Annotated in this window: 45 protein-coding genes, 1 pseudogene and 1 riboswitch (1 of these 47 running past the window's edge); of the genes and pseudogenes, 26 read left to right on the forward strand and 20 right to left on the reverse strand. The window is 75.5% G+C overall.

Going from position 1 to position 57,671, the window contains the following annotated elements; translation table 11 throughout:
- Positions 1-79 precede the first annotated feature (79 nt).
- Both BM048_RS14040 and BM048_RS14045 read right to left on the reverse strand, forming a co-directional pair.
- Positions 80-205: pseudogene (locus BM048_RS14040) on the reverse strand (IS256 family transposase); the annotation flags it as partial.
- 1,579 nt (positions 206-1,784) lie between these two features.
- On the reverse strand, positions 1,785-2,210 hold the full coding sequence (locus tag BM048_RS14045) for a hypothetical protein (RefSeq protein WP_090034011.1): 426 nt from the start codon (positions 2,208-2,210) through the stop codon (positions 1,785-1,787).
- A gap of 148 nt (positions 2,211-2,358) precedes the next feature.
- Here BM048_RS14045 and BM048_RS14050 point away from each other — a divergent pair, with 148 nt between their 5' ends.
- Positions 2,359-2,553: a hypothetical protein gene (locus tag BM048_RS14050; RefSeq protein WP_090034013.1), complete on the forward strand. Its 195-nt coding sequence runs from the start codon at positions 2,359-2,361 to the stop codon at positions 2,551-2,553.
- Between the two features lie 478 nt (positions 2,554-3,031).
- Positions 3,032-3,523: a GNAT family N-acetyltransferase gene (locus BM048_RS14055; protein ID WP_203708965.1), complete on the forward strand. Its 492-nt coding sequence runs from the start codon at positions 3,032-3,034 to the stop codon at positions 3,521-3,523.
- A gap of 59 nt (positions 3,524-3,582) precedes the next feature.
- On the opposite strand, the gene BM048_RS14060 is transcribed toward BM048_RS14055, so the two are convergent.
- From BM048_RS14060 to BM048_RS14070, 3 genes are all read right to left on the reverse strand, one after another.
- The gene (locus BM048_RS14060; protein WP_090034014.1) at positions 3,583-4,773 is read right to left on the reverse strand and encodes an acetate kinase; all 1,191 of its coding nucleotides are present in this window, start codon (positions 4,771-4,773) and stop codon (positions 3,583-3,585) included.
- 52 nt (positions 4,774-4,825) lie between these two features.
- Entirely contained in the window at positions 4,826-6,952 is a 2,127-nt protein-coding gene (pta, locus tag BM048_RS14065; protein WP_090034016.1) for a phosphate acetyltransferase, read from the reverse strand.
- A 104-nt stretch (positions 6,953-7,056) separates the two neighbouring features.
- A complete protein-coding gene (locus tag BM048_RS14070; protein WP_090034018.1) occupies positions 7,057-9,546 on the reverse strand; it encodes a phosphoketolase family protein in 2,490 nt (829 codons plus the stop codon).
- Positions 9,547-9,920: 374 nt separating this feature from the next.
- Here BM048_RS14070 and BM048_RS14075 point away from each other — a divergent pair, with 374 nt between their 5' ends.
- The gene (locus tag BM048_RS14075) at positions 9,921-10,739 is read left to right on the forward strand and encodes an SURF1 family protein (protein WP_090034020.1); all 819 of its coding nucleotides are present in this window, start codon (positions 9,921-9,923) and stop codon (positions 10,737-10,739) included.
- Positions 10,740-10,880: 141 nt separating this feature from the next.
- Here BM048_RS14075 and BM048_RS14080 read toward each other — a convergent pair whose 3' ends face one another.
- Both BM048_RS14080 and BM048_RS14085 read right to left on the reverse strand, forming a co-directional pair.
- Positions 10,881-12,614: an ABC transporter ATP-binding protein gene (locus BM048_RS14080; protein WP_090034021.1), complete on the reverse strand. Its 1,734-nt coding sequence runs from the start codon at positions 12,612-12,614 to the stop codon at positions 10,881-10,883.
- Positions 12,611-14,521 (reverse strand): ABC transporter ATP-binding protein, encoded by a 1,911-nt coding sequence (locus tag BM048_RS14085; protein WP_090034023.1) that lies wholly within the window; start codon positions 14,519-14,521, stop codon positions 12,611-12,613. The genes BM048_RS14080 and BM048_RS14085 overlap by 4 nt, the downstream gene beginning before the upstream one ends.
- Positions 14,522-14,711: 190 nt before the next feature.
- On the opposite strand from BM048_RS14085, the gene BM048_RS14090 reads away from it, so the two are divergent.
- On the forward strand, positions 14,712-15,191 hold the full coding sequence (locus BM048_RS14090; RefSeq protein WP_090034024.1) for a DUF3817 domain-containing protein: 480 nt from the start codon (positions 14,712-14,714) through the stop codon (positions 15,189-15,191).
- 74 nt (positions 15,192-15,265) lie between these two features.
- Positions 15,266-16,882: a glutamine-hydrolyzing GMP synthase gene (gene guaA, locus BM048_RS14095; protein ID WP_444542239.1), complete on the forward strand. Its 1,617-nt coding sequence runs from the start codon at positions 15,266-15,268 to the stop codon at positions 16,880-16,882.
- 4 nt (positions 16,883-16,886) lie between these two features.
- Here guaA and BM048_RS14100 read toward each other — a convergent pair whose 3' ends face one another.
- On the reverse strand, positions 16,887-17,435 hold the full coding sequence (locus tag BM048_RS14100) for a type 1 glutamine amidotransferase domain-containing protein (RefSeq protein ID WP_090034026.1): 549 nt from the start codon (positions 17,433-17,435) through the stop codon (positions 16,887-16,889).
- A gap of 112 nt (positions 17,436-17,547) precedes the next feature.
- On the opposite strand from BM048_RS14100, the gene BM048_RS14105 reads away from it, so the two are divergent.
- Positions 17,548-18,738 (forward strand): glycosyltransferase family 4 protein, encoded by a 1,191-nt coding sequence (locus tag BM048_RS14105; protein WP_090034027.1) that lies wholly within the window; start codon positions 17,548-17,550, stop codon positions 18,736-18,738.
- A gap of 59 nt (positions 18,739-18,797) precedes the next feature.
- Positions 18,798-19,457 carry a DUF4232 domain-containing protein gene (locus BM048_RS14110; protein WP_090034029.1) on the forward strand — a complete coding sequence of 220 codons (660 nt, stop codon included), beginning with the start codon at positions 18,798-18,800 and terminating at the stop codon, positions 19,455-19,457.
- Here BM048_RS14110 and BM048_RS14115 read toward each other — a convergent pair.
- The 3 genes from BM048_RS14115 to BM048_RS14125 all read right to left on the reverse strand — a co-directional run bounded on the left by BM048_RS14115 (position 19,346) and on the right by BM048_RS14125 (position 23,867).
- On the reverse strand, positions 19,346-21,745 hold the full coding sequence (locus BM048_RS14115) for a putative bifunctional diguanylate cyclase/phosphodiesterase (protein WP_090034030.1): 2,400 nt from the start codon (positions 21,743-21,745) through the stop codon (positions 19,346-19,348). The genes BM048_RS14110 and BM048_RS14115 overlap by 112 nt on opposite strands.
- Positions 21,746-21,976: 231 nt before the next feature.
- On the reverse strand, positions 21,977-22,378 hold the full coding sequence (locus BM048_RS14120; protein WP_090034032.1) for a hypothetical protein: 402 nt from the start codon (positions 22,376-22,378) through the stop codon (positions 21,977-21,979).
- 1 nt (position 22,379) lies between these two features.
- Positions 22,380-23,867 (reverse strand): PspC domain-containing protein, encoded by a 1,488-nt coding sequence (locus BM048_RS14125; RefSeq protein WP_090034034.1) that lies wholly within the window; start codon positions 23,865-23,867, stop codon positions 22,380-22,382.
- Positions 23,868-24,114: 247 nt separating this feature from the next.
- Between BM048_RS14125 and BM048_RS14130 the strand changes: the two genes are divergently transcribed.
- The 3 genes from BM048_RS14130 to BM048_RS14140 are packed head-to-tail and all read left to right on the forward strand — an operon-like array spanning position 24,115 to position 26,777.
- Positions 24,115-25,593 (forward strand): sensor histidine kinase, encoded by a 1,479-nt coding sequence (locus BM048_RS14130; RefSeq protein WP_425319177.1) that lies wholly within the window; start codon positions 24,115-24,117, stop codon positions 25,591-25,593.
- Complete coding sequence (locus BM048_RS14135; RefSeq protein ID WP_090034036.1) at positions 25,590-26,285, forward strand: LuxR C-terminal-related transcriptional regulator; 696 nt, start codon at positions 25,590-25,592, stop codon at positions 26,283-26,285. The genes BM048_RS14130 and BM048_RS14135 overlap by 4 nt, the downstream gene beginning before the upstream one ends.
- 9 nt (positions 26,286-26,294) lie before the next feature.
- Positions 26,295-26,777 (forward strand): DUF456 domain-containing protein, encoded by a 483-nt coding sequence (locus tag BM048_RS14140; protein WP_090034038.1) that lies wholly within the window; start codon positions 26,295-26,297, stop codon positions 26,775-26,777.
- A 21-nt stretch (positions 26,778-26,798) separates the two neighbouring features.
- Here BM048_RS14140 and BM048_RS14145 read toward each other — a convergent pair whose 3' ends face one another.
- The 4 genes from BM048_RS14145 to BM048_RS14160 form a co-directional block, all read right to left on the reverse strand.
- Positions 26,799-27,539, reverse strand: a complete 741-nt coding sequence (locus tag BM048_RS14145) for a sortase domain-containing protein (protein ID WP_203708966.1) — start codon at positions 27,537-27,539, stop codon at positions 26,799-26,801.
- A 7-nt stretch (positions 27,540-27,546) separates the two neighbouring features.
- Complete coding sequence (locus BM048_RS14150) at positions 27,547-28,425, reverse strand: DUF4397 domain-containing protein (RefSeq protein WP_090034040.1); 879 nt, start codon at positions 28,423-28,425, stop codon at positions 27,547-27,549.
- A gap of 102 nt (positions 28,426-28,527) precedes the next feature.
- Entirely contained in the window at positions 28,528-30,549 is a 2,022-nt protein-coding gene (locus tag BM048_RS14155) for a hypothetical protein (protein ID WP_090034041.1), read from the reverse strand.
- Positions 30,546-32,063 (reverse strand): glycosyltransferase, encoded by a 1,518-nt coding sequence (locus BM048_RS14160; RefSeq protein ID WP_090034042.1) that lies wholly within the window; start codon positions 32,061-32,063, stop codon positions 30,546-30,548. The genes BM048_RS14155 and BM048_RS14160 overlap by 4 nt, the downstream gene beginning before the upstream one ends.
- A 313-nt stretch (positions 32,064-32,376) precedes the next feature.
- On the opposite strand from BM048_RS14160, the gene pcrA reads away from it, so the two are divergent.
- From pcrA to BM048_RS14180, 4 genes are all read left to right on the forward strand, one after another.
- Positions 32,377-34,956: a DNA helicase PcrA gene (gene pcrA, locus BM048_RS14165; protein ID WP_090034044.1), complete on the forward strand. Its 2,580-nt coding sequence runs from the start codon at positions 32,377-32,379 to the stop codon at positions 34,954-34,956.
- 169 nt (positions 34,957-35,125) lie between these two features.
- The gene (sucC, locus tag BM048_RS14170; protein WP_090034045.1) at positions 35,126-36,307 is read left to right on the forward strand and encodes an ADP-forming succinate--CoA ligase subunit beta; all 1,182 of its coding nucleotides are present in this window, start codon (positions 35,126-35,128) and stop codon (positions 36,305-36,307) included.
- Between the two features lie 38 nt (positions 36,308-36,345).
- Entirely contained in the window at positions 36,346-37,239 is an 894-nt protein-coding gene (sucD, locus tag BM048_RS14175; RefSeq protein WP_090034046.1) for a succinate--CoA ligase subunit alpha, read from the forward strand.
- A 136-nt stretch (positions 37,240-37,375) separates the two neighbouring features.
- Positions 37,376-38,863, forward strand: coding sequence for a cell division protein PerM (locus BM048_RS14180; RefSeq protein ID WP_139224462.1), 1,488 nt, complete (start codon positions 37,376-37,378; stop codon positions 38,861-38,863).
- Positions 38,864-38,883: 20 nt separating this feature from the next.
- Here BM048_RS14180 and BM048_RS14185 read toward each other — a convergent pair whose 3' ends face one another.
- Positions 38,884-39,582, reverse strand: coding sequence for a hypothetical protein (locus BM048_RS14185; protein ID WP_090034049.1), 699 nt, complete (start codon positions 39,580-39,582; stop codon positions 38,884-38,886).
- 75 nt (positions 39,583-39,657) lie between these two features.
- On the opposite strand from BM048_RS14185, the gene purN reads away from it, so the two are divergent.
- Both purN and purH read left to right on the forward strand, forming a co-directional pair.
- Positions 39,658-40,314 (forward strand): phosphoribosylglycinamide formyltransferase, encoded by a 657-nt coding sequence (gene purN, locus BM048_RS14190; RefSeq protein ID WP_090034050.1) that lies wholly within the window; start codon positions 39,658-39,660, stop codon positions 40,312-40,314.
- A 148-nt stretch (positions 40,315-40,462) separates the two neighbouring features.
- Positions 40,463-42,094, forward strand: coding sequence for a bifunctional phosphoribosylaminoimidazolecarboxamide formyltransferase/IMP cyclohydrolase (gene purH, locus BM048_RS14195; protein WP_090034052.1), 1,632 nt, complete (start codon positions 40,463-40,465; stop codon positions 42,092-42,094).
- Between the two features lie 28 nt (positions 42,095-42,122).
- On the opposite strand, the gene BM048_RS14200 is transcribed toward purH, so the two are convergent.
- On the reverse strand, positions 42,123-43,529 hold the full coding sequence (locus BM048_RS14200; protein ID WP_239078998.1) for an FAD-dependent oxidoreductase: 1,407 nt from the start codon (positions 43,527-43,529) through the stop codon (positions 42,123-42,125).
- 58 nt (positions 43,530-43,587) lie between these two features.
- Here BM048_RS14200 and BM048_RS14205 point away from each other — a divergent pair, with 58 nt between their 5' ends.
- Positions 43,588-44,010, forward strand: a complete 423-nt coding sequence (locus BM048_RS14205; RefSeq protein ID WP_139224463.1) for a DUF3017 domain-containing protein — start codon at positions 43,588-43,590, stop codon at positions 44,008-44,010.
- A gap of 76 nt (positions 44,011-44,086) precedes the next feature.
- On the opposite strand, the gene BM048_RS14210 is transcribed toward BM048_RS14205, so the two are convergent.
- Positions 44,087-45,082 carry an aquaporin gene (locus tag BM048_RS14210; RefSeq protein WP_090034054.1) on the reverse strand — a complete coding sequence of 332 codons (996 nt, stop codon included), beginning with the start codon at positions 45,080-45,082 and terminating at the stop codon, positions 44,087-44,089.
- 238 nt (positions 45,083-45,320) lie between these two features.
- Here BM048_RS14210 and BM048_RS14215 point away from each other — a divergent pair, with 238 nt between their 5' ends.
- From BM048_RS14215 to BM048_RS14245, 7 genes are all read left to right on the forward strand, one after another.
- Positions 45,321-46,538, forward strand: a complete 1,218-nt coding sequence (locus BM048_RS14215) for an NADP-dependent isocitrate dehydrogenase (RefSeq protein ID WP_090034056.1) — start codon at positions 45,321-45,323, stop codon at positions 46,536-46,538.
- Positions 46,539-46,994: 456 nt separating this feature from the next.
- Complete coding sequence (chvE, locus tag BM048_RS14220) at positions 46,995-48,164, forward strand: multiple monosaccharide ABC transporter substrate-binding protein (RefSeq protein ID WP_090034058.1); 1,170 nt, start codon at positions 46,995-46,997, stop codon at positions 48,162-48,164.
- Between the two features lie 117 nt (positions 48,165-48,281).
- The gene (gene mmsA, locus BM048_RS14225) at positions 48,282-49,820 is read left to right on the forward strand and encodes a multiple monosaccharide ABC transporter ATP-binding protein (RefSeq protein ID WP_090034060.1); all 1,539 of its coding nucleotides are present in this window, start codon (positions 48,282-48,284) and stop codon (positions 49,818-49,820) included.
- Positions 49,820-51,046: a multiple monosaccharide ABC transporter permease gene (mmsB, locus tag BM048_RS14230; RefSeq protein ID WP_090034062.1), complete on the forward strand. Its 1,227-nt coding sequence runs from the start codon at positions 49,820-49,822 to the stop codon at positions 51,044-51,046. The genes mmsA and mmsB overlap by 1 nt, the downstream gene beginning before the upstream one ends.
- Positions 51,047-51,193: 147 nt before the next feature.
- The gene (locus BM048_RS14235) at positions 51,194-52,387 is read left to right on the forward strand and encodes an ROK family transcriptional regulator (protein ID WP_090034063.1); all 1,194 of its coding nucleotides are present in this window, start codon (positions 51,194-51,196) and stop codon (positions 52,385-52,387) included.
- Positions 52,388-52,541: 154 nt separating this feature from the next.
- Positions 52,542-53,324: an ATP-binding cassette domain-containing protein gene (locus tag BM048_RS14240; RefSeq protein ID WP_090034064.1), complete on the forward strand. Its 783-nt coding sequence runs from the start codon at positions 52,542-52,544 to the stop codon at positions 53,322-53,324.
- A 40-nt stretch (positions 53,325-53,364) separates the two neighbouring features.
- On the forward strand, positions 53,365-54,336 hold the full coding sequence (locus BM048_RS14245; RefSeq protein ID WP_244890640.1) for an HAD family hydrolase: 972 nt from the start codon (positions 53,365-53,367) through the stop codon (positions 54,334-54,336).
- A 434-nt stretch (positions 54,337-54,770) separates the two neighbouring features.
- Here BM048_RS14245 and BM048_RS14250 read toward each other — a convergent pair whose 3' ends face one another.
- Together BM048_RS14250 and purU are read right to left on the reverse strand one after the other, a co-directional pair.
- A complete protein-coding gene (locus BM048_RS14250; protein ID WP_239079024.1) occupies positions 54,771-55,535 on the reverse strand; it encodes a DMT family transporter in 765 nt (254 codons plus the stop codon).
- Positions 55,536-55,743: 208 nt separating this feature from the next.
- Positions 55,744-56,646: a formyltetrahydrofolate deformylase gene (purU, locus tag BM048_RS14255; RefSeq protein ID WP_090034066.1), complete on the reverse strand. Its 903-nt coding sequence runs from the start codon at positions 56,644-56,646 to the stop codon at positions 55,744-55,746.
- 48 nt (positions 56,647-56,694) lie between these two features.
- Between purU and BM048_RS14260 the strand changes: the two genes are divergently transcribed.
- On the forward strand, positions 56,695-57,204 hold the full coding sequence (locus BM048_RS14260; protein ID WP_090034067.1) for a GNAT family N-acetyltransferase: 510 nt from the start codon (positions 56,695-56,697) through the stop codon (positions 57,202-57,204).
- Positions 57,205-57,239: 35 nt separating this feature from the next.
- Positions 57,240-57,326, forward strand: a riboswitch (ZMP/ZTP riboswitch).
- Positions 57,327-57,444: 118 nt separating this feature from the next.
- A protein-coding gene (glyA, locus tag BM048_RS14265; RefSeq protein ID WP_090034068.1) for a serine hydroxymethyltransferase crosses the window boundary here: on the forward strand, positions 57,445-57,671 show its beginning. Its footprint extends 1,072 nt past the window's final position; 227 of the gene's 1,299 nt are visible here — the first part of the coding sequence; it begins with the start codon at positions 57,445-57,447; its stop codon lies beyond the right edge, outside the window.

Below are 57,671 nucleotides of genomic sequence, written 5' to 3' on the forward strand. Positions count from 1 at the left end.
GTTTGAGACCATCTACGCGACCGCCTCAGCGGCCTGAGAACCACTCACCCCGAGTGTCAACGAAACCTGCAGCAGTCCCGTCCGCCTCAGCACCCATCAGAGTGTCGATGAAGACGCCGAGCAGCTCACGCAGCAGATCGGGGCTGGCGGTGGCCAGGTGCTCGTGCAAGAAGCGGGCAGGGTCCAGACTGGGTCCAGCGGTCATCGCGGGTCCTTCTCTCGAGTCGACTTGGTAGGTCTCTCGAAGAATCACGCGGTGACCGCCTACACGTCTACGACGACGCCCTCACCAGGGCCGGGCTCGCACACCACTCTGCGGGACGCCACTGGGCCGCGGCCGCTTCGACAGTGTTCGCCGACCTACGCTGGTCTCGGAGCTCAATCCATCGCGCAAGCCCGTACGCTGCGATCCCTCCCACAGCACTGCTCACCGCTGGCCAGAACCAGCTCTCGTCACGCCCAACCGTCAGTCCGACGACTCCTAGCGCGCCGAAGAGACACAATGCCGTGACGTCCCAGGCCCACCTCTTCATCTCGCCTTCTCCTTGCCCCCGGGTCCGGGCTCCTAGTCACTCGGTCATCACCTGCTCATCGGCGGCCGGCGACACGGCGATGAACCTGATCGGTGCACGTCGCGACGGACCGCCACCGTGCGTCCGATCCCTGGCAGGAGCGGACGCACGGTCAGCGGCATGACCGGACGTGGAGGGCGGCCGAGCCAGACGAACGAACCGTGCGGCGACTGCGCCGAGCTGCGTTGAGGCAGCTCGGGAGCAACTCCGCCTCAGCGCCTCTCGCCACGGCTTGACGCCGCAGCCACTACCCAAGCGACGCCCGCTGCCAGAGCGAGCTGGAAGGCGAGCTCAAGAGGGTCGAAGCCCGTGAAGAGTTGGAGGACCGTGAGAACCACGGCGAGATACAGGAAGGTCGCAAGGCCCCATCGCCGACCCTTGGGAGTCACGCCGATGACCCTGCCACGCGGATCGCGGCATGAGCGGATGCCAACCCGAGCCCGGCGGTGGCATCAGCTAGCCGCGCCGTCTCTCGGCTGCGTCGCCTGTCAGACTTGAGCGGTGAGGACGTCGTACCACTTCGACCGTGAGCTGTACGTTGCGCTTCTGGCCGCCCCTGATGGTGAATCCGTCGGAGTTCTCTACTCTTCGGGTCTGGCTTGGCCTCTGTCCGCTTGTGCCGTCGTGGCACTCGCCGCAGCCATCGTCGGTTCATGGGCGAGGGCCCGATCTAGAAGGCGCCGCGTGGCCTTCACGGTCTCGGGGCTCGCCGTCGCTGCCGGGATCGGCCTGCTCGCTGTCTTGGTGAGTTGAACCGCCTAACGTCGGCACATCGGCACGAGTCGACGCGCTGTGGACGGCGATCCGGGCCTCCGACAAGCTGCGCGTGTGGACGTCCGACCAGCGGCATGACCGGACGTGGAGGGCGGCCGAGCCAGACGAACGAACCGTGCGGCGACTGCGCCGAGCTGCGTTGAGGCAGCTCGGGAGCAACTCCGCCTCAGCGCCTCTCGCCACGGCTTGACGCCGCAGCCACTACCCAAGCGACGCCCGCTGCCAGAGCGAGCTGGAAGGCGAGCTCAAGAGGGTCGAAGCCCGTGAAGAGTTGGAGGACCGTGAGAACCACGGCGAGATACAGGAAGGTCGCAAGGCCCCATCGCCGACCCTTGGGAGTCACGCCGATGACCCTGCCACGCGGATCGCGGCATGTCCGGGCGTCCTGCTGGCGGCAGATCCGTGCGTTCAGGGGCCCTCAGACCGGTCGTGCGTCGATCAGCCCCGGCGGGACCGACGGAGGATCCGCCTAACGGCCGCGAGACGACGTGCCCGGGTGTGGCGGCGACGATCGATGCGCTCCTGGCCGCGTCGGCGGCTGATCTCCTCCAGCGGCGAAAGGGTCACCAAGGGCCCCAGCAGGCGACGTGCTGCAGCCGCTTCCTCCAGGTTCAGGCGCGCCACGAGTGCTTGGCCGCTGTCGTGGAACTCGATGACGTCGTCGCCGTCTGCATCGAAGAAGTGAGCATCGATGGACCACGGGGCGTAGCGCAGGGCATCGGCCCACTCCGAGTCGAAAAGGCGGACCGAGACGTGGGTGGCGTTGCGAGAGCGTTGGTCTGCGACGCGTGCCCGCTCAGCGCGGGTGTGCAGGATCGCCCCCGATTCGCGCACGAGCGGCGGTAGGTCGCGTGCGTCACTCACCAGATCAACCTCAGCCGCAGCGAGCCGCGGTCCCAGCACCTGAAGCAACGCAGTTGCTACCTCGCCTAGGACCGCCGGCTGCGCGGCAGCAGCTGGCGATCTTGCGGACCCTGGGCCCGATGGCGCCGACTGGCTCTTCGAGCTTCTGTTGGACGGCACACCCGCGGGCTACCAGCGCTTCGCTGAGGAGTACTACGAGACGGAGCTCGACGCCGATGCTGTGAGCGAAATCTTTGACCTGCGTCCGCTGACGGCCGACCTGGTTGACCGTCTCAACCCGCTGGTCAGGCTCGACGAATTGGCGGACGACCTGGCTGCAATCGACTATCCGCGGGGCGCGTGACAGTACGAGCGCCTTGCCCTCAGCCCCGAAGGCGAGATTTGAGCGGCACGAGAGGAGGTGTCGCAGCGTCTGCTCTGCTCTCCGGTGAGGGGTTCCTTCCGGATCCGCACCACCAACCCTGACGTCCGCTCTTCGGCATGAGCGGGCGTTGGGGCGGCGTGCCTCGTGGCGGCCGCGGGTGCGCCGTGGCCGTGGAGCGCTCGCTGCAGGCGTGGGGGAGACCGCCGGGAGGGGGTGGTCCTCGCGCACCCCCGCGACCTCCGGCTGGTGCTCGTCAGCGCTGCTTCCGGGTCCCGCCGCTGGCGGTGACGGCCGCGGCCGGCGCGGCAGGCGGGCTGCGCGCGCTGCGTCTCGCCATGCCCACGCCGCCGGTCGGTGCGCGCGCACGCGACCCTGGCCCTGCTGGTCGCCTGTGCGCTGGCCGCGCTCGGTCCTTCGACGGCGACGGGCAATGTCCGGCGCCTCCTAGGCTGCCGGGGTGCGTGTGCGAGAGGCGACGGACGACGACCTCCCTGTGCTGCGCGCCATGCTCCTCGAGGCCAACAACTGGACGGGAGAGGAGCGTTTCACCCCGGCCCGGCTGCTCGCCGACCCGCACGCCGGCCGGTACCTCGCGGGCTGGAGACGGCCAGGCGACCTCGGGTTCGTGGCGTCTGACCCCTCGTCGCCCGACGCGCCGGCCCTCGGGTCCATCTGGGCGCGTCCCCTACCCGCGGCCGCCCCGGGGTACGGGTACGTCGCCGACGACGTGCCCGAACTCAGCATGGCGGTCGCCGCGCACGCCCGGGGACGGGGTGTGGGCACGGCGCTGCTGTCCACGTGCGTGGACGCGGGCCGCGCCCGCGGGTGGCGCGCGGTGAGCCTGAGCGTCGAGGACGGGAACGAGGCCGCGCGGCACCTGTACGTGCGGCACGGGTTCGTCACGGTCGGTCGCAACGGCGGCGCCGACACGATGCTCCTCGAGCTCTGAGCCGCCGGCCGCGCGGGCGGTGGTCGACGCCTCGGCGTCAGTCGCCCGCGCCGGCCGCCTCAGGCGGCGACGACCTCCACGGCCTGGCGGGCGATCTCCAGCTCCTCGTTGGTCGGCACGACGAGGACCGTCACGGCGGCGCCGTCGGGGGAGATGACCGTCGGCGCCTTCTTGCGGCCGGCGTTGCGCTCCGGGTCGACCACGATGCCGTAGTGCTCGAGGCCGGCGAGGGCACCCGCACGGACGACCTCGTCGTTCTCGCCGATGCCCGCGGTGAAGACGATCGCATCGACCCGTCCGAGGTGGGCCATGTACTGGCCGACGTACCCGCGGATGCGGTGGTGGTAGACGTCCAGCGCGGTGCGCGCGTCCTCGTCGCCCGCCTCGACCGCCGCGTGCACGTCGCGCATGTCCGTGTGGCCGGCCAGGCCGAGCATGCCCGAGCGGCGGTTGAGCAGGTCGTCGAGCGCCTGGGTGTCGTAGCCGGCGGTCCGCGCCAGGTGCAGGAGGACCGCGGGGTCGATGTCGCCGGTGCGCGTGCCCATGACCAGGCCGGCCAGCGGCGTCATGCCCATGGACGTGTCGATGCACTCGCCCCCGCGCACCGCCGACGCCGAGGCGCCGTTGCCCAGGTGCAGGACGATCGTGTTGAGCTCCGCGACGTCCCGGCCGAGGAACTCCGCGACCGCCCGGCTGACGTACCGGTGCGACGTGCCGTGGGCGCCGTAGCGGCGGATGCGGTGCTCGGCGGCGACCTGCCGGTCGAGGGCGTACGTGTACGCGGCCGGCGGCATCGTCTGGTGGAACGAGGTGTCGAACACCGCGACGTGCGGGACGTCGGGGAAGGCGGTGCGGGCGGCGTGGATGCCGGACAGGTTGGCGGGGTTGTGCAGCGGCGCCAGCGGCGACAGCTCGTCGATCTGCGCGACGACGTCGTCGTCGATCCGCACCGGACCTGTGAACAGGTCGCCGCCCTGGACCACCCGGTGCCCGACGGCCGTGAGCGTGCTCGCGTCGAGCTGCGGCCCGTGCTCGGCGAAGGTGTCCAGCACCAGCCGCATGCCGGCCTCGTGGTCGGCGATGTCGAGCTCCTGCACCACCGGGCCACCGGGGCCCTCGTGCCGGATCCGGCCCGACCCCTGGCCGATGCGCTCGACGAGCCCCGTCGCCTGCGGTCCGTCGGCCTCGGGTGACAGGAGCTGGTACTTGATCGACGACGAGCCGGAGTTCAGGACGAGGACGAGCGACACGGGGGACCTTCCGGAGCGCGGGTGGGGGCGGGGCGGGCGGACGTGAGGTCGGTCAGGCGCCCGCGGCAGCGGGGGATGCCACGGGGTCGGCCTCGGCGGCGGACGCGCGGCGGGCCGCGGCCTGCGCCTGCGCCTGGATGGCGGTGATGGCGACCGTGTTGACGATGTCCTGCACGAGGGCGCCGCGGGACAGGTCGTTGACCGGCTTGTTCAGGCCCTGCAGCACGGGCCCGATGGCGACCGCGCCGGCGGACCGCTGCACGGCCTTGTACGTGTTGTTGCCGGTGTTGAGGTCCGGGAACACGAAGACGGTGGCCCGGCCCGCGACGGAGGAGTCCGGCAGCTTCGTCCTGGCGACCGAGGCGTCCACGGCCGCGTCGTACTGGATCGGCCCCTCGACGGACAGGTCCGGGCGGCGCTCGCGGACCAGCGCGGTGGCCTCGCGGACCTTCTCCACGTCGGCGCCCGAGCCGGACGCGCCCGTCGAGTACGACAGCATCGCGATGCGCGGCTCGACGCCGAACTGCGCGGCCGTCGCCGCCGAGGAGATGGCGATGTCCGCGAGCTGCTCCGCCGTCGGGTCCGGGATGACGGCGCAGTCGCCGTAGACCAGGACGCGGTCCTCGAGGCCCATGAGGAAGACGCTCGAGACGTTCTGGATGCCGGGAGCGGTCTTGATGATCTCGAAGGACGGCTTGATGGTGTGCGCGGTGGTGTGGACGGCGCCGGAGACCATCCCGTCCGCGAGACCCAGGTGGACCATCATCGTGCCGAAGTAGGAGACCGAGGCGACGATCTCCCGCGCCCGCTCGACCGTCATCCCCTTGTGGGCGCGCAGGCGGGTGTACTCCTCGGCGAACCGCTCGAGGAGCTCGGAGGTGTGCGGGTCGATGACGTCGGCGTCGTCGAGCGCGAGACCGAGCTCGGTGGCCCGGGCGCGGATGGCGGCCTCGTCGCCGAGGATCGTCAGCCGCGCGACACCGCGCTGCAGCAGCGTCGAGGCGGCGCGCAGGACGCGGTCGTCGTTGCCCTCCGGCAGCACGATGTGCTGCACGTCCGAACGGGCCCGGTCCAGCAGCGTGTACTCGAACATGAGCGGCGTGACGACGCTGGGGCGGGGCACCTCGAGCGCGGCCAGCAGCGCGCCGCCGTCGACGTGCTGCTCGAAGAGCGCGAGCGCGGTGTCCACCTTGCGCTGCGACTCCTTCGACAGGAAGCCGCGCGTGCTCGCCGCCGCGCTCGCGGAACGGAACGTCCCGCGGTCGGTCAGCAGCACGGGAAGGCGCGTGCCGAGGCCCTCGACGAGGCGCTGCACCGGCGCCGGCGGTTCGAAGCCGCCGTTGAGAATGATCCCGGCCAGGTTGGCGAAGCCCTCGGCCTGGTGAGCCATGAGCAGGCCTAGCAGCACGTCGGACCGGTCGCCCGGGGTGATGACGACGGCCCCGTCGACGAGCCGGTCGAGCAGGTGCTCGATGGACATCGCGCCGACGAGGACGTCGAGCACCTCGCGGTCGAGGAGCTCCTCGTCGCCGGCCAGCACGCGGCCGCCGACCGCGTCCATGAGCTGGCGGACCGTGGGGGCGTCGAGGAGCGGGTGCGTCGGCACCGCCCAGGCGGGCACGCCGAGCGCGGCGGAGACGCCCTCGCGGACGGCGTCGAGCTGCCCGCCCCCCGTGCGCAGCGTGACGACGGACGCCACCTGCGCGTGGTGCTCGGCGAGCGCGCCCGCCGACACCTCGGCGATCTGCTGGATCTCCGCCGGTGTCCGGCCCGCGCCGGACACGACGAGCACGACCGGTGCGCCGAGGTTCGCCGCCACGCGGGAGTTGAACGCGAGCTCGGTCGGCCCGGCGACGTTGGAGTAGTCCGTCCCGACGACGACCACGGCGTCGCAGGCGCGCTCGACCTCGTGGTACCGCGCGACGATCCGGGCCAGCGCCGCCTCCGGGTCCTCGATCATCGCGTCGTAGGTGACCCCGACGCACTGCTCGTAGGACAGGTTGACCCCGTCGTGGTCGAGCAGGAGGTCGAGCACGTGGTCGCGGTCGGCCGAGCGGGCCACGGGCCGGAACACCCCGACCCGCGCGACGCTGCGGCTGAGCAGGTCGACGAGGCCCAGGGCCACGAGCGACTTGCCCGTGTTCCCCTCGGGGGAGGTGACGTAGATGCTGCGGGCCACGGTGGTGTTCTCCTGGCGGGTGGGGGTGGTCGTCGGCCGTGCGGGTCCGGTCCCGCCCGCGCTCGGGTGGAGCGCGGGCGGGACCGGCGGGTCGCTACGGGGTGCTACTCGTTGTCGCCGCCGGTCGACAGGGTGCCGGAGGTGGCGTTCTGCTGCGTGCCGTCGGACAGGTCCTGCGAGTCCGGCCACACCCAGTCGCGGACCTCGGGGATGTCCTCCCCGTGCTCGCGGGTGTACTGCCGGGCGGCGATGCGTGCGTCGACCATGCGCTGGCGCAGGCCGGCCTCGCTCGCGCGCAGCCAGTGCACCTGGTCGATCACGTCGATGACGAGCTTGTACCGGTCGAGGTCGTTGAGCATGACCATGTCGAACGGCGTCGTCGTCGTGCCCTCCTCCTTGTACCCGCGCACGTGGATGTTGCTGTGCCCCGCGCGGCGGTAGGTGAGGCGGTGGATGAGCCACGGGTAGCCGTGGTAGGCGAACACCACGGGCCGGTCGGCGGTGAAGAGGTTGTCGAACTCCCGGTCCGACAGGCCGTGCGGGTGCTCCCGCTCGTCCTGCAGGCGCATGAGGTCGACCACGTTGACCACGCGGACCATGAGGTTCGGCAGCTCGCGCTTGAGGATGTCGGCCGCGGCCAGCACCTCGAGCGTGGGCACGTCGCCGGCGCAGGCGAGGACGACGTCGGGCTCCTTGCCGGGCTGCTCCGTCCCCGCCCAGTCCCAGATGCCCAGACCACGGGTGCAGTGGGCGATGGCGTCGTCCATGTTCAGGATGTTCGCGGTCGGCTGCTTGCCGGCGACGACGACGTTGACGTAGTTGCGGCTGCGCAGGCAGTGGTCGTAGGTGCTCAGCAGCGTGTTGGCGTCGATCGGCAGGTAGACCCGCACGACCTCGGCCTTCTTGTTCACGACGTGGTCGATGAACCCGGGGTCCTGGTGGCTGAAGCCGTTGTGGTCCTGGCGCCACACGTGGCTGGACAGCAGGTAGTTCAGGCTCGCGACCGGCCGGCGCCACGGGATGTCCCGCGTGACCTTCAGCCACTTCGCGTGCTGGTTGAACATGGAGTCGATGATGTGGATGAACGCCTCGTAGCAGTTGAAGATGCCGTGGCGCCCGGTGAGCAGGTAGCCCTCGAGCCAGCCCTGGCACTGGTGCTCCGACAGCATCTCCAGCACGCGGCCGGCGCGGGCGAGGTGCTCGTCGACCTCGTCGCTGTAGAAGTCCGCGTTCCACTGCTTGTCCGTGGCCTCGAAGACGGCCTGGAGGCGGTTCGAGGCGGTCTCGTCTGGCCCGAAGATGCGGAAGTTGTCCGGGTTGAGCCGGATGACGTCGGTGAGCCACTGCCCGAGCACCCGGGGCGCCTCCGCAACGGTGGCCCCCGGGCTCGGGACGTCCACGGCGTACTTGCGGAAGTCCGGCAGGCGCAGGTCCTTGAGCAGCAGCCCGCCGTTGGCGTGCGGGTTGTCGCTCATGCGCAGCACGCCCTCGGGCGCGAGGGCCGCGACGTCCTCCACGACCCGGCCGTCCGCGTCGAACAGCTCCTCCGCCCGGTAGCTCTTCAGCCAGGCGTTGAGGACCTCGAGGTGCTCGGGGGTGTCCCGGGCGTTGGCCAGCGGCACCTGGTGCGCGCGCCACGAGCCCGTCGTCTTCTTGCCGTCGATGTAGTCCGGGCCCGTCCACCCCTTGGGCGTGCGGAAGACGATCATGGGCCACTGCGGCCGGCGCTCGTCGCCCTCCGCGGCGGCCTGCTTGATGGCGGCGATCTCGTCGAGCACCTCGTCGAGCAGCACCGCGAAGCGGCGGTGGATGCTCACGTGGTCTTCGTCGTCGAAGCCGGCGACGAAGACGTGCGGCTTGTGGCCGTAGCCCTCCATGAGGGCGTTCAGCTCCTCGTCGCTGATGCGCGCGAGGACCGTGGGGTTGGCGATCTTGTACCCGTTGAGGTGCAGGATCGGCAGCACGACGCCGTCCTTGGCCGCGTTGACGAACTTGTTCGAGTGCCAGGAGGTGGCCAGGGGGCCCGTCTCGGCCTCGCCGTCGCCGACGACCGCCGCGACCAGCAGGTCCGGGTTGTCGAACGCCGCGCCGTACGCGTGGGACAGGGCGTAGCCGAGCTCGCCGCCCTCGTGGATCGAGCCCGGGGTCTCCGGCGCGACGTGGCTGGGGATGCCGCCCGGGAAGGAGAACTGCTTGACCAGCCGGCGCAGGCCCTCTGCGTCCGGCGTGACGTCCGAGTAGACCTCGGAGTACGTGCCGTCGAGGTAGGCGGCCGCGACCAGGCCGGGGCCGCCGTGGCCGGGACCGGTGATGTAGATCGTCGACTGCTGCCGCTCGATGATCGCGCGGTTGAGGTGCGCGTACAGGAACGTCAGGCCCGGGGTGGTGCCCCAGTGGCCGAGCAGGCGCGGCTTGACGTGGTCCCGCGTCAGCGGCTCGCGCAGCAGCGGGTTGTCGAGCAGGTAGATCTGCCCAACCGACAGGTAGTTCGCGGCCCGCCACCACGCGTCGATCCGGCGCAGCGTGGCCTCGTCGGGTGCGGCGCCGCTTCCGGTCGCCCACGTGGTGGTGGTCCTCTCCACGGTGGTGCTCATTGCGCTCCTCGTGTCGTCGTGCCGGCGCTGCCGGCCCTGCGGGTGCGTGCCGGGTGACAGCGTCCCCCGTGCTCGGGACGCGACCTGGGACGTCCGACCCACGTCGAGGTACGGGCGGTGGGCTGGCCGTCGGTCCCATCCAACCCCGGTCCGGGGGACCCTGCCCAGCGTCGGGCGCGGGGAGGGCGACGACCTGGTCACCGCGTCGCCCGCCGTCTGCCCCTGGGTCGTCGGGACGTCGGAGGGACGTCGGTGGGACGTCGGTGGGACGTCGCCATGCCGTCGTCGTGGCGTCCACCATGACGCCGGCGCGTGGCTGAGGGCGTCCCGGTGCGGGCACCGGTCCGCGCGGCGGGGCGGGGTACCGTGACCGCGTGCTCGACGCGCCGGAGACCCCCGCCGCCGCGCCGGTCCCCGTCCCGTTCTGGCGGGCCGCCGTGCGGCCCCGTTCGGTGCTCCTGCTCCTGCTGCTGCTCGCCGCCGCGGCGGTCTGCGGGCTCCTCGGTGCCTGGCAGCTCGACCGCGCCCAGGTCCGCGGGGCGGCCCAGGAGCGCGAGCGCGTGGGGGCGATCCTCGAGGCCGACCCCGAGCCCCTCGACGACGTCCTACGCCCTGGCGAGACCGTGACCGGCGAGATGGTGGCCCGCAAGGTCGAGGTCGTCGGCACCTACGAGCCCGGCCAGCTCGTCGTCACGGGCCGCGCCCACGACGGCGTCACGGGGGTCCTCGTCCTCACGCCGTTCCGGGTCGCCGAGGGCGCCGGCACGGGCGCGGTGCTCCCCGTCGTCCGCGGCTGGCTGCCCGCGGACGCCGTCGACGACGAGCCTCCGCCCGCCCCGCCGGCCGGCACGGTCACGCTGTCCGCCTACCTGCAGGGCTCGGAGGCGGCTACCGGCACCACCGCGGACGGCCGCACGGAGGCCATCAGCTCGCCCGAGCTGCTGAACATCTGGACCGGCCCGCTCTACTCGGGGTACGGGGTCCTCGTCGACAGCGTGCCCGGGCAGTCCGGCGGCCTCGAGCAGCTCGACCCGCCGACGCGCTTCGGCACGGGCCTCAACGTCCGCAACCTCGCGTACGCCGTCCAGTGGTGGGTCTTCGGCGGCTTCGCGGTCGCGCTCTGGGTACGCCTGGTCCGCGACGACGCACGCGGCCGCGGCCCCGGCACCGACCCGGTCCTCGACGACGCGTGACCGCTGCCCGCGATCAGCACGTCGACCGCTGACGGACGGAGCCGGCGTCGCGGCCGGCGACGGATCCGCAGGGACCTGAGCACGCGGGCAGGGCCCCCCTCGTCTCGATCGCGCACCGGGCCAGGAGTCAGGTGTGCTGAGTCAGGTGTGCTGCCAGGACCGCCAGAGCGCCGCGTATTCCCCGCCGGCGGCGACGAGCTCCTCGTGCGCGCCGATCTCGCTGATCCGGCCGGCGTCCACCACGGCGACGCGGTCGGCGTCGTGCGCGGTGTGCAACCGGTGGGCGATGGCGACGACCGTGCGCCCCTCGAGCACCGCGGACAGCGAGCGCTCGAGGTGCCGAGCCGCGCGTGGGTCCAGCAGCGACGTCGCCTCGTCGAGCACGAGCGTGTGCGGGTCGAGCAGCACGAGGCGTGCCAGGGCCACCTGCTGCGCCTGTGCCGGCGTCAGGACGTGGCCGCCCGAGCCGACCTCGGTGGCCAGGCCCTCCGGCAGCGCCGCCACCCAGTCCCAGGCGTCGACCGCGCGCAGGGCGCTCTCGAGCTCTGCGTCGCTCGCGTGCTCGCGCGCCAGGCGCAGGTTGTCCGCCAGGGCCCCGACGAACACGTGGTGCTCCTGCGTCACGAGCGCGACGTGGCTGCGCAGCTCGTCGAGCGGCAGCTCCACCAGCGGGACGCCGCCGACCGTGACACGGCCGCCGGTGGGCGGGTGGATGCCCGCCAGCATGCGGCCGAGCGTCGACTTGCCCGCGCCCGACGGCCCGACGACCGCCAGACGCTCGCCCACCCGCAGGTCGAGGTCGATGCCGTGCAGGACGTCGTGCCCCTCGCGGTACGCGTACCGGACGCCCGTGGCGACGACGTGCTCGTCGACCGGCCGGCCCGCGCCCGCGACCCGGTCCGTCTCCACCAGCCGCACGCCGACGATCCGCGCGAGCGAGACCGCGGCGACCTGGATCTCGTCGAGCCAGAAGATGAGCTCCCAGACCGGGCCGATGACCTGGAACGTGTAGAGCACGACCGTGGTGACGGCGCCGAGCGTGACCCGCCCCTCCGACGCCAGCCACCCGCCCCACAGCAGCACCGCCGCCGGCGCCAGGACGAACGCGACGTCGACCCCGGGGAACAGCACGGTGCGCAGGAAGAGGGTCCGGCGCTCGGCCGCGAAGGCCTCCCGCAGGTCCTCGTCCATCCGCTGCTCGCGGCGACGGCCGAGGGAGAGCGCGTCGACGGTGCGCGCGCCCTCCACGGTCTCCGTGATCGTCCCGTCGAGCACCGCGTACGCCGCCGACTCCCGCAGGTAGGCCGGCGTCGCGCGGCGCAGGTACCAGCGCGCGACGACGACGAGCAGCGGGACCCCGACGAGCATCGCGGCGGCGACGAGCGGCGCGACGAGGAAGCAGGCACCGAGCGTGAGCACGATGGTGACGACCGCGACGATGACCCGTGGCACCCCGAAGCGGACCGCGTGCTGCAGCTTGTTGACGTCGTTCGTCGTCCGCGCGACGAGGTCACCGGTGCCGGCGCGCTCGACCGTCGACAGCGGCAGCTGCGTGATCGTCCCGACGAACTCCTCGCGCAGCTCGGCGAAGACCTCCTCGCCGAAGACCATCGACCGGCGCTGCGCCGTGCGGATGAGCACGGTCTGCACCAGCACGGCGACGACCCCGACGCCGATGAGCAGGTCGATGCGCGCCGCGGTGGTCCCGGCGACCACCGCGTCGACGAGCCGGCCGAGCAGGTAGGGCCCGGCGAGCCCGGCGACGGCGGCCAGCGTGTGCAGCACGGCGATCGCGACGAGCGGGGTGCGGTGCCGGCGCGCCAGCTCCGCCGCGTACGACCGCACGGCGGCCGCGTCGGCGATGGGCAGGTTCACGAGCGGGCTCCTGTCCCGGAGGCGAGCGAGCGGGTGAGGTGGTCGGCAGGGTCGTCGGCACGGTCGTCGGCACGGTCGTCGGCACGGTCGTCGGCACGGTCGTCGGCACGGTCGTCGGCGCGGCCGTCGGACGCGTCCCCGGCACCCCCCACGACGACGTCCTCCTCGTCGTCCATGCGCCGCCCGACGACGCGCCGGTACGCCGCCCGCGTCCGGGCGTCGCCCACGGTGCCGTCGAGCAGATCCGCGTGCGTCCCGACCGCGACGACACGGCCGCCCTCCACGAACGCGACGGCGTCGACGTGGTCCAGCACGAGCGGGCTGGCGGTGACGACGAGGGTCGTCAGGCCGCGCCGCACGTCGGCGAGCCGCGAGGCGATCCGCGCCTCCGTGTGGGCGTCCACGGCGCTCGTCGGCTCGACGAGGACGAGGATCTCCGGGGCGGTGAGCAGCGCCCGGGCGAGGGCCACGCGCTGGCGCTGCCCGCCGGACAGGGACCGGCCCTTCTCCGGCAGGATGCCGGCGATCCCGTCGGGCACCGAGTCCAGCACGTCGTGCGCGTCGGCGGCCCGGACGGCGTCCATGAGCGCCTCGGTCCCGGCGTCGCCGCGCGCGTCGAGCTCCCCGGACAACGGGCCCGAGAACAGGTGCGGCGAGGCCTCGGCCACGACCACCCGCTCGCGCAGCGGCGCCTTCTCCAGCTCGGAGACGAGCACGCCGCCGAGGCGGACCGGGGTGGCGGCCTCCGCCGCGTCGTCGAACCGGCCGAGCCGCGTCGCGATCGCGGCGGACACGTCCGGGTCGGCCGCGACGAGCGCGACGACCCGACCGGGCTCGAGGACGAGGCCCGACGCCTCGTCGACCAGCGGCACGTGCGGCGGGGGCATCTCGGCGGTGCCGGGACGGGACCCGGTGGCGGGCACGACCCGCAGCACCGCGATCACCTTGCCCGCGCCGACGTGCGCGCGCGTCGTCGCGGCGATCATCTGCGTCGCGTTCTGCACGGGCCAGGACAGGAACGACGCCAGGCCGTACACGGACACCAGCTCGCCGGGGGTCAGCGTGCCATCGAGCGCCATGTGCGCGCCCAGCCAGAGCAGGACGACGACGAAGGCGCCCGGCAGCAGCACCTGCAGCGCGTCGAGCCACGACTGCGTCACCGCCACGTGCTCGCCCCGACGCCGCACCTCCTGCGACTGCGCGCGGTACCGGCCCGTGAAGACGCCCTCGCCGCCGATCCCGCGGAGGATCCGCAGCCCGGACACGGTGTCCGCCCCGAGCGTCGTCAGGCGGCCCGACGCCTCGCGCTGGGACGCCTGCCGGCGCTGCAGCGGACGCACGAGCAGGCCCAGCACGAGCGCCACGGTCGGCAGCCCCAGCACGACGACGAGCCCCAGCGGCACCGACACCCGCAGCACGAAGACCGCCGCCACGGCGTAGGCGACCACGCTGCCGAGGAACCGCGCCGCGGTGGCGTACACCTCACCCACGCGCATCGCGTCGTTGGCCACGGCCGAGACGACCTCACCCGTGGGCAGCTCGGCGGTGATGGCGTGCCCCGAGCGCGCCGCAGTCCGCCCGACGAGCTGGGAGGACGTGAAAGCAGCCCGCAGCCAGTTCGCCACGTCGTAGCGGTGGCCCACCGCGTTGGCGGCCGCCGACACGACCCCGAGCCCCGCGAGCAGCGCGGTCGACGACCACAGCTCCGGCCCGAACCCCTGCGTCAGGCCCTGGTCGATGGCCCGGCCCGTGAGCAGCGGGAGCACCGCCTGGCACGCGAAGCCGACGATGCCGAGCAGCACCGAGACGGTGAGGATGCCCCACTGCCGACCGGCGAGCCACCACAGGTACGTGGCGGGCCCGCGCAGCGGAGGGGTACCGGGGTCCGGCAGGGGGAGGGAGCGCACCCCACGACGGTACGTCCCGGTACCGACACGGTCGAAACGATTTGTGGCGCGACGTCCCGTTCGTCGACGGCCGGTCGACGAGCCCGCCCTCGCGGCGCCCGTCGCACCTGTGGACGGCGACCGACGGCGACGGACCCGTCGCCGGGTCGGGGGATGATGGTCGCCGTCGCCCACCTCCCGGAGGCCCTGCGTGAGCATCCCGTCCCGCCCGAGCGCGCCCGTCACCACCCGCGCCGCCCGCTTCGCGTCCCGCGCCGAGGGCGCCCTGAAGCGCTACCGCGTCATGGCGTGGATCACGGGCGTCATGCTGCTGCTGCTGTGCGTGGAGATGCTGCTGCGCTACGGCGTGGGGATGAGCGAGGAGAGGCTGGGCGTCTTCACGCTGGTGCCGTTCGTGCACGGCTGGATCTACGTCGTCTACCTCGCGACCGTCCTCGACCTGTGGTCGGTCATGCGCTGGCGCTGGTCGCGGCTCATCACGCTCGTCCTGGCCGGCGTCGTGCCGGTGCTGTCCTTCGTCGTCGAGCGCCGGGTGCACGCCGAGGGCGAGGCCCGCCTGGCCGCCGTGCGCGACGCCGCCACGGACCCCGCGCCCGTCGGCGGGACGCTGGACCCGGCGACGGACCGCGCCACCGGCGGCGACGGCCGCCCCACTACCCTGGGCGCGTGACGCAGACCGTTCAGGACCCGGGCCTCCCCGACGGCGTCCCCGACGAGGCGCCCGACCCGGCGCCCGCCGAGGGCCTGTCCGCGACGACCCCCACCGTCGACGCGACGACGGCCCCCGCGCCCGGTCCGACGGACCACCGCCCCGTGCTCGTCGTCGACTTCGGCGCCCAGTACGCGCAGCTCATCGCCCGCCGCGTGCGCGAGGCGAACGTCTACTCCGAGATCGTCCCGCACACGGCCTCCGTCGCGGACGTGCTGGCCAAGGACCCCGCGGCGATCATCCTGTCCGGCGGCCCCTCGTCGGTGTACGAGGCGGGCGCCCCCTTCGTCGACCCGGACCTGTTCACCGCGGGCGTCCCCGTGCTGGGCATCTGCTACGGGTTCCAGGCGATGGCGAAGGCGCTCGGCGGGACCGTGGCGCAGACCGGTCGGCGGGAGTACGGCGGCACGGGCGTCGAGGTCACGGCGGCCGGCACCGTCCTCGAGGGCAGCCCCGAGCAGCAGACGGTGTGGATGAGCCACGGCGACGCGGTGCACGCCGCCCCGGAGGGCTTCGACGTGCTCGCGACCAGCGCCGGCTCGCCCGTGGCCGCGTTCGAGGACCGCGAGCGCCACCTCTACGGCGTCCAGTGGCACCCCGAGGTCCGGCACTCCCCGCTGGGCCAGGCCACGCTCGAGAACTTCCTCTACCGCGGTGCGGGCCTCGCGCCGGACTGGACCGCCGGCAACGTCGTCGCCGAGCAGGTCGAGCGCATCCGCGCCCAGGTCGGCGACGCGCGGGTCATCTGCGGGCTGTCGGGCGGCGTCGACTCCTCGGTGGCCGCCGCGCTGGTGCAGCGCGCCGTGGGGGACCAGCTCACGTGCGTCTTCGTCGACCACGGGCTGCTGCGCGCGGGCGAGGCGGAGCAGGTCGAGCAGGACTTCGTCGCCGCCACGGGCGTGCAGCTCAAGGTCGTCGACGCGCAGGAGCGGTTCCTGTCTGCGCTGGCGGGCGTCACCGACCCGGAGACGAAGCGCAAGATCATCGGCCGCGAGTTCATCCGCGTCTTCGAGGACGCGGCGCGCGAGGTCGTCGCCGAGGCGGGGGAGGAGGGCGGCGAGGTCCGCTTCCTCGTCCAGGGCACGCTCTACCCCGACGTCGTCGAGTCCGGCGGCGGCGAGGGCGCGGCGAACATCAAGAGCCACCACAACGTCGGCGGCCTGCCCGACGACCTGCAGTTCGAGCTCGTCGAGCCGCTGCGGACCCTGTTCAAGGACGAGGTCCGCGCGGTGGGCGTCGAGCTGGGCGTGCCCGACGCGATCGTCTGGCGCCAGCCGTTCCCCGGCCCCGGGCTGGGCATCCGCATCATCGGCGAGGTGACGCACGACCGGCTGGAGATCCTGCGCGCGGCGGATGCGATCGCCCGCGAGGAGCTGACCCGGGCGGGTCTGGACCGCGAGGTCTGGCAGTGCCCGGTGGTGCTCCTCGCGGACGTGCGCAGCGTCGGCGTCCAGGGCGACGGCCGGACGTACGGCCACCCCGTCGTGCTGCGCCCGGTCTCGTCCGAGGACGCCATGACCGCCGACTGGACGCGCGTGCCCTACGAGGTGCTGGCGACGATCTCGACCCGCATCACCAACGAGGTGCCCGAGGTCAACCGTGTCGTCCTGGACGTCACGAGCAAGCCCCCGGGCACCATCGAGTGGGAGTGACCTCCTAGGCGAACAGCTCGACGAGCTTCGCCGTGAACGCCGGCAGGTCGTCGGGGTTGCGCGACGTCAGCAGCGGGAAGCGCGCGGTGTCGACGACGGCCTCGCCGTCCTGCCACGTGCCGCCCGCGTTGCGGATGTCCGTGGCCAGGCTCGGGTAGGACGTGAGCGTCTTGCCCTCGACGAGGCCCGCCTCGACGAGCGTCCACGGCCCGTGGCAGATCGCCGCCACGGGTTTGCCCGCCTCGGCCACGGCCTTGACCAGCGCCACCGCGTCGGCCTCCAGCCGCAGCGTGTCGGCGTTCACCGTCCCGCCGGGGATGACGAGCGCGTCGACGTCGCCCGCCTGCACGTCCGACAGGACCCGGTCGACGGGGTAGCTGCCGCCGGGCTCGAGGTCGTCGTTGACGGTCGAGACCTCGCCCGCCTCGGGGGCGACGAGCACGGCCGTGCCGCCCGCGTCCTGCACGGCCTTCCAGGGTGCCGTCAGCTCCGGCTCCTCGATGCCGCGGGTGCTGGTGAGGAAGACGACGGTCTTCCCGGTCAGAGCGCTCATGGGTGCCCTCTCCTTCGTCTCGGGACCCCACGAGCCTGCGTCGTGCCGTCGGCGTCCGCATCCTGGCACCGCCCCACCGGGTGCCACCGGCCGGGCGCACTAGCCTGGGCCGGTGCGGATCGTCCACGTCTCGGACTGCTTCTCCCCGCGCGTGGGCGGGATCGAGTCGCAGGTGGGGGACCTGTCGGCGCTCCAGGCCGCGCGGGGCGACGAGGTGCACGTGCTCACGGCCACCCTCGGCGAGGGCGGGGAGCGCGGCGGCGTCGTGGACGTCGAGCGCGGCGTGCACGTCCACCGCCTCGGGGCGCGCCTGCCCTTCGACCTGCCCGTCAACCCGGTGCAGGCGAGGCTGCTGCGCGCGGCGCTGGACCGGGTGCGGCCCGACGTCGTGCACGTGCACGCGGGCGTCGTCTCGCCGTTCGCCTGGGACGGGGTCCGGGTCGCGCTGGACCTGGGGCTGCCCACCGCCGTGACGTGGCACTGCATGCTCGACGGCGTCGTACCGCTCCTGCGGCTCGCGCGCGGGACGGTCCGCCGGGCGGGCGAGCGGGCGGCCCTCTCCGCGGTGAGCTCGGTGGCGGCCGGGCGCGTGCGCGAGCTGGTGGACGTGCCGGTGGCGGTCGCGCCCAACGGCATCGACCTCGCGGCGTGGGTGCCCCGTCGGGGCGACGAGCCCGACGCGCCGGGCGTACCCGCCGGGGGCGCCGGACCCGCCGCGGACCGGGACGCACGGCCCCTGCGCCTCGTGACGACGATGCGGCTGGCTCCCCGCAAGCGTGCGGTGCCGCTGGTCCGGCTCGTGGCGTCGGCCGCCGCGGCCCTGCCCCCCGGCGCGCTGCGGCTCGACGTCGTCGGCGACGGCCCGGCGCGACCGCGGGTCGAGGCGGCGGTCGCGGCGGCGGGCGCGCAGGGCTGGGTGCGGCTGCGCGGGCGGCTCACCCGCGCCGAGGTGCGGGCCGTCTACCGCGACGCGGACGTCTACGTGGCGCCCGCCGAGCTCGAGGCGTTCGGCATCGCGGTGCTGGAGGCGCGCGCGGCGGGCCTCGTCGTCGTCGCCCGGGCGGGCACGGGTCCGGCCGAGTTCGTCCAGGACGGCGTGGACGGCCTCCTCGTCGCCGACGACGACGCCATGGCCGCCGCGGTCGTCCGGCTGGCCGGCGACCACGAGCTGCGTGAGCGCCTCCGGCGGCACAACCGCGCGGTCGCGCCGGACTTCGGGTGGGACCGCGTCCTCGCCGCGGTGGACGGCGAGTACGACCGTGCGCGCCGCCGGGCACGCGGACCGGAGGGGGAGCGACCGTGAACGCAGGCACGAGGTCCGGGACGAGGGCGGACGCGCGGGCGCGGACGGGAGCACCGCGCGTGACGGCCACGGCGGCGGCGGTCGCGGGCCTGCTCCTGCTCGCCGGATGCACCGGCGGTGACGATGTCGCGAGCCCGACGGCGGGGGCCACCGGCGCCGGCACCGGCGCTGCGACCTCCACCCCTTCGCCTCCGGCGTCGAGCCCGTCGGCCGCCCCCTCGGCGACGACCCCGCCGCCGACCCCGCTGCCGACCCCGACCGGCGACACGGGCGGCGAACCGGCCGCGGGCGACCGGTGCACCTCGGCCGTCCTGACGGGGTCGCTGGGTGCGGGCGGGGGAGGCGCCGCCGGCTCGGTGACCCCCGACGTCGTCCTCACCAACACGGGCACGGTCCCGTGCACCCTGCAGGGCTGGCCGGGGGTGTCCCTCGTCGGCGGCGGCGACGGGACGCAGATCGGTGCCCCGGCCGTCCTCGACCGCACCTCGGAGCACCCGACGGTGACGCTCGCGCCCGGCGGCACCGCGCTCGCGGCCCTGCGGATCGCCCGGGCCGACGACTACGACGCCGCGGCGTGCGACCCGCAGCCCGCCGACGGCCTGCGCGTCTACCCGCCGGGGGACACGGCGTCGCTGTTCGTGGAGGCCGAGGGCCTCACCGGCTGCGCCGCCGGCGACGTCACGCTCCTGGAGGTCCAGGCGCTGCGTCCCGCGCGCTGAGACGGGAGGGCGACACCTGCGCGGGGACCGGGCACTCCCGGCACCACGGGCAGACCCGGCAGGCCGCGACCCAGCAGCGCCGGCACCTCGTCGGGCGGCACGGGTGGCGACAGGACGTACCCCTGGACCTGGTCGCAGCCGAGCCGGGCGAGGTCCGCCAGGTCGTCGGCGGTCTCGACGCCCTCCGCGACCACGCGCAGCCCCAGCGCGTGCGCGAGGCCCACCGTCGCGGTGACGATCGCGCGGCGGCGCGCGTCGGTCGCCATGCCGCGCACGAAGGAGCGGTCCAGCTTGAGCTCGTCGAGCGGCAGGTCCGCCAGGTAGGACAGCGAGCTGTACCCCGTGCCGAAGTCGTCGATCGCCACCTGCACGCCGTCCGCCCGCAGCTCCGCCAGCACGGCGGCGGCGCGCTCGCGGTGGAGCATGAGCACGTCCTCGGTGATCTCCAGCAGCAGCGCGGCGGGCGGCAGGCCGTGCGCCGCGAGCCTCCGCCGAACCCGGACCGCCAGGTCCGCGTCGAGCACGGACGAGGCCGGCAGGTTGACCGCCACGCGGACGAGGTGGCCCCCGGCCCGCCAGGACGCCGCCTGCCGGACCGCCGCGTCGAGGACGACGGCGGTCAGCTCGCCCAGCAGCCCGGCCTCCTCGGCGAGCGGCAGGAAGTCCGCGGGCGGCAGCAGCCCGCGCGACGGGTGCTGCCAGCGGACGAGCGCCTCGACCCCTTCCACCGCGCCGCTGCGCAGGTCGGCCTTCGGCTGGTAGTGCAGGACGATGCCGTCGTCCGTCAGCGCGGTGCGCAGCTCGTCGAGGGCCACCAGCCGGCCGCGTCCGCCGTCGGCCGCCCGCAGCAGCTCCGCCAGGGTCGGGCCGACGTCCGCGGACGCGGCGGCGCCGGTGCGCACCCGCAGGTGCACCGCGACGCCCTGGTGCTCGAAGGGCTCGACGAGCGCGTCGCGGACCCGTGCGGCCGGCCCGGCGTCGGCGCGCAGGACGGGGTCGGTGGTGGCGCCGCACCCGACGAGGACCGCGAACTCGTCGCCGCCGAGGCGGACCAGGTGCTCGCCGGGGGACAGGCAGCCCTCCAGCCGACGCGCGAGGGCGACGAGCAGGCCGTCCCCGGCCTCGTGCCCCAGCGCGGCGTTCACGTGCGTGAAGCCCTCGACGTCCAGCACCAGGAGCACGGCGGGGCGGTCCAGCGCGGCGTGCAGGTGCTCCAGCCCGCGCCGGTTCGGCAGCCCGGTGAGCGCGTCCGTGACGGCCTCGCGCCGGCGCTCGGCAGCGGTGCGGCGCAGCCCGACGACCGCGCGGTGGGTCCGCACCTGGGCGGCCAGCAGCGCCGCCACGGCGACGACGACGGCCGGTCCGGGCACGTCGTCGCGCACGGTGGCCACCGCGGGCACCGCCGCGGCCGCGAGGACCGCGAGGAGCGGGACGGTGAGCGCGCGGTCGTCGCCGCCGTCGCGGTGCTCGGGGCCGCGCCCGACGGCGGTCGTCGCCCGGGCCGTGGCCTCGACCCGCGCCTGCGCCCCCGTGGCGCGCCGGTGCAGCCAGAGGCTCACCAGCAGCAGGCCGACCGGCCAGCCCAGGTCCAGCAGCGAGCCGACGGCGTAGGTGCCCGCGGCCACCTGCCGCGCGTAGACGACGTCGGCGACCACGAAGACGACGAGCCCGGCGACGGGCGGCACCCAGCCGGCCCCGTCCTCGCGGCGCCGCAGGGTGGCCACGCCCGCGACCGCCCCGATGAGCAGGACGTCGCCGAGCGGGCAGGACAGCAGCGCCAGCGCCGTCAGCGGCGCCAGCCCGTGCAGCCCGTCGACGACGGGCCCCAGCGCGGCGGTCGTGACCGCCGCCGCGCCTAGGGCGCCGACGAGCACGTCGAGCCGGGCGGCGCCGCCGCGCGCGGGACCCGGCCGGCGGGCGGCGAGGACGAGGGCCGCCAGCAGCGGCGGGTACAGGCCGGCGTAGCCCAGGTCGGCCGGGGACGGGAACGGCAGGGCCGCGCCGGCCGTCCACGCCACGAGGTAGTACTGGTTGCCGGCCGCGAACGACGTCATCCCCACCGACGCCAGCACGGCCGCGACCCGGCGCCGCCCGCGCAGCCGCACGGCGGACACCCAGGCCAGGACCGTGGGGGCCCAGACCGCCGCAGCCCCGAGCCACCGGTCGACGAGCGGCGTGGCGAGCCCGCCGTCCACCGCGAGGCCGACCGCGTACAGGACCACCACCGCGACCGCCGCCGCGGGCGCCGCCCCCGGGCGACGCCTCCGCGCAGGTCTGCCGGCCGGCATGCAGGCACCTCCCGGGACGCGGCCGGAGGGGCCGTCGACGCGTCCGACCGCTGCTGGACCGGACCCCTCCTCCTTCGGCCGGGCGGGACGCGGTGTGAGCACTGCTCGCACCGCGTCCCCCGTCCCCCGTCCGCCGACCCGCGCCGCCACGGCCGCGTCTGGCGAGGACACCACGGGCCCCGTCCCGCGGTGCGGGACGGGGCCGGCAGGTCGTGCTCCGGGCGGCGCCGGTCAGGCGGTCGGCGGCGGGGGTGCCGCGCTCACGTCGACGTCCTCCCGCTGCCGCTCGGCGCGCGCCCCGCGCACCCCGGCGAGCACGGAGGCGACGAGGAGGGCCGCACCGGCCGCGGCCAGCAGGACGATGACCGCCAGGCCACCGTCGACCTGCGCGCCGCCGGCCAGGACCAGGACGCCGATCCCCACGGCCGCCACGACCAGCCCCCATACCACCGTCCCGACGCGTGGGCCGCGCGGGACCGCCGGACCGGAGGCGGTCGCGCCGCCGGTCGCGCTCGTGCTCGTCGTGCCCGTGCCCGTCGTGCTCGTGCCCGTGGAGGGGCCGGCCGCGACGTCCCAGGGTGCGTCGTCCGTGCCGCCGCCCGCCGTGCTGCTCGTGCTGCTCGTGCTGCTCATCTCACTCCTCCTCGACCGTCAGGTCGCCCAGCCCGAGCTGGACGACGAGGTGCAGCTGAGCGTCGTCGCCGTCGGCGACACCCGGCGTGCTGGCGCTCAGCGTGGTGCCGGCGCCGTTGCGCTCCTCGATCACCCCGGCCACGTCCCACCGGATGGTGCCGAGGCCGTTCTCGAGGTCGGCGCTGACGTCCGCCCCCTCCGGCACGACGATCTCGACGCCGCCGGCGCCCACGTCCACCGGGACGACCAGCGTTCCGCCCGTGAGCGGGACCTGCGTGAGGTCGAGCCGCACGTCGCCCAGCCCGGCCTCGAGCCCGGCCCGCGCCTGCGACCGCTCGGTCCACGCGATCTGCTGGTCCGCCACCCGCCGGTCCGGCCCGTCCCACGGGCCCGACGACCAGCCGATCGCCGCGGGCACCGCCACCAGGCCGGTCACGATCCCGAGGAACCCGAGCCACCCGGAGCTGCGCCCCTGCAGGCCGCTGACGACGATCCCCGCACCGACGAGCACGAGCGCCCCACCCGCCGCCGTCAGCCCGACCGGCCAGGCCAGCCGCCCGGACCGCTCGACGAGCAGCAGCACCGCCAGGCCGATGATCGACAGGGCGACGACCACGCCCACGACGCCGGCCGCCGGACCACGGCGCGGCGGCCGCGGGGGTCGGGGCGCCCGCGCCGGGGGTGGCGTCCACCCCTGGCCCGGCCCACCCGTCCCCGACCACCCGGCACCCGACCACCCGCCGCCCGACCAACCGCCACCCGGCGACGCGGCGCCGGGCTCAGCACCCGCACCCGTCACGGGGTCGTCGTGCCCCTGGGGTGCGGGCGGGGTGGGACCGGTCGTCGTGCCGGTCGCCGTAGCGGTGGGCGCCGGCGGCACGACGAGCACCGCCGTCCCCGTCGGGCCTGAGCCGGCACCCGCGGCGCCCGGCGCCGGTGGGAAGGGCCCGTACGGACCGGGGGCCGCAGCCCACGCGGCGGGCGGCGGCCCGCCGGGCACCCCGCCCGGCCGGGAGGTGCCGCCCGGCCGGCGCAGCACCGTCACGACCACCCACACGACGAGCCCGACGAACGCCACCCAGCCGATCGCCCGCAGGACGTGGGCGTCGCCGTTGCCCATCCACCACGCGTCCCCCCGGACGAGGCCCGACAGCAGCAGGGCCCCCGCGCCGACCACGGCGACGTCGAACCGCCCCGCGAGCAGCTCCTCGAGGTGGATGCGCCCGTCGGAGCGCTCGGGCAGCAGCAGCCACGCCACCGCGTAGGCGACGAGGCCGAGCCCGCCGAGCAGCACGCTGACGGCCAGCAGGCCGCGCACGAGGAGCGGGTCGATGCCGAAGCGGTCGGCGGTGCCGGCCGCGACGCCGCCGACCCAGCGGTCGTCGGCACGGGTGACGCCGGAGCGGCGCAGGGCCGCGAAGAAGCCGCCCTCGCGGGCGGGCCGGGGTGCGTCGCTGCGCTGCTCCCCGGTGGAGGTCTGCGTGTCCATGGCCACGATCCTGCTCGCGCGGCACCGGCCGGGGCATCGGGGCCCACCCGGACCCGTCCCTGGTCATCGGGCGCCCTGCCCCTGAGTGCTCCCTGGACGTCCCGTGCCCGGACCCCGGCCCCACCCCGATCCGACCCGCGCGCGACCCTGGTGCCGAGCCGTCCACGACCCTGGTCCTGCCCTGGTCCTCCACCGGAGGGACCTCCGGCGCTCCCGTCACGGCCCCGGGACGTGTGACGATCGGGCCGTGAGCCCCGTCGACCCGACCGCAGCGGGAGGCGCGCCCGTGCGTCCCACGGTGCGCCCCTCGGTGCGTCCCCCCGTGCGGCCGCCCCTGCGCCGGCCCGAGCACGGCCGTCGGCTCGCAGGCGTCGCCGCCGGGCTGGCGGTGCACCTCGGCGTCGCGCGCGTCGGCCTGGTCCGGCTGGTTCTCGTGCTGCTCGTGCCCTTCGGCGGCGTCGGGCTCGCGCTCTACCTGTTCTGGTGGCTGTCCGTCCCCGCCGGGGACCCGTGGGCCGCCTCGGCGCCGGTGCGTCCCGGGGTGCTGGTCCGGCTGGCGCGCCGGCCCGCCGCGGGCGTCCCCGTCGCCGTGCGCCGCTGGCCCGTCGGCGACCTCGTCGTCGGGGTGCTCCTCGTCGTCGGGGCGGGGCTGCTGCTCGCGCGCCGGGCCGGGGTGAGCGCCGACGTGTCCTGGCTGCTGCCCACGATCGTCCTGCTCGTCGGCGTCGTGCTCGCCTGGAGCCAGCTCGACGAGCTACAGCGCGGCCGGGCCGCCGGCGGGGACGCGGCGCCGACACCACGGCGGCTGTCGCCGGTCCTGCGGCTCGTCGGCGGCCTGGTGCTCGCGGGCGTCGGCGTGCTGCTGCTCGTCGGGGACGCGACCGGCGGCGGCGTCGAGCCCGGCACCCTCGTGCAGTCCGTGGTCGCGGCCGTGGCCGTGCTCGCCGGCGTCGGTCTCGTCGCCGCGCCGTGGTGGCTGCGGCTGGTGCGGGAGCTGGGCGACGAGCGCGCCGCCCGCGCCCGGGAGTCCGAGCGCGCCGACATCGCCGCCCACCTGCACGACTCGGTCCTGCAGACGCTCGCCCTCATCCGCGCCCGCGCCGACGACCCCACCGAGGTCGCGCGGATGGCCCGCGCGCAGGAGCGCGAGCTGCGCGAGTGGCTGTACGACGACCGCAGCGTGCCCGGCACCTCGCTCGCGGCCGAGCTGCGCGCCGTCGTCGCCGAGGTCGAGGACACGCGGACCGGGCCGGAGGGCCAGGCGGTCGTGGTGGACGCGGTCGTCGTCGGGGACCGCGTGCCGGACGCGCAGACCGCGGCGCTGCTGCAGGCCTCGCGGGAGGCGCTCGTCAACGCCGTCGTCCACGGCCGCCCGCCCGTGTCGCTGTACATGGAGGTGTCGCCGCGCAGCGTCGAGGTGTTCGTGCGCGACCGCGGCGACGGGTTCGACGTCGCCGGCATCCCGGCCGACCGCTTCGGCGTGCGCGAGTCCATCGTCGGCCGCGTCCGCCGGCGCGGCGGGACGGCCACCGTCACGTCCTCGCCCGACCGCGGCACCGAGGTCCACCTGTGCGTCCCGGTCGACGGCGCCGTGCCTGCCGACGTGCCCCCCGCCGCGCCGCCCGACACCTCGCACGACACCTCGCACGACGTGCCCCCCGGCCCGCGGGCCGAGCCCGTGCGACCCGTGGCCCCCGCCGGGGCCCCCGAGCAGGAGGTCCGATGACCGAGACCCGAGCGACCGCGGCGCCCCTCGCGCAGGACGGCGACGGCGTGAGCGTGGTCCTCGTCGACGACCACCACATGTTCCGCGCCGGCGTGCGCGCCTCGCTCGACGACCGGGTGCGGGTCGTGGGGGAGGCGGCGTCCGTCGACGAGGCGGTGGCCGTCGTGAGCGCGCTGCGCCCCGCCGTCGTGCTGCTCGACGTGCACCTGCCCGGCGGGGACGGCGGCGGCGGCGCCGAGGTGCTGCGCCGCTGCGCGCCCCTGCTGGGCACGACCCGCTTCCTGGCGCTGTCCGTCTCGGACGCGGCCGAGGACGTCGTCGCCGTCATCCGCGCCGGGGCGCGCGGGTACGTGACGAAGGCGATCGACGGGCCGGCCCTCGTCGACGCGGTCGTCCGCGTCGCCGGGGACGACGCGGTGTTCTCCCCGCGGCTGGCGGGCTTCGTCCTCGACGCCTTCGGCACCGCGGCGGGCGACGTGGCCACGGGCGACGACGAGCTCGACCGCCTGTCGGCGCGGGAGCGCGAGGTCATGCGGCTCATCGCCCGCGGGTACGCTTATAAGGAGGTCGCCGCCGAGCTGTTCATCTCGGTGAAGACCGTGGAGACCCACGTGTCCGCGGTGCTGCGCAAGCTGCAGCTGTCCAGCCGGCACGAGCTGACCCGGTGGGCCGCGGCCCGCCGGCTGCTGTGAGGGCGAGCCGTGCCGGGCTGGGGTGAGGCGCTCGTCGCCCTCGCGGTGGTCGTCGGGCTCGTCGGGGTCGTCGTGCAGGTGCTGCCCGGCGCCTTCCTCGTCGCCGGGGCGGTCGTGACCTGGGGCGTGCTGGCGGGCGGGCCCTGGGGCTGGACCGCGGTGACGGCAGCGGTGCTGCTCACCGTCGCGGGGCAGGTCGCCAAGTGGGTGCTGGCGGGCCGGCACCTGCAGCGGGCCGGGGTGCCGAACCGCAGCCTGCTGTGGGGCGGGCTGCTCGGCGTCGTCGGGTTCGTCGTCGTGCCCGTCGTCGGGCTCGTCCTGGGCTTCGTGCTCGGCACGTACCTCGCGGAGCTGGCCCGGCTGCGCGAGGGGCCGCCGGCCTGGCGGGCGACGGTCGCCGCGCTGCAGGCGACCGGCCTGACGATCCTCGTCGAGCTCGCGGCGGCGCTGCTGGTGACCGGGGTGTGGGCGCTGGCGGTCTGGCGGACCTGAGCGGTACCGCCCGAGGGGTGGCTAAGGGGTCGCCGGCACCGCGAAGACGACGAGGTTGTCGACGTAGTGCCCCGTGCGCCGGTCGAACACCCCGTCGCACGTGATGAGCCGCAGCTGCGCGTCCGGCGTGGGGCTGTAGACCTCCGCGGTCGGGAAGTCGGCCTTCGGCGCACGCACCGACCGCTCGACGACGAACCGCCGGTCCGTTCCGTCGGACAGCGTGACGACGACCTCGTCGCCCGGGACGAGGCGCGCGAGGTCGACGAACACCGCGGGGCCGTCCGGGCCGTCGACGTGTCCGGCCACGACGGCGGGTCCCACGTCGCCCGGCACGACGCCGCCCGCGTACCACCCGGCGCTGCCCCACGCGACGGGCGGCGTGATCCGCCCGTCTGCGCCGAGCGCGAGGGTCTCGAGGTCCGAGGCGACGCCGATCGCCGGCACGGTGACGCGGACGGGGACCACCCCACGCGCCGCCAGGGGGCTGTCGACGCCGAGGTCGGGGTCCTGGGGGGCGCCCGCCGCGGCCAGCCCGGGGTCGACGACGGTGCCCGTGCCCGTGCCCGTGCTCGTGCCCGTTCCCGTGCCCGGCGACGCCGTCGTCGGGGCGCTCGGGGACGCCGCGGGGACGGGTCCGCCCGCCCCGGGACCGACGGCGTCCGTCGTCGCCCCGCTCCCGCAGCCGGCGACGAGGGCGGCCGCGAGCACGAGCGGCGCGAGCCGCCGCAGCGGCCCCCGCCCCCGCCCGTCCGCCCTCGTCACCGGGACGTCACCGCGCCGCGGTCGCGCGACGGCGCAGCCCGATCACGGCGGCCGACGCCGCGGCGGCCAGGGCGACGCCGCCGAGCGCGAGCACGCCGGCACCGGGACGCGCCGCGTCGTCGTGCGTCGCGAGCCAGCCGGCACCGGTGTCGACGCCCTGCTGGGGGATCGTGCCGGGGGCGGCGGCGTCGAGCACGGGCTTGACGGTCTGGCGGCCCGACGCCTCGTCGAGCACGAGGAGGGTGCTCACCGTCCCGCCGGCGAGGTCGACCGCCGCGGTGCCGCTGGCGTCCCCGCCGAGGGTGAGGTCCCAGCGGCCCGCCGGCACGGTGGCGTAGCCCGTGGCGGCGCCGGTCGTGGCACCCTGCGCGAGGCTGACGCCCGTGCTGGTCGCGACGTCCACGGAGGGAGCCTCGGTGGAGGCCTGCACGACGCGGATCCGGGCCTCGCCGTCCGCCGGCGGCGTGAGGTCGTCCTGGAGGACGGTCGTCCTGAGGTCGGCGTTGCGGCCGTACGCGGCCACGGTGATGGGCGTGCCGGCCACGACGTCGACGGACTGCGACACCACGGGGGTGCCGGCCGGGTCCGCGCCGGCGGGGACCATCGACACGACGTACGTGCCGGCGGGCATGGCGAGGTAGTCCGACACCTGCCCGTAGGCGACGCCGTCGAGCTCGTAGAGCACGTCGCCGCCGGCGAGGGCGGTCAGGCGCACGTCGACGCTCTTCGTGTCGGGCGACAGGTGCGCCACGCGGGCCCAGCCGTCGGCGGGGGCGGCCTGGGCGGAGCCGGCGGCGGCGAGCGCGAGGCCCCCGGCGAGCAGGGCGCCGAGGCCGGCGGCCAGGGCGCGGGCGGCGCGGCGTGGCCGGGTGGTGGGTGCAGGCACGGGGGTCTCCCTCGTCGGTCCCGCCGGGGCGGGGTCGGATGGTGCGGTGTCGGCGGTGCGGGGGTGCGGGGGTGCGGTGGTGCGTCGATCCTCGCCCGGGGGTCAGCCGCCCGCGCGGTCGGCGCCCGTGACGCCGGGCAGGAGGCCGGCGGGCTCGTCGGGCGAGAAGGTCGCGAGGAGCCCGGCGTCGGTGGACCGGACGTCCGCGGTGGCGGTGAGGCCGTCGAGGCCGCGCAGCCATCGGGTGCCGACGGAGTAGCCCGCGCCCGCGGTCGTGCGGGCGCCGCCGACGGCGGTGACGAGCAGCTGCCGGCGCACGTCGCCGGCGCCGCCGTCGGCCGCCTCGCCCTCGACCGCGGGGAAGGCGCCGACGGTCACGTCCGTCGCGGTGAGCTGCACCGCGAGGGCGACGACGATGCGCGCGTCGACCCGCCCGGACTCGAGCAGCCCGCGGGAGTCGCCCTCGAGCACGAGCCGTGGGTTGCGGGCCAGCTCGGCGCCCGCCGTGGCGCGCGCGACGCGGGACCGCTCGGCGGCGGCGGGGTCGGGGGTGGTGCCGCCCGTCGCGTCCGACCCGGCGCCGTCGGCAGCCGGGGGCACCCGCCGCACGACCACCGCGTCGTCGCCGGTGCCGAAGGTGGCCACGCGCACGCCCACGGCGGCGGGGCCGTCGGTGACCCCCGCCGGCACGACGACGACGTCGGCGCGCGCGGCGTCGGCGAGGGGGACGAGCGTCGCCCCCGGCACGCCGGCGCGGGCCAGGTCGGTGCGGACGGCGTCGTCGGCCGCGACGGTCGCGCCGCCCCGGACGGTGGCGAGCACCCACGCCTGCGCGGCCCGCGTCCGCTCACCCGTGGCCGCGTCATCGGCGTCGGGCACCAGCAGGCCCCGCAGCGACGCCCCGGCCAGCGGCACGGCCGCGACGAGGGCCACCGCGACGAGCACGAGCCACGAGCCGCGCAGGTCGCGGGCGGTGTCGTACGTCGTGCGCAGGCTGCGCGCCGCCGCGTCGGTGACGCCCGCGAGGACGAGGGCGAGCAGCGGCAGCGCGAGGGCGAGGGTCGCGGCACCCGTGCCGGCACCGGCCTCGCGGGCCTCCGCGAGGGGGGCGGCGACGAGCGCCGCGACCGCCACGACGCCCAGCAGCGTCAACGCCCAGGGCCGCAGCCGGCGCACCGCCGTCGCGGTGAGGGTGGCCGCCGTTCCGGCCGCGAGCAGCACGGGGTCGAGCGACCACAGGCCGCCGAGCAGGGCCGCGGCGGTCGCGGGGGAGGACGGCAGCACCCCGGGCCGGCTCGGCGCGACGACGAGGACCCCGACGACCGCCACGACCAGGACGAGGCCCGTCGTGGCGACGGCGGCCACGAGGTGCCGCGCCCCCGCGGGCGCGGACCGCACGAGCAGCACCACGACGAGGGGCGCCGCGAGGAGCGGCAGCGGGACGGGCGGCTGCGCGACGAGGGCCGCCACGGCGAGGGCCGCCGGGGCGCCGACCGCGCCGACGAGCGGCCGCCGGGCGGTGGCCAGCAGCAGGGCCGCGACGAGCCACGGCGTGGCCAGCACGTCGCCGTGCACGGTCCGGTGCGCCACGAGCGCGAGCGGCGGCACCGCGAGCAGCAGCCCGGCGCCGGCCGCGGCCGGGCGCGACAGCCCGACCCGGCGGGCCAGCGCGAACAGCAGCACGACGGCGACGAGCGTCGCCGCGAGCGACGCCTCCCGCAGCGCCGTGACGGTGTCGTCGTGCCGGGCCAGCGCACCGGTGAGGGTCGCCCACGCCGCGAGCAGCGGCGTGCCGAGCACGGACCCGGCGGCGCCGGCGACGTCGGCGGTCGGTGCGGACCCCGCGGGGGCGACGAGCGACCACGCCGCCAGCGCGGCCGCTCCCTCGCCGGGCGCCCGGCCGGGGGCCCGGCCGAGCCCGAGCACCCCGACGAGCGCCGCGACCACGACGGTGGGCGCGAGCCAGAGGCCGTCGGCCACGTGCGCGCGGACCCAGGCGTCGGCGGCCTCGAGGGCGCCGGGTGCGGGGTCCTGGGCCGCGTCGAGGTCGTGGTCGCGTCGGTCGTCGGGCCCGTCGAGGGGCCTGCGGAGGGCGGGCTCCGGGCGCGCCAGGACGTCGGTCATCGGGCCACCTCGTGCCGGTCGGCGTCGGTCAGGTCGGGGGTGCGGTCGTCGGGGGTGCGGTCGTCGGCACCGGCCGTGCCGACGCGGGCGGCGCCGGCCTCGTCGAGCAGCCGCAGCAGCTCGGGGACTGAGCCGGCCCGGTCGCCGGCCCGGTCGCCGGTCGCGGTCGCCGGGTCGGCGGCGGCGTCGGCGGGACCGGCGGGGTCCTGCCGGGTGGCGATGTCGGCATCGGCCGCGGGGACGCCGGCGGATCGGGCGTCGTCGTGAGGCGCCGTCGCGGGACGCAGCGCCCGGACCGTGCCGCGCACCGCGGCCAGCGCCGCGGGCACCACCGAGCCGAGCAGCCGCAGCTGCTCGGCGGCCGACGCGGTCCGACCCTGCCCCCGGCGGAGGTCGTGCAGCGCCGCGCCGAGCAGGGCCGTGCGCAGCGCGCCGACGGCGAGCGGGAGCAGCGCCGCGACGAGCACGAGCGCGGGTGCCCCGGTGACGAGGGCGACGACGGGCAGCAGGAAACCGAGCACCACGGCGGCGCCGGGCGCCACCGCGGGACGCCCCACCGTCGCCGGGTGGCCGGTGCGGCGCGTGGCCACGTCGGCGTCGCGCAGGACCGTCACGTGCGCCCCGGCGGCCGCGAGGAGCGCGCCGGCCGGGCCCGCGGCGGGCACGTCGCCCGTGAGCCGGTCGAGCGCCGTCCGGCGCACGACGAGCGCGCCGACGGCCTCGTCGTCGGGCTCGGCCGTCGACGCGGTGCCCGACCGGCGCCGCAGGTGCGCCTCCACGTGGGCGCGCAGGTCGGCGGGGGCGTGGTCGTCGGCCGGGAGCCGCTCGACGAGCACCGCGTCGGCGGCGTCCGCGTCGAGCGCGGCGACGCCGCGGGACAGCAGCGTCGGCGGGACGTCGTCCCCGGGGGCGACGACGGCGAGCACGTCGCCCGCCGCGGCCGCCGTGCCGAGCCGGAGCGCGTCCGGCGCGTCCGCGGCGTCGAGGACGAGGGTGCGCGTGCGCTCGGGCCGGTGCGCGGCGGCCACCGCGTCGCGGCCGGCGGCGTCGTCGGCGGAGAGCACGACGAGCACGTCGACGTCGGCGTGCGTCTGGTCCACGAGGCCCGCCAGGGTGCGGGCGAGGTCGTCGGCGGTGTCGGCACGGTCGGGTGCGCCGCCGGGTCCGGCGGGGCGCGCGACGACGACGCCGACGACGTGGGCCGGCCGCCGAAGGAGGTCGGGCCGGCGCGCCCCGGCCGACGGCATCGTCTCCGCCGCCGTCGGGCCGCCGACGAGCCCGCCCAGGCGCCGCAGCAGGACGACCGTGACGACCGCGGCCACCACGACGAGCAGGGCCCACACCAGCAGCGACCCCGGCGACGCGTCCGGCAGGAGCTGCGCGAGCGCGGGGGTCGGGGCGCGCCCCGCCAGGCCCGGGCTTGGGTCGGGCACGGCGGGCAGCGTCGGCGCCTGCGGGGTCAGCAGGGGCGTCGGCGCGGGGGCGGGGTCGGTCACGGTCGTCAGGGGCGTCACGGCGGGCTCCGGGGTCGTGGGGGCGGTGCCGGTCGGTGCTGGTCGGGTGCTGGTCGGGTGCTGGTCGCTGCGGGCGGCTGCGGCAGGAGGCCGCGGCGGGAGGGGTGGTGCCGGGGCACGGATCACCCGTCCGAGCGACCCTTCTCCCCGTGGTCCGGAGCCGGGCGTCGCCCGGATGGGTCAACGGTCCGACGTGATCGTCGTCACGGCCACCGGCGGCCACCGGCGACCAGGGACGGTCACGGACGGGCGGTGCACAGGTCGTCCTCGTGTCGCCGGGCGTGTCGGTGGGCACGCCTACCCTGGTACCGCCATGACATCCCTGTTCGAGAACCTCACGCTCTTCGGCGGCACGGGCGGTGCGCCCGCCCCGCCGTCGGTCCCCGCGTCCCCGGGCGCGGACCGTCCTGACGGAGCCACGTCCGCCGTCCCGTCCGGCGTCACGGCCGGCACCCCGTCGGGCCTGCCGCGCGTGGTGCCGCCGCGCGGGGGCGACGAGGGGGACGAGGCGCCGCACGGCGGGCTGTCGGCGGTCGAGCAGGACCGGGCGGACGCACTGCTCGTCGGGCTCAACCCGCAGCAGCGCGCGGCGGTGCTGCACCACGGCGGGCCGCTGCTCATCGTCGCGGGCGCCGGCTCGGGCAAGACGCGTGTGCTCACCCACCGCATCGCGCACCTGCTGGCCACGCGCCGCGCGCGGGCGGGCCAGGTGCTCGCCATCACCTTCACCAACAAGGCCGCGGCGGAGATGCGCGAGCGGGTCGAGGCGCTCGTCGGCCCGGCTGCCGGCCGCATGTGGGTCTCGACGTTCCACTCCGCCTGCGTGCGGATCCTGCGCCGGGAGGCGGGCACGCTCGGGCTGCGGTCGAGCTTCTCCATCTACGACGCGGCGGACTCGCAGCGGCTCCTGACGCTCGTCTCGCGCGAGCTCGACCTCGACCCCAAGCGCTACCCGGTCAAGGGCCTGGCCCACCGCATCTCGGCGCTGAAGGACGAGCTCGTCGACGCCGACGAGTTCGCGCGCACGTCCGGCGACGGACGGAGCAACGACGCCGACACGGTCCTGGCGCAGGTCTACACGCGGTACACGGCGCGGCTGCGGCAGGCGCACGCACTGGACTTCGACGACCTCATCATGACCACGGTGCACCTCCTGCAGGCGTTCCCGGCCGTGGCGGAGCACTACCGGCGGCGGTTCCGGCACGTGCTCGTCGACGAGTACCAGGACACGAACCACGCGCAGTACGTGCTGGTCCGCGAGCTCGTCGGCGGCACCGCGGCCGAGGACGCGGCGGTCGCGGCGGGCGAGCAGGCGCCGTCGGTGCCGCCGGGCGAGCTGACGGTCGTCGGCGACGCCGACCAGTCCATCTACGCCTTCCGCGGCGCGAGCATCCGCAACATCATGGAGTTCGAGGCCGACTACCCGGCGGCGACGACGATCCTGCTCGAGCAGAACTACCGCTCCACGCAGACCATCCTGTCCGCCGCCAACGCGGTGATCAGCAAGAACCCCGGCCGCACGCCCAAGCGGCTGTGGACGGACTCCGGCGCCGGCGCGCAGGTCGTCGCGTACGTCGCGGACACCGAGCACGACGAGGCACGGTTCATCGCGGGGGAGATCGACCGCCTCGGGGACACTGACGGCGTGCGCCCGGGCGACGTGGCGATCTTCTACCGCGCCAACGCCCAGTCCCGTGCGCTGGAGGAGGTGCTCGTCCGCGTCGGCCTGCCCTACAAGGTCGTCGGCGGCACCCGGTTCTACGAGCGCCGCGAGATCAAGGACGCGGTCGCCTACCTGCGCGCCGTCGCGAACCCGGACGACGACGTCAACCTGCGGCGCATCCTCAACGTGCCCAAGCGCGGGCTGGGGGAGCGGTCGGAGGCCATGGTCGCGGGCTTCGCCGAGCGTGAGCGGATCTCCTTCGGGGCCGCGCTCGAGCGGCTGGAGGAGGTCCCGGGCCTCGGGACGCGGGCCGTGACCGGGCTGCGCGCCTTCGCCGAGCTCATGGCCGGGCTGCGGGAGGTGGCGGAGGGCTCGGGGCCGGCGGACGTGCTCGGCGCGGTGCTCGACCGCTCGGGGCTGCTGGCCGAGCTGCGCGCGAGCGAGGACCCGCAGGACGCGACGCGCGTGGAGAACCTCGCGGAGCTGCACGCGGTGGCGACCGAGTTCGAGCAGTCGGACCCCGAGGGCGACCTCGCCGACTTCCTCGAGCGGGTGTCCCTCGTCGCCGACTCCGACCAGGTGCCGACGCCCGACGGCGGCGACACCCCCGGCGTGGACCCCGGCGTCATCACGCTCATGACGCTGCACACCGCCAAGGGACTGGAGTTCCCGGTGGTGTTCCTCACTGGCCTCGAGGACGGCACCTTCCCGCACATGCGCTCCCTCACCGATCCCGACCAGCTCGCCGAGGAGCGGCGCCTCGCCTACGTCGGGCTCACGCGAGCCCGCGAGCGGCTGTACATCTCGCGGGCGGCGGTGCGCACCGCCTGGGGCGTGCCGAACGAGTTCCCGCCGAGCCGCTTCCTCGACGAGCTCCCCGAGGAGCTCGTCGACTGGCGGCGGCGCGAGTCCAGCACCTCCCAGCTGCGCGGCGGCTGGGGCTCGGGCGGCGGCGCCGGCGGTCGCCGGTCCGACGGCGGCGGTCGTGCGGCGGCCCCGCGCGAGGAGCGCGCGCCCCTGCCGCGCACCGGCGCGACCTTCGGCTCCGCGACCCCGCGCGCCGACGTGCCGGCGCTCGCGGTGGGGGACCGGGTCACGCACGACTCCTACGGGCTGGGCACGGTCGTCGCCATCGAGGGCGCGGGGCAGAACACGGTGGCGAAGGTCGACTTCGGCTCCGACGGGGTCAAGCGGCTGCTGCTGCGCTTCTCCCCGGTCACCAAGCTCTGAGCGACGAGGGGCCGCCGCGGGCAAGCGCTACCCGCGCGTGCCCGACGTCACGCAGGTCGTCCCATGACCAGGGCCTCTCGAGGTCGAGAGACGTGGGCGGTGCGGGCTACCATCGCTCGCGGCGACGGCACAGAGACGTACGCGCAGGCGACGAGAGGACCCGGCCCCAGTGGACCTGTTCGAGTACCAGGCACGTGACATGTTCGAGCGGCACGGCGTGCCGGTCCTGGGCGGGATCGTGGCCACCACGCCCGACGAGGCCCGCGCCGCCGCGGAGCAGCTGCTCCCGGCCGAGGGCGGCGTCGTCGTCGTCAAGGCGCAGGTGAAGACCGGCGGGCGCGGCAAGGCCGGCGGCGTCAAGCTCGCCCGGTCCGCCGACGAGGCGGCCGAGAAGGCCGCCGAGATCCTCGGCATGGACATCAAGGGCCACACGGTCCACCGCGTGATGATCGCCGCGGGCGCGAAGATCGCGACGGAGTACTACTTCTCCGTCCTGCTCGACCGGGCGGAGCGGCGCTACCTGGCGATGGCCTCCGTCGAGGGCGGCATGGAGATCGAGCAGCTCGCGGTGGAGCGGCCCGAGGCCCTCGCGCGGGTCGCGGTGGACCCGGTCGTCGGCATCGACGCGGCGAAGGCCGCGGAGATCGTCGCCGCCGCCGGCTTCGGCGACGACGTGAAGGACAAGGTGGGCGACGTCATCCAGAAGCTCTGGACGGTGTACGAGGCCGAGGACGCGACGCTCGTCGAGGTCAACCCGCTGGTGCTGACCGAGGACGGCGAGGTGGTCGCGCTCGACGGCAAGGTCTCCCTCGATGAGAACGCGGGCTTCCGGCACGCCGACCACGCCGAGCTCGAGGACGCCGCCGCGGCGGACCCGCTCGAGGCCCGCGCCAAGGCCAAGGACCTCAACTACGTCAAGCTCGACGGCGAGGTCGGGGTCATCGGCAACGGCGCCGGCCTGGTCATGTCGACGCTCGACGTCGTCGCCTACGCCGGCGAGGCGCACGGCGGTGTGAAGCCCGCCAACTTCCTCGACATCGGCGGCGGCGCCTCGGCCGAGGTCATGGCCGCGGGCCTGGACATCATCCTGTCCGACCCGCAGGTGAAGTCCGTCTTCGTCAACGTCTTCGGCGGCATCACGGCCTGCGACGCGGTCGCCAACGGCATCGTCGCGGCGCTGGGGATGCTCGGCGACGAGGCCTCCAAGCCCCTCGTCGTCCGCCTGGACGGCAACAACGTCCTCGAGGGTCGCGCGATCCTCGCCGAGGCGGCGCACCCCCTGGTGACGCTCGCGGACACCATGGACGGCGGCGCCGACGAGGCCGCTCGTCTGGCCCACGCGGCCGCCTGAGACGCCGGACCCGAGAGAACGAGACGAGCAGACCACCCATGGCCATCTTCCTGACCGAGCAGTCCAAGGTCGTCGTGCAGGGCATGACGGGCTCCGAGGGCATGAAGCACACCACCCGCATGCTGGCCTCCGGCACGCAGGTCGTCGGCGGAGTGAACCCGCGCAAGGCCGGCACGTCGGTGCAGTTCCCCTCGCCGTCCGGTGACGTCGACGTGCCCGTCTTCGGCTCCGTCGCCGACGCCATGGCCGCCACGGGCGCCGACGTGTCGGTCATCTTCGTGCCGCCGGCCTTCACGAAGGCCGCCGTCGTCGAGGCGGTGGAGGCGGGCATGCCGCTGGTCGTCATCATCACCGAGGGCGTCCCCGTGGCGGACTCCGCCGAGTTCTTCACGCTGGCCCAGGCCAAGGGCGTGCGGCTCATCGGCCCGAACTGCCCCGGTCTCATCAGCCCCGGCAAGTCCAACGTCGGCATCATCCCGTCGAACATCACGGGCCCGGGCCGCATCGGGCTCGTGTCCAAGTCGGGGACCCTGACCTACCAGATGATGTACGAGCTGCGGGACCTCGGGTTCTCCTCCGCCGTCGGCATCGGCGGGGACCCCATCATCGGCACCACGCACATCGACGCCCTCGCGGCCTTCGAGGCGGACCCCGAGACGGACCTCATCGTCATGATCGGCGAGATCGGCGGAGACGCCGAGGAGCGTGCGGCGGCGTACATCCAGGCGCACGTGACCAAGCCGGTCGTCGGCTACGTGGCCGGCTTCACGGCCCCCGAGGGCAAGACGATGGGCCACGCGGGCGCCATCGTGTCCGGCTCGGCGGGCACCGCGCAGGCCAAGAAGGAGGCCCTCGAGGCCGCCGGCGTCACCGTCGGCAAGACGCCGTCCGAGACCGCCGCGCTGGCCCGTCAGCTCCTCCAGCAGGGCTGAGCCCGCACCGGCGCGGCGCAGACGCGCTCGTCGCCGCCCTGCACGGCCCGCGACCCCGGTGCCCCCGCGGCACCGGGGTCGCGGCGCGCCGGGGCGCCTGCGTCCCGGTCCACCGCACCCCACGGACGATGGGCGGGTGACCGGACTGCTGCCCCGCACGCCCCGCCCGCCCGTCGGCGAGGGGGGCGCGCCGCGGCGCCGGCGCGTGCTCGACGCCGCCCTGCCCGCGGCCCTGCGCGGGGGATCGAGCAGGGCCCCGGGCAGGGGACGTGGCGGGGTACCGCGCGCGGGGTCCCGCCCGGATCCGGTGGGTGGCGCGGCGCCGCTCGTGCTCACCGGGGCCGTCGTCGCCGCGCAGGCCGTGCTGCTCTCGCTGCTGTCCCTCGTGCTGCCGGCCATGGCGGCCTTCGTGGCGACGTCCGCCGACCCGACGAACGAGGGCGTCGGCTGGGGCCGCGCCGCCGGCGTGGGGGCGGCGCTGTGGCTGCTCGGTCACGGCGTCCCCGCGACGGTGGCCGGTGCGCCGGTCACGCTCGTGCCGCTCGGCGTCACGGCCCTCGCCGTGTTCGCCGGGTGGGCCTCCGCGCGCCGGTCCGGGACGCCGCGCGTGCCGGCCTGGGCCGCCGGCGTGGCGACCTACGTCGCCCTGGCCCTCGTCGTCGCGCTCGCCGCCGGCGTGCGGGGCGGTGGGCTGCTCACGGCCGCCGTCGGGGCCGCCGTCGTGGGCGGTCTGGGGACCGGGCTCGGGCTGCTGGCCCGGCCGGAGCGCTCGGGGCTGCCGTGGCGCGTGCGGGCGGGGCTGGCGCGGCTGCCGGGGCCCGTGGCGGTGGGTGCGGCCGCCGGGGCGCTGGTCGCGGCGGTGCTCGTGCTCGCCGCCGTCGTGCTCACCGTCGTCGGGATCGTGGCGGGCACTGCCACCGTGTCGGACGTCGTCGACGCCCTGCGCATGGACGTCGTCGGGGGTGCGGTCCTCGGCGTCGCGCAGCTCGGCTGGCTGCCGGACCTCGTCGTCTGGAACCTCGCGTGGCTGGCGGGGCCGGGGTTCGTCGTGGGGGAGGGCACGCGGTTCGCCGTCGGCGGCACGGTGACCGGGCCCCTGCCGGCGGTGCCGCTGCTGGGCGCGCTGCCGACGACAGACCTCGGCGCGCGCGGCACGCTGCTGTCCGCGGCCCTGCTGCTGGCCGTCGGGGCACTGGCCGGCTGGTACCTCCACCGTCGCCTGGACGTGGTCCGGGCCCGGGACGTCCTCGTGGCGGTCGGCACCACCGCCGCGGTCGCCGGCGTGCTCGTCGCCGGGCTGGTGCGGGCGGCCGCCGGGGGGATCGGGCCCGGGCGCATGGCCGTCGTCGGCGGGTCGTGGTGGGCGGTCGGCGGGTGCGTGGCGCTGGGGGCCCTCGTCGGCGCCGCGCTGCTCGCCCTGCCGGCCGAGCCCCGCGTCCGCTCGGCGGTGCGCGCGGTGTCGGCGAGGACGGCCGCCGCCGTCCGCGACCGCGCACCGGTCGCGGTTCGGCCCTCGACGCCCGACGAGGACGTCGCCCCCCGCGGCGCGGCCGTCACGGAGCCGGTCCCGGTCGTCGACGCCGGTCCGCGCACGGAGGCCGAGGGGTCCGAGCGTCAACGGTGACGGCCGGGCCCCACGCGGGGTCAGGGGGTCGGGGTGCCGCGCAGGCCCATCTCCTCGAGCCGGTCCTGGTAGGCCTGGGTGCACCGCTGCTGCGCGGTGACGGTGACCGCGCGCTCCTGGCAGTCCTGGAGCTGCTGGCGGACCGGCCACAGCAGGAGCGTGGAGGAGGAGGCGACCGTCCAGAGCGTGGCGACGACGACGAGGACCACCGCGCTCGTCGCGAAGGGCGAGCGGGCGGAGCCGCCCTGCGCCCGACCGGTTCGGGCGGCGCGCACGGCGAGCACGATGCTCGCGATCACGAGGAGCACGCCCACCGCCGGCCAGGGCAGGGGCGCCATGGAGGCCAGCAGCCCCGCGAGGAAGATGAACGTGGCGCGCCGCACCTGCCGGGCGACCTGCCGGTGGCGCTCGAGCTCCTCCGGGCCGGGCGGGCGGCGGTCCTGCGGGGCCGGCCCCGGCGCCCCCGTCGGCCGGGCCGTCGCGCCGTGGTGCCCGGCGGTCGGTCCGACGATCGGTCCGGCGGCTCCGCCGGCCGGACGCGCGCCGCGGCCGTCACCCTGCCCGCCGACCTGCCCGCCGACCTGCCCGCCGACCTGCCCGCCGTCGTCACCGCCACCCTGACCACCACCGGCGCCGCCACCCCCGCCGGGACCGGCCGCGGGCGGCCGTCCCGCGGGCGGCGCGCTGCGCGGTCCAGGCGGGGCGTAGGGGTTGCTCACCGGCCCATCATCCCGCAGCCGGAACGGGGTGGACGGTCGGCGCCCGGTGCGGGGACGGTCGCTAGGGTCGGCGTCGTGAGCACAGCACCGTCCCCGCCCGGTCCCGCCCGGGCCCCGCGCCGCGCGTCCGGGCGGCTGGTCGTCCTGGCCTCGGGCGGCGGGAGCACGCTGGCGGCGCTGCTCGCGGCCCACGACGACCCCGCCTTCGGCGCGCGCGTCGTCGGCGTCGTCACGGACCGGGCCGGTGCCGGCGCCCTGGACCACGCCCGGGCCGCCGGGGTCCCGACGGCCGTCGTCGCCCCCGCCGACTTCCCGGACCGGGCCGCGTGGGACGAGGGGCTCGCGCAGGCCGTCGCGGTGTTCACCCCCGACCTGGTCGTGAGCGCGGGGTTCATGCGGATCCTCGGCGCGGGCTTCCTCGCGCGGTTCGGCGGGCGGACGGTCAACAGCCACCCCGCGCTGCTGCCCGCGTTCCCGGGCGCCCACGCGGTGCGCGACGCGCTGCACCACGGCGTGCGGGTCACCGGGTGCACGCTGCACGTGGTCGACGCCGGCGTCGACACCGGCCCCGTCGTCGCCCAGGTCGCGGTCCCCGTGCTCGACGACGACGACGAGGCGACGCTGCACGAGCGCATCAAGGTCGCCGAGCGGGAGCAGCTGGTGGCCACCGTGGGGCGCATCGTGCGGGAGGGCATGCACGTGGACGGCCGGCGGGTCCGCCTCGGCGGGTAGCATCGTCGGCGACCGTGACTGGCGCCGCCCGCAGGGGCGAGGGGTGGAAGCGACCACCGGGGAGCGGTCGGCTGTGCCGATGTCCGCGCACCGTACGCCTGGGTGCCCGGGTCCGTCCCGCGGTACCCGCGTCCGACCCGGAGGTCCCATGTCGCACGTCCTGCCCCCGCTGCCCGCCGTCGCCGACCCGTCGGCTGCGAGCACGCGCCGCCCGCTGCGCCGGGCGCTCGTCTCCGTCTACGACAAGACGGGCCTGGAGGACCTGGCCCGCGCGCTGCACGCCGCCGGCGTCGAGCTCGTGTCCACGGGCTCCACGGCCGGGACCATCGCCGCGGCGGGCGTGCCCGTCACCCGCGTCGAGGACGTGACGGGCTTCCCCGAGTGCCTCGACGGCCGGGTCAAGACGCTGCACCCGCGCGTGCACGCGGGGATCCTCGCCGACACCCGGCGGCCGGAGCACCTGGCGCAGCTCGAGGGGCTCGGCGTGGCGCCGTTCGACCTCGTCGTCGTCAACCTGTACCCGTTCGCGGCGACCGTGGCGTCCGGTGCCACCGCCGACGAGTGCGTCGAGCTCATCGACATCGGCGGGCCGTCGATGGTGCGCGCGGCGGCCAAGAACCACCCGTCGGTGGCCGTCGTCGTCGAGCCCGCGCGCTACGCGCAGGTCGCCGCCGCGGCGCAGGGCGGCGGCTTCACGCTGGCGGAGCGGCGCCGGCTCGCCGCGGCGGCGTTCGCCCACACCGCCGACTACGACGTGACGGTCGCGTCCTGGTTCGCCGCGGAGCACGCGCCCGACGAGACCGCGGAGCGCACGGCGTTCCCCGCCTTCGCCGGGCAGACCTGGACGCGTGGTCACGTGCTGCGCTACGGCGAGAACCCGCACCAGGCCGCCGCGCTGTACCTCGACGAGAACGGCGCCGCGGGCCGCGGCCTGGCCGGCGCGCAGGTGCTGCACGGCAAGGAGATGAGCTTCAACAACTACGTCGACGCGGACGCGGCCTGGCGCGCGGCCCACGACCACGACGCGCCGGCCGTCGCGATCATCAAGCACGCCAACCCCTGCGGCATCGCCGTGGGCGCGGACGTGGCCGACGCGCACGCCAAGGCGCACGCCTGCGACCCGGTGTCGGCGTTCGGCGGCGTCATCGCGACGAACCGCACGCTGACCGCCGCCGCTGCCGAGCAGATCGCCCCCGTCTTCACGGAGGTCGTCGTCGCGCCGGACTTCGAGCCCGCCGCCCTCGAGGTGCTGCAGCGCAAGAAGAACGTCCGCCTGCTGCGCGTGACCCCCCCGGAGGACACGACGCTCGACCAGCGGCACATCACCGGCGGCGCGCTGGTGCAGCGGCTCGACGCCGTCGACGCGCCGGGCGACGACCCCGCGTCGTGGACCCTGGCGACGGGGGAGGCCGCCGACGAGTCGACGCTCGCCGACCTGGTCTTCGCCTGGCGGGCGGTGCGTGCCGTGAAGTCCAACGCGATCCTGCTGGCGCGTGACGGGGCCTCGGTCGGCGTCGGCATGGGCCAGGTGAACCGCGTCGACTCCTGCCGGCTGGCCGTCGAGCGGGCGAACACGGGGGACGTCGAGCGCGCCCGCGGGGCCGTGGCCGCCTCCGACGCGTTCTTCCCCTTCGCGGACGGGGCGCAGGTGCTGATCGACGCCGGGGTGCGGGCGATCGTGCAGCCGGGCGGCTCCGTGCGCGACGAGGAGGTCGTCGCCGCGGCCGCCGCCGCCGGCGTGACGATGTACCTGACGGGCACGCGGCACTTCGCGCACTGACGGCACGGACGCCTGCGGGACGCGCCGCTCAGGCGAGCAGCGCGTCCCGCAGGGGGCGGCCGGGGTCGGCCGCCGCCGCGAGGTCCACCGTGGGGAGGCCTCGGCCCCCGAGCAGGCGTCGGGCCGCCGCCACGTCGCGCGGCCGGTCGACGGTGAGGACGCCGGTGAGGACGCCGGTGAGGACGCCGGTGAGGACGCCCGACGTGCCGGGGCCGGGGGCGCCGGGCGAGGCGTCGGCGGCGACGTACAGAGCCGTCCAGCCGTCGGCGCCCGCCGGGTCGCCGCGCGGCACCACGCGGTCCGTCGGCCCCGGCTGACCCAGCAGCGCGAGCTCGTGGCCGAGCTGCGTCGAGAAGACGTACGGCACGGGATCGGGCGCCTCGGCGGGCGGGTGCGCGTCGTCGTCGCCCGTCAGGTGCGCCAGGACGGCGGCGGCCGCGACGTCCGGCCCGCGCAGGGCCGCGTCCCAGTGCCCGCCGGGCACGAGCCCGTGCCGCGCGGACCGGCGGAGCGCGACGTCGCCGACGGCCCACACGGCGGGCGCCCCTCGCGCCGCCTGACGACCGGGCGTGTCCCCACCGGGTGCGCGCCCGTCGCCCGGCAGGACGCCGCCGACGACCACGCGGTGGTGGGCGTCGACGGGCAGCTCTCCGCGCGGGGTCCGCGGCAGGGCGTCGCCGATCCACGCCGTCGCCGGGCGCGCCCCGACGGCGACGAGCACGGTCGCGCCCGCCACGGTGCTGCCGTCGGCGAGGTCGACGCCCCCGGCGTGCACGGCGACGACCGGCGACCCCAGCAGCAGCCGCACCCCGGCGGCGGCGTACCAGGGCGCCGTCCACGGGCCGACGACGGGACCGAGCGCGGCCGCCGGCGCGGCCCCGGCCTCGATCACGGTCACCTCGAGACCGGCCGCGGCGGCGACCCCGGCCACCTCCGCGCCGATCCACCCCGCCCCGACGACGACGAGCGGGCCGCCCCGGCCGAGCGCCTCACGGAGGCGGCGGGCGTCGTCGAGCGTGTGCAGCGTCAGCGCCGACTCCCAGCCCGGAGGACGGACCGCCACCGAGCCGGTGGCGACGACGAGCGCGTCGGCGGGGGCGTCACCTGCGTCGGTCCGGACGACGACGCCCCCGTCGGGGTCCACGAGGAGCCCCCGGGCGGCACGACCGGTGTCGACGCGGTCGGCGAGGGCGTGCAGGTCGTGTCCCAGCTCGTCGGCGAGCCAGGCGGGCTCGGGGCGGTCGAGCAGGTGCTTGGACAGCGGCGGCCGGTCGTACGGCGCCCACGGCTCCCCGCCCAGCACGTGCACCTGCCCGTCGAAGCCGCGCTCGCGCAGGGCTGCCACGGTGCGCAGGCCCGCGAGTCCCGCCCCGACCACGACGACCCGCCCTCCCGGGCCGGCGGGCGGCACGGGCGGCGGCAGGCGGGACGGCACGACCGGCGAGACTAGCCGGGTGCCGCGGCCGGTGCCCGGCGTGCGGCAGGATCGCCCCGTGACGCCGGCGCACCCCCTGAGCCCCCCGCCCGGGCCGCGCGCCCCCGACCCCGGGGACGCCGGCTCGTCCGACGCGGAGGTGCCTCTCGACGGGGACGGGCGGCCCGTGCCCGACCTGCGCCGCACGTCCCTGCGCGCCGCCGCGGAGGCCGCCGCCGGGCCGTCGCTGCTGTGGGTGGGCGCCGGTGTCGTCGTCGCCGTGCTGGTGGCGGTGCTCGTCGGCACGGCGGCCGGCGCCCAGGTGCTGGCCGGGGTCGCGGCGGCGGGCGGTGCAGCGCGCGCCCTGCTGCCGGCCGCGCGGGAGCCGGTGGCGGTCTCCGTGCGGTCCCGGCGCTTCGACGCGGGGGTGCTCCTCGTCGCCGCGGTGGCGCTGCTGGTGCTCGCCCGGTCGCTGCCGACGGTGCCGGGGCAGCCGGGCTGACCGGGTACGCCGCCCGGAACGCCGTGAGCCCCCGTCCGTGACGGACGGGGGCTCGCGAGCGGTCGGGCGGGAGGGGTCAGCGGTCCTCGACGACGAGGACGTCCTCCGTCGTCACGTACTCGTCCTTCTCCTCGAACAGGCGGTCCTCGACGGGCTGCGCGGCGAACGCGCGGTACACGAGCGCCGCGATCGCGGCGCCGACGAGCGGGGCGACGACGAACAGCCACAGCTGCCCGAACGCCCAGCCCTCGGAGAAGATCGCCGCGGCGAGGGAGCGCGCCGGGTTGAGGCTGCCGTTGGTGACCGGGCCCGTGAGCAGCAGGAGCACGGTGAGGGACAGGCCGACGGCGAACGGGACGTGCGCGGCGTTGGCGCGGCGGTCGGTGGCGCCCAGGATGATGCCGACGAACACCGCCGTGGCGACGGCCTCGACGAGCAGCGCGATCGCCAGCGGGAACGTCACCTGGCCGTTGCTGAGCGTGCTCAGCGGCGAGTGCTCGCCGAACCCGTTGGCCACGGAGGAGAAGAAGGTGCGGGGCGTCCCGGAGCCGCTCTGGTCGACGAGCCCGGGCAGGCCGGACGGGATGGTGAGGAAGACGACCATGGCGGCCACGGCGGCGCCGAGGACCTGGGCGACCCAGTAGGGCAGGACGTCCTTCCAGGGCGTGCGCCCCGCCACGGCCGCGCCGAGGGTGACCGCCGGGTTGAAGTGCCCGCCGGAGACGTGCCCGACGGCGATGATCGCGGCGAGCGCGCCGACGCCGAACCCGAGCGCCACGACGAGGCTGCCGGCGGCGTGCGCGAAGGACGCGTAGAGGCCGATGCCGAGGCCGAGCAGGACGAGGACGAAGCTGCCGAAGGCCTCGGCGCCCGTGCGCGCCAGCAGGCCGGAGCCGGTGCTGACCACCGTGCCGGCGGGCACGACGACGCCGCCGTCGACCAGCTCGTCGTCGGTCGGCTCGTCGCCGTAGGGGTCGAGGAGGTCGTCGCCCGCGGCGGTCGCGCCCGAGGGGGCGCCGGTGCGGTCGCGGTCGTCGGGGCGCGGCGAGGGGGAGCCGGAGGGCTGGGTCATGCGCCCAGCATGCCAGCCTCACCCGTCCGGGTGCCCGAGGGGTGCCCGACGGGTGCCCGACGGGTGCGGCCGGGGTCACGCGGGCACGGGCGGCCCGGGTCTCTCGACGTCGACTAGCCTGGGAGCCGTCCGGGGGACCGGCGTGCGCCGCGAGGACGTGGCCGCGCGCGGGTGCCGAGCACCTGCGGTGCACCGGAGCGACCGGACCAACCAGACCCCCCAGGAGATAGGGACCCGCATGGCGAAGATCAAGGTCGTCGGCCCGGTGGTCGAGCTCGACGGTGACGAGATGACGCGCATCATCTGGCAGTTCATCAAGGACCGGCTCATCCACCCGTACCTCGACGTCGACCTGCGGTACTTCGACCTGTCGATCCAGAACCGCGACGCCACCGACGACCAGGTGACGATCGACGCGGCGCACGCCATCAAGGAGCACGGCGTCGGCGTCAAGTGCGCCACGATCACGCCCGACGAGGCGCGCGTCGAGGAGTTCGGCCTCAAGAAGATGTGGGTCTCGCCCAACGGGACGATCCGCAACATCCTCGGCGGCGTGGTCTTCCGCGAGCCGATCATCATCTCGAACATCCCGCGCCTGGTGCCGGGCTGGAACAAGCCGATCATCATCGGGCGCCACGCCCACGGCGACCAGTACAAGGCGACGAACTTCAAGGTCCCCGGCGCCGGCACGCTGACGCTGACCTACACCCCGGCGGACGGCTCCGAGCCGATCCACCAGGAGGTCGTCACGTACCCGGAGGCGGGCGGCGTGGCCATGGGCATGTACAACTTCAACGAGTCGATCCGCGACTTCGCGCGCGCCTCGTTCGCCTACGGCCTGCAGCGTGGCTACCCGGTCTACCTCTCGACGAAGAACACGATCCTCAAGGCCTACGACGGGGCGTTCAAGGACATCTTCGCCGAGGTGTTCGACGCCGAGTTCAAGGCCGACTTCGACGCCGCGGGCCTGACCTACGAGCACCGCCTCATCGACGACATGGTGGCCGCCGCCATGAAGTGGGAGGGCGGCTACGTCTGGGCCTGCAAGAACTACGACGGCGACGTGCAGTCCGACACCGTCGCGCAGGGCTTCGGCTCGCTCGGCCTCATGACGTCGGTCCTCATGACTCCCGACGGGAAGACCGTGGAGGCGGAGGCCGCGCACGGCACGGTCACGCGTCACTACCGCCAGCACCAGCAGGGCAAGCCCACGTCGACGAACCCGATCGCGTCGATCTTCGCCTGGACCGGCGGCCTCAAGCACCGCGGCAAGCTCGACGGCACTCCGGAGGTCACGCAGTTCGCGGAGACCCTCGAGCAGGTCGTCGTCGAGACGGTCGAGAGCGGCAAGATGACGAAGGACCTCGCCTCCCTCGTCGGGCCGGACCAGGCCTGGCTGACGACGGAGGACTTCCTCGCAGCCCTCGACGAGAACCTCGCCGCGCGCCTGGCCTGACGCAGCCCGGCGCCCCGCGCGCCGGCCCCTCGTCCCGGAGCCCCCGACCGCCCGCGGTCGGGGGCTCCGCCGTGTCCGCCGGACGGGGGACACGGAGGTCACGGCCGGAGACCACCTCCCCGGCGACAGGACGGCTGTTGCGTTCACCCGCTGAAGGCAGCGCTGCCCGAATCGCACCGGTGCCGTCCGTTCTGTGACCGGCGCCACGCGAGCACGCCCCCCTTCGGGCCCAGGCACCGTGACGGGACCGTGATCGTTTCGTGATGACCGCTACCCGTTCGTGGCTTGACTTCGGGTCTCGAAGCCAGCGACAGTTGACCCGCACCGGAGACGCGGTCGTCGACCGGACGGTGGGTGAGCAGGCCTGCGGGGGACGGACCCCGGTCCACAGGAACGCTCTCCGGGGGACAGGCCCGTGCGGGGTCCCCGTTCTCGAGGATGAGAAGGAGCAACATCATGCGACGTCGGTTCGGATTTGCGGCAGCGGGCGCGGTCCTCGCGCTGGGCCTGACCGCGTGCGCCGGCGGTGGCGCCGGTGCGGGCACGGACGAGACCGCCGGTGCCGGCGGCGGTGGCGGCGGCGGTGCCGAGGGTGGCCTCGTCGGCGTCGCGATGCCGACCGAGACCTCGGAGCGCTGGATCAACGACGGCGACGCCGTCAAGTCCCAGCTCGAGGAGGCCGGCTACGAGGTCGACCTGCAGTACGCCGCGGACGACATCCCCACGCAGCAGCAGCAGATCGACCAGATGATCACCAAGGGCGCCGAGCTCCTCATCGTCGCCTCCATCGACGGCACGGCGCTGTCGAGCCAGCTGCAGGCGGCGGCCGACGCGGGCATCCCGGTCATCGCCTACGACCGCCTCATCAACGGCACGGAGAACGTCGACTTCTACGTGACGTTCGACAACGAGAACGTCGGCGTGCAGCAGGCCACGTCGCTCCTCGTGGGCCTCGGCCTCCTGAACCCGGACGGCTCCGACAACCCGGACGCGCCCGCCGGCCCGTTCAACGTCGAGCTCTTCGCGGGCTCGCTGGACGACAACAACGCGCACTTCTTCTGGAAGGGCGCGATGGACACGCTGCAGCCGTACCTCGACGCCGGCACGCTGGTCGTCAAGTCCGGCCAGACGGACATCGAGCAGGCCGCGACGCTGCGCTGGCAGCAGGAGACCGCGCAGAAGCGCATGGAGGACCTGCTGACCTCCTCGTACTCCGACGGCTCCAAGGTCCAGGGCGTGCTCTCGCCCTACGACGGCCTGTCCCGCGGCATCATCACCGCGCTGACCAACGCGGGCTACGGCACCACCATCGCCGAGGGCCTGCCGCCCGTCACCGGCCAGGACGCCGAGATCGCCTCCGTCAAGCTCATCGCGGACGGCACGCAGTTCGCGACGATCTTCAAGGACACCCGCAAGCTCGCCGAGCAGGCCGTCACCTCGGCCGAGGCGTTCCTCGCGGGTGAGGAGCCCGAGGCGAACGACACCGAGACCTACGACAACGGCGTGAAGGTCGTCCCGTCGTACCTGCTCGAGTCGGACATCGTCTACGCCGACAACATCCAGTCCCTGCTCGTCGACTCGGGCTACTGGACCGCCGAGGAGGTCGAGGCCGGTCAGGCCTCCTGACCCTTCCCGACCGACCCACCCACCGCACGGCCGCGGCCGGCCGGACCGGCGTCCCCCAGGGGCGCCGGCCGGCCGGCCCGGGCGGGCCGTGCCCCAGACGAAGGGGGTCGAGGCCGCATGGCGAGCCCGATTCTTCAGATGCAGTCCATCACCAAGACGTTCCCCGGGGTGAAGGCGCTGCAGGACGTCACGCTGAGCGTGCAGCGCGGGGAGATCCACGCGATCTGCGGCGAGAACGGGGCCGGCAAGTCGACCCTCATGAAGGTGCTGTCGGGGGTCTACCCGCACGGCACCTACGACGGCACCATCCTCTTCGAGGGCGAGGAGATGCGGTTCTCCTCCATCAACGACTCGGAGGAGAAGGGCATCGTCATCATCCACCAGGAGCTGGCCCTCGTGCCGTACCTCTCGGTGGCGGAGAACATCTTCCTCGGCAACGAGCAGCGCCGCGGTGCGTTCATCGACTGGAACCACACGAACGCGGAGGCTGCCAAGCTGCTCGCGCGGGTGGGCCTCGACGAGAACCCCACGACGCCGGTCGGCCAGCTCGGCGTCGGCAAGCAGCAGCTCATCGAGATCGCCAAGGCCCTGTCGAAGGAGGTCCGGCTCCTCATCCTCGACGAGCCGACGGCCGCCCTCAACGACGACGACTCCGAGCACCTGCTCGGCCTCCTGCGCCACCTCAAGGAGCAGGGCGTCACGTCGATCATCATCTCCCACAAGCTCAACGAGATCGCCGAGATCGCGGACTCCACGACGATCATCCGCGACGGCCAGTCGATCAAGACGCTCGACATGGTCGCCGACGAGGTCACGCAGGACCGGATCATCAGCCTCATGGTCGGCCGCGACCTCGAGCACCGCTACCCCGAGCACGTCTCGAAGGTCGGGGCGGAGATCCTGCGGATCGAGGACTGGACCGTCCACCACCCCACGCAGCCCGAGCGCGTCATCGTCGACCGGGCGAACCTCGAGGTGAAGGCGGGGGAGATCGTCGGGATCGCCGGCCTCATGGGCGCGGGCCGCACCGAGCTCGCGATGAGCATCTTCGGCCGGTCGTACGGCTCGCGGATCAGCGGGAAGGTCTTCCTGCACGGCAAGGAGATCCAGACGCGCACGGTCAGCGAGGCCATCGCGCACGGCCTGGCGTACACCACCGAGGACCGCAAGCACTACGGCCTCAACCTCATCCAGGACATCAAGACGAACATCGCGGCGGCCAGCCTGCGCAAGTTCGCGTCCGGGGCGGGCTTCGTCAACGGCAACGAGGAGATCAAGGTCGCGGAGGAGTACCGCCGCGACATGAACATCCGCACGCCGAACGTCCTCGCGCAGGTCGGCAAGCTCTCGGGCGGCAACCAGCAGAAGGTCGTCCTGTCGAAGTGGATCCACACGGACCCCGAGGTCCTGATCCTCGACGAGCCCACGCGCGGCATCGACGTCGGCGCCAAGTACGAGATCTACACGATCATCAACCGCCTCGCCGACGCGGGGAAGGCCGTGATCGTCATCTCGTCGGAGCTGCCCGAGCTCTTGGGCATCTGCGACCGGATCTACACGCTGTCGGCCGGCCGCATCACCGGCCAGCTCCCCAAGGAGCAGGCCACCCAGGAGAGCCTCATGGCGCTCATGACCAAGGAGAGGGAGCAGGTCTGATGACCGCCGTCGCCACGCCCCAGCAGACGAAGGGGCCGCAGCAGCCCTCCCCCGTCGCGGGCCTGAAGGAGCTCGTCACGCGCAACATGCGCACGAGCGGCATCTACATCGCGTTCGTCGCGATCGTCGCGCTGTTCGCGGTCCTCACCGGCGGGCTCTCGCTGAGCCCCCGCAACGTCACGAGCCTGGTCCTCCAGTACTCGTACATCCTCATCCTGGCCATCGGCATGGTCATCGTCATCGTCGCCGGGCACATCGACCTGTCCGTCGGGTCGGTGGTGGCGCTCACGGGGGCCATCGCGGCGATCCTGGTGATCCAGGACGGCCGGCCCTGGTGGGTCGGCGCGGTCGCCGCCCTCGCGGTGGGCCTCGCCATCGGCGCCTGGCAGGGGTTCTGGGTGGCCTACGTCGGGGTCCCCGCGTTCATCGTCACGCTCGCCGGGATGCTCCTGTTCCGCGGGCTCACGCTCATCGTGCTCGACAACATCTCGCTGTCGCCGTTCGGCCAGCCGTACACCAACGTGGCCGGCGGGTTCCTCAACGGGCTGCTCGGCGGCAACGGGTTCGACGCGTTCACGCTCATCATCGCGGCCATCGCGGTGGTCGGGTACGCGTACAGCCAGCTGCGCGCCCGCCAGGGCCGGATCCGCTACCAGCAGACCGTCGAGGCGATGCCGCTCTTCGTCGTGAAGATCCTCGCCGTGGCGGCGGTGGTCATGTGGTTCGCCTGGCAGCTGGCGCACGAGCGCGGCCTGCCGATCGTGCTCATCATCCTGGCGGTCCTCATCATCGCCTACTCGGTCGTGACGACCCGGACCGTCTTCGGCCGGCACGTCTACGCCATCGGCGGCAACCTCGCGGCGGCGCAGCTGTCCGGCGTGAAGGTCAAGCGGGTCAACTTCTGGATCTTCGTCAACATGGGCTTCCTCGCGGCGCTGGCCGGCGTGGTGTTCTCGTCGCGGTCCAACGGTGCCCAGCCCGCCGCCGGCCAGATGTTCGAGCTCGACGCCATCGCCGCCTGCTTCATCGGTGGCGCCTCGGTCTCCGGCGGCATCGGCCGCGTCGGCGGGGCCATGGTCGGCGGTCTCATCATGGCCGTCATGAGCAACGGCATGTCGCTCATGGGCGTCAACCAGTCGTGGCAGTCCGTGGTCAAGGGCCTCGTCCTGCTCCTGGCCGTCGCCTACGACATCTACAACAAGCGTCGGGCGTCCGCCGGGCGCTGACCGCCGGCACCGCCTCGTCGTCCCGACCGGCACCTCGACCGGCACCTCGCCACGGCCGGCCGTCCGCACCCGCGGGCGGCCGGCCGTCGCGCACCACCCGTCGCGCACCACCCGTTAACGTCTGCACCCGTGAGGAGGGGGTCGACCGTGTCCGGCTCCCAGTCCTCCCTGCGCGGGGCCAACCGGGCGCTCATCGTCGAGGCCATCCGCCGGTACGGCGGGCTGACTCAGGTGGAGCTCGCCGGGGCGACGCGCCTGTCGGCGGCCACGGTGTCGACGATCGTCAAGGAGCTGCTCGCGGCGGACGTCGTCGAGGTCCGCACGACGACGCGCTCCGGCCGCCGGGCGCAGCTCGTCACCCTGGCCCGTCGCGTCGGGCTGGCGGCGGGGCTGCACATCGGCGACCGGCACATGCGGATCGCGCTGTCGGACTCCTCGCACGAGGTGCTCGTCGAGCAGGTGCTCCCGCTGCCGCACGAGCACCGCGTCGACACGACGCTGGACCGGGCGGCGCTGCTCATCATCGACCTGCTCGAGCGCGTCGGCTCGGGGCTGGAGGACGTCGTCGGCATCGGCATCGGCCTGCCGGCGCCCATCGACGTGGCCACGGGGATGATCTCGGTGCGCGGCATCATGCGCGGCTGGGACGAGGTGCACATCGCCCACGTCATGTCCAAGCGCCTGTCGCGGCCCGTGTTCGTCGAGAACGACGCCAACCTCGGCGCGCTGGCCGAGAGCCGGCTCGGCGCCTCCCGGGACTACCACGACGCGGTCTACGTCCGGGCCTCCTACGGCACGGGTGCCGGCATCGTCCTCGGCGCCACCGTCCACCGCGGGTTCGCCGGCACCGCGGGGGAGATCGGGCACGTCCAGGTGGACCCCGCCGGCAACATCTGCCTGTGCGGCAGCCGCGGGTGCCTGGACACGGTCGTCGGGGCGCGCGCGCTCATCGAGCCCCTGCGCGGCAGCCACGGCAGTCTCACGCTGCGCGACGTCATCGCCCGCACCGTCCAGGGCGACCCCGGATGCACGCGCGTCGTCGCGGACGCCGGGGCGACGATCGGCTACGTCGTCGCCAGCCTCGCGATGGCCGTCAACCCGCAGTGCATCGTCGTGGGCGGTGAGCTCGCCGAGACGGGGGAGGTCCTCATCGGACCCATGCGGGACGCCATCCGCCAGCGCGTGCTGCTCAACCAGATCGCGCCGCTCGAGGTCGTCCCGGCCCAGCTCGGGCCGCGCTCCGAGGTCATGGGCGCGCTGCTGCTCGTGCTGCAGTCCACGGACGTCAGCCGCCACGTCGAGGACGTCGACGTGCTCGCCGCGGGCGAGGTGACGGCGTGACCGGTCACCCCGTCGGGTGCCGCCGACTACCGGACCCGCGACGGCAGGGGCGAGGATCGTCCCCCGTGCAGGGGCAGGGGGACGGGCACGGGGACGAGCGGGTGCGCGAGGAGCAGCACGACGACGTGCAGGACGGCGAGCGGGTGAGGGGACGATGAGCGGCGACGCGCAGGCACGGCCGGCAGGGCAGACGCCGGCGCCGCTGCTGGCGCTGCGGCAGGTGAGCAAGTCCTTCGGGGCGGTGGAGGCGCTCGTCGCCGTCGACCTCGAGGTGCACGCGCACGAGGTCGTCGCGCTCGTCGGCGACAACGGCGCGGGCAAGTCCACGCTGGCCAAGGTCGTGGCGGGCGTGCTCACGCCGGACGCGGGTCTCGTCGAGCTGGACGGGGAGACCGTCCAGGTCCCGACGCCGTCGGCCGCGCACGCGCTCGGCATCGCCACGGTGTTCCAGGACCTCGCGCTGTGCGAGAACCTCGACGTCACCGCCAACCTCTTCCTCGGCCGGGAGCGGATGGCGGGCGGCCTGCTCGCCGAGGGGGAGATGGAGACGCAGACGCGCGCGACCCTCGACGCCCTCAACGCGCGCATCCCGTCCGTGCGGACGCCGCTGGCGCAGCTCTCGGCCGGGCAGCGGCAGTCCGTCGCGATCGCGCGGACGCTCATCGGCTCGCCGCGCCTCGTCGTGCTCGACGAGCCCACCGCCGCCCTGTCCGTCGTGCAGACGGCGGAGGTCCTCATGCACATCGAACGGCTGCGCGACCTGGGCCTGGGCGTCGTGCTCATCAGCCACAACATGAACGACGTGCGGGCCGTCGCCGACCGCATCGTCGTGCTGCGGCACGGCCGCAACAACGGCACCTTCGACGCGGCGTCGGCGAGCTACGAGTCGATCATCGCGGCGATCACCGGGGCCAGCCACGCCGGCGCGCGGGGCTGAGGCGGTGACCGTGGGCGGCGCCGGGCCGGAGGTCGGTGCCGTGCCCGGTGCCGTGCCCGGTGCCGTGCCCGGTGCCGTGCCCGGTGCCGTGCCCGGTGCCGTGCCCGGTGCCGTGGTCGACGCGGCACCCCGTTCGTCGGTGGGCGGGCGGCCGCGCCTCGTCGCCACCGACCTCGACGGCACGCTCCTGCGCAGCGACAGCACGGTCAGCCCCCGGACGGCCGCCGCGCTGGTGGCGCTGGAGGAGAGGGGCGTGCGCGTCGTCATGGTGACCGGGCGGCCGCTGCGGTGGATGGACGACCTGTGGCGGTACGTCGGCGCGCACGGCGTGGCGCTGGTGTCGAACGGTGCGCTGGCGTGGGACGCCCGCGAGGGCCGCGTCCTGGAGGTCGCGGCGCTGCCGGACGACGCGGTGCGGGCCTGCGTCGCGGAGGTCCGTCGCCGGGTGCCGGGCACGACGTTCGCGCTCGAGCGGGTCAGCGGCTTCTCCCGCGAGCCGGGCTTCGGTGGCCGCGGCACCCTCCCCGCCGAGGTGCCGGGTGCGGCGGGGACGCCGGCGGAACGCGCGGGCGGTGCGCTGCGGGTCGCGCCGCTCGAGGCGCTGCTCGACGCGGATGCCGCCGACGGTCCCGACCCGGTGGTGAAGCTGCTGGCCCGGCACTGGGCGCTGGCGCCGGACGACTTCTGGCGGCGGGTGGAGGAGATCGTCGGGACCCGCCTGACGGCGACCCGGTCCGCCACGACGTCGCTGGTCGAGCTCAGCGCCGCCGGCGTGACGAAGGCGTCGGCGATGGCGCGGCTGTGCGCGGACCTCGGCGTGGTGGCGGCGGACGTCGTCGCCTTCGGGGACATGCCCAACGACGTGCCGATGCTGACCTGGGCGGGCCGGTCCTGGGCGATGTCCGGGGCACACCCCGCGGTCGTCGCCGCCGCGGACGCCACGGCCCCGGGCTGCGACGAGGACGGTGTCGCCCGCGTCCTCGAGCAGCTCTTCGCCCTGCCCCACCCCTGACCCCCGCGGCACCGCCGCCGTCCCTGTCGGCGGCCCGCCGAGCACCGCGGGGTGGTCCGTCGGTGCGGCGATCCGTTGTGCCGGTGAACCCGGGACCGGCGTGTCTCCGCCGACACGCGGGCGCCCAGGCCCTTTGCCGCACCGGCGGACCAGCGAGCGCCGGGGGAGTGGCGGCCGGCGGCGGCGCTGTGCCGGGTGCGGCGCCCAGGAGGGGAGGCTGGTTACGGGTCGGTGCGGAGCGCAGTGTTAACACGGGGCGGACGCGGCGTGTCGGGAACGACACGCCGCGTCCCTCTCGGCTCTCCGCACCGACCCGCCGCGCGCTGGTCCCGCGCCGGTGCGAGGAGGGCCGACGGGCATGATCCAGGGCGGGCCGGGGCCCGATCCGCGTCTCCGGGTCGGGCGTCAGCGCGTCAGGGCCGGGGCGGGGAGGGTCAGCGGGGGGTGGCCGTGGTGGTGAGGGCGATGCCCGCCAGGACCACCGCGCCGCCGACGAGCTGCGCGGCCGACAGCGGGTGGCCGAGCAGCGCCGTGGCTGCCGCGGTGAACACGGTGATGAGGTTGAGGTACACCCCGGCGCGCGACGGCGGGACCGTCCGCAGCGCGGTGTTCCACAGCACGTACGACCCCACCGACGGCAGCAGCACGATGAACACCAGCGCCCACATGCCGGCGGCGTCGCCGGGCAGGCGCAGCCCGGCCACCGCGACGACCGGTGCCAGGCCGACCACGACCACCAGCGCCTGTGCCGCCGTGGACGCGACCGGCGGCAGCCGCGGCCCGCGCCGCCCGATGACGGTGTACGCGGTCCACGTCGAGATCGCGCCCAGCATGAGCAGGTCCCCGCCGTTCACGCCGCCGGTCAGGGCGGCGGCCGGCCGGCCGTCGGTGAGCACGACGACGACGCCGACGAACGCCACCGCGACCCCGAGCACGCCGCGCGCGGTGACCCGCTCGCCCAGCAGCGCCACCGCCGCGAGCACGATGAGCGCGGGGTTGACGGCGTTGACGATGGCGGCGTCCAGCGGCGTCGTCAGCCGCAGCGCCGCGTAGAGCAGCAGCGTGTAGCCCGCGAGCCCGGTCGCACCCAGCGCGAGCACCCACGGCCACGCCCGCGCCACGGCCCGCCAGTCGGGCCGCTCCAGCACCTGCGCGACGAGCACCAGCAGCGGCAGGGCCAGCAGCCAGCGCAGCCACACGAGGCTGAGCGGCCGGTCGCTGCCACGGCGGTCGGGCCGACGACGTAGTTGCCGGCCCAGAAGAGCGTGGCGCCCACCAGTGCCGCCACGGCGAGGACCTGCGCCCGGCGGCCACCACCCGTCGACCCGCCGGCGGTGCTGCCCACCGACGTTCCCGCCGACGCGCCCGCCGACGTGGCCGGTGGCCCTCCCGGCCGGGCCGACCCGGTCACCGGAAGACGATCGTGCGGTGCCCGTCCAGGAGCACGCGGTGCTCGGCGTGCCAGCGGACCGCGCGGGCCAGCGCGCGGCGCTCGACGTCCTGCCCGAGCGCGACGAGGGCCTCCACGCCGTGCGTGTGGTCCACGCGCTCGACGTCCTGCTCGATGATCGGCCCCTCGTCGAGGTCGCCGGTGACGTAGTGCGCGGTGGCGCCGATGAGCTTCACACCGCGGTCGTGGGCCTGGTGGTAGGGCTTCGCGCCCTTGAACGACGGCAGGAACGAGTGGTGGATGTTGATGACGCGGCCCGCCAGCGCCCGGCACAGGTCGTCGGACAGGATCTGCATGTACCGCGCGAGCACGACGAGCTCGACGTCCAGCTCCTCCACCAGCGCGAGCAGCCGCGCCTCGGCCTCGGCCCGCGTCGCCGCCGTCACGGGCACGTGGTGGAAGTCGATCCCGTAGAACTGCGCGAGCGGCTCGAGCACGGTGTGGTTGGACACCACGGCGACGAGCTCGACCGGCAGGGCCTCCGAGCGCTGGCGGAAGGCCAGGTCGTTGAGGCAGTGCGCCGCGGTGGACCCCATGACGAGCGTGCGCACGGGCCGCCCGACGACGTCCAGCGTCCACGCCAGGCCGAACTCGCCCTCGAGCGCGCGCAGCCCGGACTCGAGCTCGGCGCGGGGCGCGGCGGCGGTGACCTGGACGCGCATGAAGAACAGCCCGGTGCCGGCGTCGCCGAACTGCTGGGACTCCGTGATGTTGCCGTCCAGCCCGGCGAGCAGCCCGGAGACCGCGTGCACGATGCCGGGCCGGTCGGGGCACGACAGCGTCAGCACCCAGTGGGTGGGGGCACCGGCCGACGCGTCGCCGGGGGCGGACGTGGCGGGCTGATCCGATCGGTGGGACACGGGTGCCGAGAGTAGTGCGCCCCGCCCGGGGGCTGACACGATGGCCGCATGACGGAGGACGCACTCGACATCCGCCCCGTCGGCGGCCAGGACGCGGGGGAGCTGCTCACCCTGCGCCGTGCGGCCTTCGTCACGGAGGCCCAGGTCTACGGCGACCCGAACATCCCGCCGCTGACGCAGACGCTCGACGAGCTGCGCGAGGACCTGCGCGCGGTCGGCGTCATCACGCTCGGGGCGTGGCGCGGGCACCGCCTCGTCGGGTCGATCCGGGTCCTCGTCGAGGGGACGAAGGCCACCCTCGGGCGCTTCGCGGTCGCGCCGGACCTGCAGGGCCAGGGCGTGGGCACGCAGCTGCTGCTCGCGGTCGTGCCCTACCTGTCCGAGGGCGTCGAGGAGATCTGGGTCTTCACGGGCCGCGACTCCGTCCACAACATCGCGATGTACGCCAACCAGGGCTACGAGCGCCAGGAGGACCGTACGGCGGGTGACCTCACCTACGCCTACCTGCGCAAGATCGTCGGGGACGACGCCGACGCCCCCTCCGACCAGCCCGCCTGAGACACCCCTCGTCGCCGGTGCCCGGCGCGGTACCCTGGCGGGGTCGCGACTGGCGCACGGGTGGGTCACCACCGGGGAGCGACGCTGCAGCAGACCACGGGTCGGACGCCTGGGCCCCCGGTCACCCCGCACGGTCAGCTAGTCAGTCCCCCGACGCGACCGGTGTGCGAGGGGTGCCGGACGTGAGCCGGCGGCACCCCGAGGACCGCACCGGGACCGTCACGATCCGCCAGGAGAGCCATGAGCGCCGACCAGATCACCCGCCCGTCGCTGCTCGACCAGAGCATCGGCGAGGTCGACCCCGAGATCGCCGCCGTCCTCGACGGGGAGCTCGCCCGCCAGCAGGACACCCTCGAGATGATCGCCAGCGAGAACTTCGTCCCGCGCGCGGTCCTCGAGGCGCAGGGGTCGGTCCTCACCAACAAGTACGCCGAGGGCTACCCGGGCCGGCGCTACTACGGCGGCTG

Origin of the sequence: Cellulomonas marina (assembly GCF_900111925.1) — a bacterium.
Lineage (GTDB): Bacteria > Actinomycetota > Actinomycetes > Actinomycetales > Cellulomonadaceae > Cellulomonas > Cellulomonas marina.

Bases quoted from the DNA above. Each gene is read 5' to 3' on its own strand.
- BM048_RS14070 (WP_090034018.1), bottom strand. From the start codon at position 9,546: ATGAGCACCACCGTGGAGAGGACCACCACCACGTGGGCGACCGGAAGC.
- BM048_RS14100 (WP_090034026.1), bottom strand. From the start codon at position 17,435: ATGAGCGCTCTGACCGGGAAGACCGTCGTCTTCCTCACCAGCACCCGC.
- BM048_RS14115 (WP_090034030.1), bottom strand. From the start codon at position 21,745: ATGCCGGCCGGCAGACCTGCGCGGAGGCGTCGCCCGGGGGCGGCGCCC.
- BM048_RS14120 (WP_090034032.1), bottom strand. From the start codon at position 22,378: ATGAGCAGCACGAGCAGCACGAGCAGCACGGCGGGCGGCGGCACGGAC.
- BM048_RS14125 (WP_090034034.1), bottom strand. From the start codon at position 23,867: ATGGACACGCAGACCTCCACCGGGGAGCAGCGCAGCGACGCACCCCGG.
- BM048_RS14135 (WP_090034036.1), top strand. From the start codon at position 25,590: ATGACCGAGACCCGAGCGACCGCGGCGCCCCTCGCGCAGGACGGCGAC.
- BM048_RS14155 (WP_090034041.1), bottom strand. From the start codon at position 30,549: ATGACCGACGTCCTGGCGCGCCCGGAGCCCGCCCTCCGCAGGCCCCTC.
- pcrA (WP_090034044.1), top strand. From the start codon at position 32,377: ATGACATCCCTGTTCGAGAACCTCACGCTCTTCGGCGGCACGGGCGGT.
- sucD (WP_090034046.1), top strand. From the start codon at position 36,346: ATGGCCATCTTCCTGACCGAGCAGTCCAAGGTCGTCGTGCAGGGCATG.
- purH (WP_090034052.1), top strand. From the start codon at position 40,463: ATGTCGCACGTCCTGCCCCCGCTGCCCGCCGTCGCCGACCCGTCGGCT.
- BM048_RS14210 (WP_090034054.1), bottom strand. From the start codon at position 45,082: ATGACCCAGCCCTCCGGCTCCCCCTCGCCGCGCCCCGACGACCGCGAC.
- BM048_RS14215 (WP_090034056.1), top strand. From the start codon at position 45,321: ATGGCGAAGATCAAGGTCGTCGGCCCGGTGGTCGAGCTCGACGGTGAC.
- chvE (WP_090034058.1), top strand. From the start codon at position 46,995: ATGCGACGTCGGTTCGGATTTGCGGCAGCGGGCGCGGTCCTCGCGCTG.
- mmsA (WP_090034060.1), top strand. From the start codon at position 48,282: ATGGCGAGCCCGATTCTTCAGATGCAGTCCATCACCAAGACGTTCCCC.
- mmsB (WP_090034062.1), top strand. From the start codon at position 49,820: ATGACCGCCGTCGCCACGCCCCAGCAGACGAAGGGGCCGCAGCAGCCC.
- BM048_RS14240 (WP_090034064.1), top strand. From the start codon at position 52,542: ATGAGCGGCGACGCGCAGGCACGGCCGGCAGGGCAGACGCCGGCGCCG.
- BM048_RS14260 (WP_090034067.1), top strand. From the start codon at position 56,695: ATGACGGAGGACGCACTCGACATCCGCCCCGTCGGCGGCCAGGACGCG.